The following is a 57,671-nucleotide window of genomic DNA, read 5'->3' as shown; positions in this document are numbered from 1 at the left end:
GCCCGACCATACATGGGCGCCCGCGCTCAGGGTGACCCTGCCATACGGGCTGCCGGTATGGGGGATGTCCAGTGCGCGCACCGCCTCCACCATGCGCTCGGCAACCCGCAGGGCACCTGGCAGTTCGCACTCGGGCAACAGTACCAACAACTCCTCACCCCCGTAGCGCACTACCAGATCCCCGGCGCGGCCAACGCTGCCCAGCACTGCCTGGCCCACTTCATGAATGCAAGCGTCGCCTGCGGGGTGGCCGTAGATATCGTTGTAAGCCTTGAAGTGGTCGATATCCAGCATAATCACGCCCAGGGGCCGACCATTGCGCCGGGCTCGGCTGATTTCCAGCGGCAGGGACTCTTCCAACTGGCGCCGGTTGGCAAGGCCGGTGAGGCTGTCCTGCATCGCCATTTGCTCTAGGGCCGCGTGAGCATCGCGCAATTGCACATCTGTGCGCTCATTCTGCCGAATCTGTCGGATCAAAATCGCGCCAAAGGCGCAGGTGGCCATCAACAGCAGGCAAATCACCAGCGCGGTACGCAGCAGGTTCGCGCGCCAGTTGGCCAGCAGGAAGTCCTTGGACTCGGCGACCAGCACGACTAGCGGATAACCATCCACGGTTCGGTAGCCATACAAGCGTTCTACGCCGTCTATCACCGAAGGCAGCAGTTGCGTGCCAGCATCGGCCTTGGGCAGCAGCTGGGAAAAAATTACGCCTTTGGCGATGCTCGAACCGATCAACGCTTCGTTGTAAGGGCGGCGAACCAACAGGGTGCCATCCGCCAGGGCCAGGCTGATGGCCCCGTTAGGGTCAAGGCTGTAGGCTTCGTAGAAGCGCTCAAAGTAGTCCACTTTCAGGGTGGCCAGCGCGACCCCGGCAAAGCGCCCTTCGCTATCGTTGATGCGCCGCGACAGGGTGATAATCAGGTCACCGGTGGAACGGCTGCGCACCACTGGGCCTAGATGGGCGCCTAAATCGGTGTGGGTACTGTGATAGATAAAATAGGCGCGGTCGCCATTGTTGCGGTCTGGGGGGTGTGCACTCTCGGAACTGACCCGCCACCGGCCGTCACGGTCGTAGATGAGCAGAGTATGGAGCTGCCGCAGGCTGCCGGTCAGCCGCTTCATCAGGCGGTGCAGGCGCAGCCGCTGGGCCTCGCTGCTCACGCCGTCGGTTTGTGCCCGCTCCACTAGCCCGATCAATACGATATCGGCTTCCTGGAGGGTATTGCTCGCGTGTTCGGACAGCGAACGCGACAGGTTGGACGTATTGGCCTCGGCGCTCAGCAAGGTTTGGGTACGAGACGTCCAGCTTTGCCAGATATCCAGCCCAACCAGCGATACCACCACGATCACGATGAGCGACAGCGCGACCGTCACGGGGCTTTTGCCGGGCAGGGGCGTAGGGGGGCGGCTGTCGGGCATGCGCACTCACTGTGCTGAAAATCTTGGCGGGGGCTGGTGCCCGAATCATGACCGTGAAGCCTGCCCACTGCAACCTTGAACAAGGCCAGTAAGGGAGCGGCTTCAATACGCGCGGCCAATGCAACGTTTCGCTGCCCGCGGCACTCTGAACAAGACCCACTTCAACGGAAGGTAGCCTATGACCCCCCCGGATCCGGATCATGTGCGTTGGCTGGTGGAGCGTTCCATGCTCAACGCGGCCAAGCAACGGGCCAAGCTCTACTCAGGCCAAGCGCGCCTCTGGCAGCGCCCGTTCGCCCATGCCCGCCCTCGTGACGCTTCAGCCATCGCTTCGGTCTGGTTTACTGCATACCCTGCGTCCATCGTGACCCGCGAAGGCGAGTCGGTGCTTCAGGCCTTGGGTGACGAAACCCTTTGGCATGCCCTGTCGGAAGTCGGCATCCAAGGCATTCACAATGGCCCGCTGAAGCTCTCTGGTGGCCTGCGTGGGAAAACCCACACCCCGACCATTGACGGCAACTTCGACCGCATCAGTTTCGAGATCGACCCCGAGTTGGGTACCGAAGCCGAATTGGTAGCCCTGGCTCGCCTGGCCGCGGCCCATAACGCGGTCATCATCGAAGACGCCATTCCTTCCCACACGGGAAAGGGCGCGGACTTCCGCCTGGCAGAAATGGCCTACGAGGAATACCCTGGGCTGTTCCATATGGTGGAGATCCGCGAGGAAGACTGGAGCCTGCTGCCTGAGGTCCCGGAAGGCCGAGACGCGGTGAACCTGCCGCCTGCGCTAGTGGACCTGCTGCGCGAGAAGCACTACATCGTTGGCCAATTGCAACGGGTAATCTTTTTCGAACCCGGTGTTAAAGAAACCGACTGGAGCGCCACCTCGGTGGTAATGGGCGTGGACGGCAAGGCCCGGCGCTGGGTGTACCTGCACTACTTCAAAGAAGGCCAACCTTCGCTCAATTGGCTAGACCCAAGCTTTGCGGCCCAGCAAATGATCATCGGTGACGCCTTGCACGCCATCGATGTGGTCGGCGCGCGGGTGTTGCGCCTTGACGCCAATGGTTTTCTGGGCGTAGAGCGGCGTCCCGAAGGCGGCGCGTGGTCTGAGAGCCACCCGCTGTCGGTCAACGGTAACCAGCTGCTGGGCGGGGCCATTCGCAAGGCCGGTGGTTTCAGCTTCCAGGAGCTGAACCTGACCATTGATGACATCGCGGCCATGTCCCACGGCGGGGCAGACCTGTCCTACGATTTCATCACCCGGCCGGCCTACCAGCATGCCTTGCTCACCGGGCGCACGGAATTTTTGCGGTTGATGCTTAAGGAGATGCACAAGTTCGGCGTAGACCCTGCGTCCTTGATCCATGCCTTGCAGAACCACGATGAGCTGACCCTGGAGTTGGTGCACTTCTGGACGTTGCATGCCCACGACCAGTTCATGTACCAAGGCCAGACCTTCCCCGGCAACATTCTGCGCGAGCATATCCGCGAGGAGATGTACGAGCGCCTGGCCGGCGAGCATGCGCCTTACAACCTGAAGTTCGTCACCAACGGGGTGTCCTGCACCACCGCCAGCATCATTACCGCCGCCTTGGGCATCCGCGATCTGGATACCCTCACTGAGGACGACATCCAACGCATCCAGCACATCCACCTCTTGCTGGTGATGTACAACGCGATGCAGCCAGGTGTATTCGCGCTTTCTGGCTGGGACCTTGCCGGCGCCTTGCCGCTACCGGCTGATCAGGTCGCGCACTTGATGCAAGACGGCGATACCCGCTGGATACACCGCGGTGCCTATGACCTGGCAGCGCTGGACCCTAGCGCTGAAGTGTCCACCGGGGGCATGCCAATGGCGCGCAGCCTGTATGGCAGCCTGGTTGACCAACTCAAGCGGCCGGATTCGTTCGCCTCACAGCTGAAGAAAATCCTCGCCGTGCGCCGGGCCTATGACATTGCCGCCAGCAAGCAAGTCCTGGTCCCGGACACTGAGCATCCGTCACTGTTGATCATGGTCCATGAGCTGCCAGCCGGCAGAGGCACACAAATCACTGCGCTTAACTTCGGCAGTGAAGCCTTGGTGGAAACCCTCCACTTGCCGGGTATTGCGCCGGGCCCAGTGGTGGACATCATCAACGAGCGGGTGGAAGGCGACCTGACCGAGGCCGGCGATTTCACCATCAGCCTCGACCCCTATGAGGGCCTGGCCCTGCGTGTGGTAAGTGCGAGCTTGCCGCTGTAGACATAAGTGAGGTAACGGCGCAGGAAAGCGCCAACCGGCTCGCGAACCTTGAACGTCAAGGTTCGCGAGCCTTTTTTTAGGCCTTTGCCAACTGCGCCTTGGCCAGCTTCACCACGTTCTCTACGGTAAAACCGTACTGCGCCTGCAGCTTGCTGATCGGCGCGGAGGCGCCGAAGCTGTTCATTACTACCTTGGCACCGGTCATGCCCACATACCGGTCCCAGCCCAGGGGGCCGGCCTGCTCGATGGCCACGCGGGCGGTAATGGAGGGCGGCAGCACGCTGTCCTTGTAGGCTTGGTCCTGATCCTCGAACAATTCCCAGCTCGGCATGGACACCACCCGGCTCTCAATGCCTTCGGCATACAGGTGCTCATGGGCTTCGATGGCCAGGCTAAGCTCGCTGCCCGTGGCCAGTAACAGCACCTTGGCGTTGGCGCTACCGGCCAGCACGTAGGCACCGCGCTCTACTCCTTCAGCGGCTGCATAGCGCTTGCGGTCCAAGGTCGGTAACGGCTGGCGGCTAAGCACGATGCACGAAGGGCGGTCAGTTTGCTTGAGCGCAACCTTCCAGGCCTGCGCGGTTTCATTGGCGTCCCCGGGGCGCAGGGTGATCACCCCTGGGGTGGCGCGCAGTTGCGCCAACTGCTCGATGGGCTGGTGGGTAGGGCCGTCTTCGCCCACGCCGATGGAGTCGTGGGTGAACACGAAAATCACGGGCAGCTCCATGATCGCGGCCAAGCGAATCGGCGGCTTCATGTAATCGCTGAACACTAGAAAGGTCGAGGTGTAAGGGCGCAAGTAGCACAGGGCCAAGCCGTTGGCGATGGCGCCCATGGCATGTTCACGCACGCCGAAGTGCAGGTTGCGGCCTTGATAACTCGCCGCTTGGAAACTGCCCGCGCCTTCGAAGGTGAGGTTGGTCTTGGTGGAAGGCGACAGGTCGGCGGAGCCGCCCAGCAGCCAGGGGATTTGCTGGGCGAACGCATTGAGTACCTGACCACCGGATTGCCGACTGGCGACGCCTTTGGCATCGGCGGGGTACAGCTCAAGGTGCTCGGCCCAACCTTCCGGCATCTCGCCCGCGCGCATCCGGGCCAGTTGGTCAGCCAACGTAGGGTCCGCGCTTTCAAGGGCAGTGTGAGCGGCTTCCCACGCGCTGTAAGCGCCCTGGTTACGCTCGCGCAACTGCGCTTGCAGCCAGCCCTTGGCGTCGCTCGGTACACTAAATTGCGCGTCCGGGTCCCAGCCATAGGCGGTTTTCGCCAGGCGGATTTCATCTTCGCCCAACGGCTCGCCATGGGCCGCGGAGGAGTTGTGCTTGTTGGGCGCGCCATAGCCGATCACGCTGTCTACAACGATCAATAACGGTGCTTGCCCCCCGCCTTCGAACTGCTTGAACGCCTGGGCCAGGGCCGCGGTGTCGTTGGCATCGGTCACATGCAGTGTATTCCAGCCATAGCCTTTGAAGCGGGTGATCACGTCTTCGCTGAAGGCCAGTTCGGTGTGGCCTTCGATGCTGATGGTGTTATTGTCATAGATCCAGCACAGGTTGCCCAGCTTGAGGTGGCCTGCAAGGGAGGCTGCCTCGCTGCTCACGCCTTCCATCATGTCGCCATCGCCGCACAACGCGAACACCCGGTAATCGAACAGGGCACCCTTGGCATGGTTGAAGCGCTCGCCCAACCAGTGGCTGGCCATGGCCATGCCCACGCTGTTGGCGCAACCCTGGCCCAGAGGGCCGGTGGTGGTTTCCACCCCCGTGGTCATGCGGTATTCCGGGTGGCCTGGGGTTTTCGAAGACATTTGCCGGAACTGTTTGATGTCTTCCAGGCTAACGGCTTCGTTACCTGAAGGCTTGCCGTCGGCATTGATCTCTATCACGCCCGCCAGGTGCAGCAATGAGTACAGCAGCATGGACGCATGCCCGGCTGACAGGACGAAACGGTCGCGGTTGGGCCAATCCGGGTGATCGGGGTGGTAGCGCAGGAATTGGCTCCACAGTGTATAGGCCACAGGCGCTAGCGCCATGGGCGTACCCGGGTGGCCAGAATTGGCCTTTTGCACCGCGTCCATGCTCAGGGTACGGATAGTGTCGGTGCAGAGGCGATCGCGGGCTTGGCGATCGGCGTCAGACAGGGAGGAAGGTGCTTGCATGGTTGAGGTCCTTGGTCGACGGTGAGTCGATTAGCGGACCGGCGCGCGGCCGGCTCCGTAACCGTGCTGGTTATGAAGCTGACCGCGGGGGGGCGGGTGAGTTGCTTTTGTTAACGTAGCGCTTGGCTTAGCCATGGCTGACAACACGCCCTATCAAGCCATGCCGGGCAACTCGTGGGGGCGCAGGTCAAATACCAGCACCTCGGCGTTCTGCCCATCGCTTAGCGTTAGCGTGCGTTCCTGGCGCACCCTCACCCCGTCGCCCTCTACCAGTGCCTGGCCATTGAGGGTCACGCTACCCTGGGCCACATGCACGTAGGCATAGCGGTTTTCGGCCAACGTGAGCTCAGCCTGCTCGGCGCCATCGAACAAGCCTGCGTACACACGTGCGTCCTGGCGTACGCTCAGTGACCCTTGGGCGCCCTCGGGGGAAATGATCAGCCGCAGCGTGCCGCGCTTTTCGTCAGGGCTAAAGTGCTGCTGCTGATAGCGCGGCTTGGCCCCTTGCTCATTAGGCACGATCCAGATTTGCAGAAAGTGCACGGGTGCATCAGCGGCGTGATTGAACTCACTGTGGGTCACGCCACTGCCTGCGCTCATCAGTTGCACGTCACCGGGGTGGATCACTGAACCGGTGCCCAGGCTGTCCTGGTGAGCCAGGGCGCCTTCAAGCACATAGGAAAAAATCTCCATGTCCCGGTGCGGGTGCTGACCAAACCCTTGGGCGGCGGCCACGCGGTCATCGTTGATCACCAGCAGGTCGGAAAATCCTTGCTCTTTAGGGTCGCGATAAGAGGCGAAGGAGAAGGTATGAAATGATTTGAGCCAGCCGTGATTGGCCACGCCACGTTCAGTGGATTTGCGTAGAGCGAGCATTGTGTTCACCTCGTACAGGTTGGTATGGGGCCAGTCTACTGTCCTTTATGAGCTGTATTAAGTAGGCTGGCGGGGCCATACTGTCTCCTTAAGGTTGACAATGGCGGCACCAGGTATGAACCCGTTCGAAGATATGCGCCTGTTCACTCAAGTGCTCGAATCCGGCAGCTTTACCGCCGCCGCTGGGCAGCTAGGGGTATCCAAACAGTTTATCAGCCGGCGGATCATGGCCTTGGAAGCACGGCTAGGCGTGCGGCTACTCAACAGGTCGACTCGCCGCCTGGACATCACCCCGCTGGGGCACGCCTATCATGAAGCGGCGCTACGGCTGCTCGGCGAGGTAGAACAGGTCGAGCAAAGCATCGCCGGGCAACAGGGGCAGCCTAGGGGCACCCTGCGATTGAGCGCGCCGCTGTCGTTCGCGGTGGAGCACCTTAGTGGATTGTTTCCACTGTTTATGCAGCGCTATCCGCAGGTTTGGGTGGAGGTGGACCTGAGCGACCGCTCGGTGGACCTGCTGGCCGAAGGCTTCGACCTGGCGCTGCGAATTGGCCAACTGGAAGATTCGAGCCTGATCGCCCGGCGTATCGCCGAGGTGGAGCGCGTTTGGGTGTGCAGCCCCGGCTACCTGGCAGCGCGCGGAACGCCTGAGAACCCCGCAGCCTTGGCGGGGCACGCCTGCCTTCCCTATGGGCACGGGCGTACCTCTCAATGGCGCTTCGAGCGCGACGGCAAGGCCGAGTGGATACCTGTGACCGGCCGCCTGCGCGCCAACAATGGTGAGGTGCTTCGCGATGCGGCCATCGCCGGCTTGGGTATCACCTTTCTGCCGTTGTTCATCGTTAAAGGCGCGCTAGCCGATGGCCGCCTTACCCGGGTACTGGACCCTTGGCGGCCACCGGCCTTGGCGTTGTCGGCGTTATACCCGCAGCACCGGCAAGGCTCGCGTGCCGTACAGGTGCTGGTGGAATTTCTGCGGGAACAACTGGGGGAGGCCTTATGAGCGGCCTCGCGCGTGGCACATGAAGAGTGCCAGGCCCACCAGTGGCAGCGCGGCGCCCACTGTCACCACGCCCGCCCAGCCAGCGCGCTCGTACAGGCTGCTGGCAAAGGCTGAACCCAGTGCCCCGCCAATGAAGATACTGGTGACATACAGGCCATTGAGGCGCGCCCGGCTCTGGGCATCCAGGGCATAGATCAACCGCTGCCCGGTAACCATGCTCATCTGCACGGCAAAATCCAGCACAACGCCGGTCAAGGCCAGCCATAGCACACCATTGCCTGGCAGCAGCGCCAGTAGGAAGGCCACGGGCGCCAGCAGCAGCGCCAGCAGGGTGGCCACTTGGCCGTGCCCCGCATCGGCCAGGCGGCCGGCGATGGGTGCCGCTACCGCGCCCATGGCCCCTACCAGCGCGAAGAGAGCGATTTGGGTTTGGCTTAGCCCATATACCCGGGATAGCTCAATAGGCACCGTAGTCCAAAACAGGCTAAAGGCGGCAAACATCAGTGCCTGGTAATACGCCCGCTCTCGCAGTGCGGGGTAGCGCGCGAGCAGGCCGACCATGGACAGCAGCAACTGCCCATAGGTAGCGGCATGGGCCGGTTGTCGGCGCGGCAGGGTGAACGCCAGCAGGGCCAGGATCGCCAGCATGGCCATTGCGGCAAGAATAAACACGGCTCGCCACCCCAAATGGTCGGCGATCAAGCTGGCAACCGGGCGCGCCAGCAGGATGCCCAGCAGCAGGCCGCTCATGATATTGCCCACCACCCGGCCACGGACGGCTTCCGGTGCCATATGGGCCGCCATGGGAATCAGCATCTGCACCGCCACCGAACTGAACCCGATCAGCAGCGAAATCCCCAGAAATACATCGGCCCGCTGGCTAAAGGCCGCGCCCAGCAAACTCAAGCCCGCTACCACTACCGTAGCGAGGATCAACCGACGGTTTTCTAAAAGGTCCGCCAAGGGCACCAGCAGAAACAGCCCAAGCGCATAGCCGACTTGGGTCAGGGACACCACCAGGGACGCGCCATGGGCCGAGAGCCCCACTGCCGGGGCGATCAACTCGATGATCGGCTGGCTGTAGTAGATATTGGCGACGATGGCACCGCAACAAAAGGCAAACAACAGCACCAGGCCAGAGGTCAGGGAGGTATGGGCGGGCGCGGGAGAAGGTTGGGTCATAGTGCTGCCGAGTAGAGTAGATCGTCAGAGAGCGTAGTGGGGGCAGGCTTGAGCACAGCCTTCCCGGTGTTCACACCAAGCGAGGTTAGCAGTATCAGGCCCTGGTGGGCTTGTAGGTTTTCAGCATGCCAGCGGTTAACGATTAAAATTGCTGCCGTCGCTGATATTGGAACAGTTCGCATTATTTGCTCCTATCTAGAGAGGCCCGCCCAACGCCGCCGCCAGCAACTCCTGGGTATACGGGTGTTGCGGCGTTTCGAACACGTGGTGGCTTGGGCCGTACTCCACCACTTGGCCGTCCTTGAGCACCAGAATGTCGTGAGCCAGCGCCCGTATCACGGCCAGGTCATGGCTAATGAATAAGTAAGTCAACCCGTGGCGCTGCTGGAGGGTTCGCAACAGTGCGACCACTTGCTTTTGCACCGTGCGGTCCAACGCCGAGGTGGGTTCATCCAGCAGGATCAGCCTAGGCTTGAGCACCAAGGCCCGGGCGATGGCAATGCGCTGGCGCTGCCCCCCGGAAAACTCATGGGGGTAGCGATGGCGAGTGGTGGGGTCCAGGCCTACTTCCTGTAGCGCCTCGATCACCGCGTTGTCGCACTGGCGGGCGTCGGCCTCCAAATGTACCTCCAGGCCCTCGGCGATGATCTGTGCCACCGACAGGCGTGGGCTAAGGCTGCCGTAGGGGTCTTGGAAGACGACCTGCATCGCACGCCGCCAGGGGCGCATCTGCTTCTGGTTCAGCCCATGCAGCGGCTGGCCTTCGAACTCAATGCTGCCTTCGGCATCGATCAGCCGCAAAATGGCCTGGCCCAGGGTGGACTTGCCTGAGCCGGACTCACCCACGATGCCAAGGGTTTTACCGCGCTGCACGTCAAGGCCAACCCCATCCACGGCCTTTACATGGCTCCAGGGTTTGCGCAACAGGCCGCCGCCTAACGCATACCAGACTTTCAGGTCACGCACCTGTAGTACCGGCTCGCGTTCCTCCCTGGGCAAGGCTTCGCCGGCAGGCTCCGCATCAAGCAACAAACGGCTGTAAGGGTGTTGAGGCTGGGCGAAGAGCACCTCGCAGGGCGCCTGCTCGACCACTTCCCCAGCCCGCATCACGCATACCCGCTGGGCAATACTTCGCACCAGGTTGAGGTCGTGACTGATCAGCAGCAGGGACATGCCCAAGCGTTGCTGCAAGGATTTAAGCAACAGCAGGATTTTGCGCTGCACGGTCACGTCCAGGGCCGTAGTGGGCTCGTCAGCGATCAACAGCTCTGGCTCGCAGGCCAAGGCCATGGCGATCATCACCCGTTGCCGTTGCCCCCCCGAGAGCTGATGGGGGTACGCCTTGAGCCGGCTTGCCGGGTTGGCGATCCCTACCAGTTCCAACAACTCCAGCGTGCGCGCCTTGGCCGCCTGGCCCGCGAGGCCGCGGTGCACCAGCAGGGTTTCGCCGATCTGCCGCGCCACGGTGTGCAAGGGATTGAGCGAGGTCATCGGCTCCTGGAAGATCATCGCAATGCGGTTGCCACGCAGTTGGCGCAGGGTAGTGCCATTGGCGCCGACCAGTTCCTCGCCTCGGTAGCGAATGCTGCCCTGGGTATGGCTGTCCGCGGGCAACAGTTGCAGGATGGCATTGGCGGTCACTGACTTACCCGAGCCGGATTCCCCTACCAGGGCCAGGCACTCCCCCGGCAGGATGTCCAGGCATAGGTTGCGCACCACTGGGTCGCCACCAAAGCCGATCCACAGGTCGCGGATCTGGATCAAGGGTTCAGGCATGGCGGGCTCCATTTCAAGACCGGGGGTCGAAGGCATCACGCAACGCCTCACCAATGAACACCAACAGGCACAGGATCACACCTAAGGAGAAGAATGCGGTCAGCCCTAACCAGGGCGCTTGCAAATTCTGTTTGCCTTGGGCGATCAGCTCGCCCAGGGACGCACTCCCGGCCGGCATGCCGAAGCCCAGGAAATCCAGCGCGCTCAAGGTGGTGATGGCGCCGGTAAGGATGAACGGCAGGTAGCTCAGGGTGGCGTTCATGGCATTGGGCAGGATATGCCGCAGGATCACTCGGCGCGCGGGCAGCCCCAGGGCGCGCGCGGCTTTCACGTACTCCAGGTTACGCCCGCGCAGGAACTCCGCCCGCACTACGTCTACCAAGGCCAGCCACGAGAACAAGGTCATGATCCCCAGCAGCCACCAGAAGCCAGGCTCCACAAAACCAGACAGGATGATCAACAAATACAGCACCGGCAGGCCGGACCACACCTCTTGCAAACGCTGCCCGAGCAGGTCTACCCAGCCCCCGTAATACCCTTGCAGCGCGCCAGCGGCGACACCGATCAACGAGCTGAGCAACGTTAGCGCCAGCGCGAACAAGATCGACACCCGGGCGCCATGGATCACCCGCGCCAGCACGTCACGGGCCTGGTCATCGGTGCCCAGCCAGTTCACCTCGCTGGGCGGGCTTGGGGCAGGGCGGGCCAGCTCATAGTTGGGGGTGTCGGGGCCGAAGGCGATGGGTGGGAACAGCATCCAGCCGTCTTGCTGGGTGATCAGCTTACGGATGTAGTCGCTACGGTAGTCTGGCTGGAAGGGCAACACCCCACCGAACTGTTGCTCTGTGTAGCGCTGGAACACCGGGAAGTAATACTGCCCGTTGGCCTTGAGCACTAGCGGCTTGTCATTGGCGATCAGCTCGGCGCCCAGGCAGAGCATAAACAGCAGGCCGAACACCCACAGCGACCACCAGCCCCGCCGATGTTTGCGAAAACGGTCCAGGCGCCGCCGTGCCACGGGAGAAAGGCGCATCAGGCGTTCCTCGAAAAATCGATACGGGGGTCGACCAGGGTGTAGCAGATATCACCCACCAGCTTGATCAGCAGCCCGAACAGGGTGAACAGGAACAACGCGCCGAACACCACCGGGTAGTCGCGCGACACGGCCGCCTCATAGCTCATGCGGCCCAGGCCGTCGAGGGAGAAGATCACCTCGACCATTAGCGAGCCGGCGAAAAATACGCTGATAAACGCTTGGGGCAGCCCAGCGACCACCAGCAGCATGGCGTTGCGCAGCACGTGGCCATAGAGTACCCGCCGCTCGCTCATGCCTTTGGCGCGCGCGGTCACCACGTATTGGCGGGTCACTTCATTGAGAAAGGCGTTCTTGGTCAGCATGGTCAGGCTGGCGAAGCCGCCGATAACCAAGGAGAACACCGGCAGTACCAGGTGCCAGAAATAATCGGCCACTTTGCCCAACGGCGAGAGTTCGTCGAAATTGTCCGATACCAGCCCCCGCACCGGGAACCAGTCCAGCCCGGTGCCGCCGCAAAATACGACAATCAGCAGCATGGCGAAGAGAAACGAAGGCATGGCGTAGCCAATGATCACCGCGCTGCTGGTCCACACGTCAAAGGGGCTGCCATGGCGCACGGCCTTGCGAATGCCTAAAGGAATGGAGACCAGATAGGTAATGAGCGTGGCCCAGAAGCCCAGCGAGAGGGTGACCGGCATCTTTTGCAGAATCAGGTCAGTCACCTTGGCTCCGCGGAAAAAACTCTCGCCAAAATCGAACACGGCGTAGTGCTTAAGCATCAGCCATAGCCGCTCGGGGGCAGGCTTGTCGAAACCGTACTGGCGTTCGATGCTCTTGATCATCTGCGGGTCCAGGCCACGGCTGGCGCGGGAGCCGCCCAGGGCGCCCTCTCCACTACCGCCCCCGACAGCGCGGTCACCCACGCCCTGCAAGCGGGCGATGGCTTGTTCCACCGGCCCACCGGGAGCGGCTTGAACAATTACAAAATTCACTAGCAGGATCGCCACCAGGGTAGGAACAATCAACAGCAAACGGCGCAGGATATACCGGGTCATGGTCGCTGCCCTTCAACACTGCGCTTGGCCATCTGCTCTGAGGTCAGCGCAGTGGGGCTCACTTCCCACCAGGTATCCGGCGCCTCTTCATAGGCGGCTTGCACCGCCGGAATACCGAAGCGGTTCCACCACACCGTGGAGGTGCCTGGGGGGTAATAGTTGGGTATCCAGTAGTGATTCCATTGCAGGGCACGGTCCAAGGCATGGGCGTGATTGACCATGTCCTCATAGCTGCCGGCCTTTACCACGCCATCGATCAGGCTATCCACGGCCGGGTTGCGTAGCACCATGTAGTTGCCCGAGCCCGAATCGGTGGCTGACGCCGAGCCAAAGTAGTTGTACAACTCCAGGCCAGGGGAGGCCGATACCGGGTAGCCGGCCACGATCATGTCGTAGTCCCGGGCCATCAGGCGGTTTAAGTATTGCGAAGGGTCGATCCGGCGGATTTGCAGGTCGATGCCGATTTGCGCCAGGTTGCGTTTGTAGGGCAGCAGCAGCCGCTCAAGGCTGCTTTGGGCATTGAGGAAGGTAAAGCTCAGGGGGGCACCTTGGGCATTCACTAAGCGATCACCACTGGGGTGCCATCCGGCCTCGGCCAGCAACTGCAGGGCCCGCAGTTGCTTGTCCCGAATGTTTCCGCTGCCGTCGGTGACAGGCGCCTGGAACGCCGGGCCGAATACTTCCGGCGGGAGTTGATCGCGCAGCGGCTCCAGAATTTTTAGCTCTTCGGGGGTAAGCGCTCCGGTGGCGGCCAGGGGGCCGTTGGAGAAAAAACTCTGCTGGCGCACGTACAGGTCGCGCATCAGCTGGCGGTTGCTCCACTCAAAATCCCAGAGCATGGCCAAGGCTTCCCGCACCCGGCGGTCCTGAAACAGCGGGCGGGCCAGGTTGAACACATAGCCTTGGGCCGTTTGCAGCCCTTTGGGGGCCAGGTGTGCCCGTTGCAGGCGGCCGTCATCCAGCGCGGGCCCTGCGTAGCCAATGGTATAGGCGGTGGCGGAGAACTCACGGTTGTAATCGAAGCCGCCGCCGCGCAACACCTGCCGAGCCACTTCGATGTCCCCAAAATATTCCACCGTGACCCGATCGAAGTTGTACATGCCCTGGGTTACGGGTAGGTCCTTGCCCCACCAGTCGGGGTTGCGCTCGAACACAACACTGCGGCCGTTGTCGACCTTGCTCACCCGATAAGGGCCGCTGCCCAGTGGTGGCTCGAACCCCCCGCCATTGGCAAAATCCCGGCCTGCCCACCAGTGCTTTGGAAAGACCGGCAGCGTGGCCACATCCAGGGGAAGGGTACGGCTGTCGCGGTTCTTGAAGTCGAAACGCACGTGGCGCTCGCCTTCCACCACCACCTGGGCGACATCGGCGAACTGGGCACGGTAGCGCAGGCTGCCCTGAGTCATCAGTAAGTCGAAGGTAAAGCGCACGTCCTCGGCGGTAATAGGTGTACCGTCCGCGAAGCGAGCACGGGGGTCCAGCTCAAGGCGTAGGCTCAAGCCATCAGCACTGAGCGTTAGCGAACGGGCCACCAAGCCATAGACGGTATAGGGCTCATCCAGGGAGCGTACCGCCAAAGGTACGTACACCAGGCCCTCGATCTGGGAAACACCAATGCCTTTGTCGATAAAGGGCATAAGGTGGTCGAACTGGCCAATATCCATGGCCGCGCGGCGAAAGCTCCCGCCTTTGGGAGCAGTGGGGTTTACGTACTCGAAATGCTCGAAGCCCGCTGGGTATTTCGCAGCTTCCCCATAGACGGTCAACGCATGGGCAGCCCAAGCTTGAGGCGATACGGCTGAAAGCAGCGCCAAAGCGCAACACACAGAGAGGGAAACCGAGCGCATGGGCAACCTTGAGCGGGTGTGCGAAGAAATATTCGGTTGCAATCATGCACGTCCGCGCGCAGAAACAAAACGGCTCGCTTAAAAGCGAGCCGCCGGTGCGCCGGTAACGAGTCAATCCTGGCGGCTGGTAACCTCTAACAGGTGATAACCGAACTGGGTTTTCACCGGGCCCTGTACAACATTGATCGGGGCGCTGAACACTACCTGATCGAATTCCTTGACCATTTGCCCGGGGCCGAATGAGCCCAGATCGCCGCCTTGGCGGCTCGATGGGCAGGACGAATTGGCCTTGGCGACTTCAGCGAAGTCGGCGCCGCCTTCGATCTGGTTCTTGAGTTCGTTGCACTTTTCTTCGCTGGACACCAGGATGTGGCGGGCGGTGGCTTTAGCCATGGGAATCACTCCTCGATAAATGAACGAAACAGCCTAACCTGCGCTGGCGTATCAAGCCAGTGCTAAGCGTTGTGATTCGCTAGCCCCGTTGCCGAGCCTTGCCAAGCAAGGCGCGGACGTGTCGGACCTATTCGCCTGCTTCGCTGGCTCCTACAGGCTGACCTGCGCACCTGTCCCACCCTCGGTGCAGTTCAGGGTGTAGGAGTGAGCGATAGCTCGCCAAAGCTGCATCGCGAGGGTTGTCTACGGCCCGAATGAAAGAAGGCGCTGCGCAATGCCGCTTCGGTAGCTTCCCAGCCCAAACAGGCGTCGGTGACCGATACGCCGTAGCGCAAATCCCCGCCCAAGGCCTGGGCGCCTTCGAATAGATGACTTTCCAGCATGACCCCCACCAGGTTGCAATTGCCCAGGCGGCGTTGATGCAATACCTCAGCCAGTACATCGGGTTGGCGGGTAGGGTTTTTTCCACTGTTGGCATGGCTGCAATCGACCATTACACGGGTGTTCACGCCGGCCTTGCGCAAATCGGCCTGGGCCTGGGCCAAATGTGCCTGGCTATAGTTAGGCCCCTGGTGGCCGCCGCGCAGTACCAGATGGCAGTCTGGGTTGCCGTTGCTTTGGAGCAGGGCCGGGTGGCCCTCCAGGCCCAGCCCGAAGTAGCAGTGAGGGTGGGCGGCACTGCGGATGGCGTCACAAGCAACCCCTAGCGAACCATCGGTGCCGTTCTTGAAGCCCACCGGCAAGCTCAAGCCGCTGACCATCTCCCGATGCACCTGAGATTCAGTCGTGCGTGCGCCTACCGCGCCCCACGCCAGAAGGTCGTCGAAGTACGCCGTGGCCAAGGGTTGCAGCAGCTCGCCGGCCAGCGGTAGACCCAGGTCCAAGAGCTGGAGCATCAGTTCCCGGCACAGGCCAAGGCCGTGGTGCATATCCTGGCTGCCATCCAGGCGCGGGTCGTAGAGCAGCCCCTTCCAGCCTACGGTGGTGCGAGGCTTCTCCACATAAGCGCGCATCACAATCAACAGCTCATCTTGTAACTCATGGGCCAAGGCGGCCAGTCGAGCGCCGTAGGCTACGGCAGAGGCTGGATCGTGCAGCGAGCAGGGGCCTACAACCACCAGTAAACGCTCGTCGTGGCCAGCCAGAATGCTACGAATATGCTGGCGGTGCTGTTGGACCTGGGCACCTAAAGCGGCGCTCAAGGGTAGCGTTTGGCGCAATTCCAAGGCGGTGGGAAGCCGCTGGCTCGCAATAGGCTGGGGTGCCAATGGCAAGGGCTGGGCAAGGCTGGAACAGGTGAGGGTAGGGGTAACCAGGGTAGTCATGGGCAAACCTCGTTGCCCGCCGCGTATCAGGCACGCAGGCGGGTGGGTGTCGGTGTTCGTAAGCGCGCACAGGCGCGAGCGTGGGGCGTGCCGCCTTGGGTGGACCGAACGCAGGCGGCGGGCTGGGCCGAATGGGGTTGGGTAAATCGCCAGGTGTGGTAAACAAAGCAGCGGTAGGTGGCGTGATACATGGTTGTCTCCAAACAGTTAACGGGGCAGGAAAACAAAACCCCCAGTCGGGTGGCCGACTGGGGGTTTTTGGAAAAACGCTGTCAGGCTACCCGGCTAGTGGGCGCCTGTGTGAAAAGTCACCGGCGCCAGAGGCTAAACCAGTAACCAAAATAAGACCGGGCACAGGCATTGGCGCCGCGCACAACGTCACCGGCCCAGTACTGGGAGGCGCGGGTGGCGTAAGTGGCAGGTGATGCGAACATGCTAGTGTCTCCAGATCAGGCTTGGAGCTTACGTGAGCGTTCCGGCGACTGCAATGCCCCGGTGCTTTTGCCTGGGCCTAGCTGTGGAGTAACCATGGAACTTGAATTCAACGCAGCCAGCGAAGCCGACCTACCCTTTGCCCGAGCCCTCGCGCGGCGCGGGATGATGCCTTATTACACGCGCCACGGCTTGTGGTGGCGTGACGAGGATTTTGACCAGGGCTGGAGCTGGCGAGAGAACTATCTGCTGCTCCAAGAGGGGCGCGCCTTGGGTTTCGTCAGTCTGAGCACCGATGCGCGCGCATTGTATATTCGTGAGCTGCACGTACTGGCCGAGGCGCAAGGGCAAGGCATTGGCTCGGCGGTGCTGGACCACGCCGCCGAGCTCGCCGCGGCGCGCAGGCTGCCACTGCTGCGCCTTATGGTGTTCAAGGATAACCCTGCCCAGCAGCTCTATCACCGCAAAGGCTTGCGGGTAGTGGGGAGCGACGCCTGTTTCTGGCGCATGGAACGCCACCTCAAACTCGCGGATGCGCCGCCTATGGCTTTTCTCTAACCGCTTTTGAACGCAGGGCATCGTAGTGCTGCTTTTCCAGGGGGATCGCGTTGGGCTTGCCCAATTCTTCCATTGGAATGCGATAGGTTTCACGGGCGGTAAAGGCGGCCAAGGCCGCGATAAGGGTCACGGCAAAGGCGATACTGCCCACGGCAATGGGAATATTATCCGAGCCAGGCGGCGCTACAGCGGCGAACAGCGCAGGCAGCAGCGCAGTAATCAGGGTGCCCAGGTTCTGGGAGATCGCCATGGCGGACACTCTGTAGCGGGTGTGGAACAGCTCCGGATAAAAGCTTGGGAACACGGCGTTATACCCCTGATACACCACGCCCCACATCAGGATCGACATGCCGAACGCCAAGGGGACGTTCTGCACGCTAATGGCATGCAGGTAGGCAAAGGACAGCACGCCTGCCCCCAGCGCGCCACCGATGATCATGGGCCTGCGCCCGACGTTGTCGGACCAGTTGCCTACGAAAGGAATGACCAGCACCGCCACCAGGTTGCCGATCACCGGAATCCACAGGTACACACTCTTGGGCATGCCGATCCCATAGGCCGGCTGCACGGCATAAGCCGCGCCAAAAATCGTTGCCACGACCGGGATCACGTTCATCAGCGCCATGCAGGTGACCAGGCCCATGTTCTGCCAGTTTTTCTGAAAAGCCTCGGCCACCGGGGATCGCGTAACGGCACCCCGGGCTTCGGCTTGGATGAACGCAGGGGTTTCCTGCACCTCTCTACGGATGATCACCCCGGCGATAAGTACCACGGCGCTAAGCAGGAATGGAATCCGCCAGCCCCAGCTATTGAAGGCGTCATCGGACATGAAGTAGGCCAGCGGCAGGAAGATCGCCGCAGCGAAGATTTGCCCAGCCTGTACGCCCTGCAGTGTATAGCTGGCGTAGTAGCCCCTTCGGCCAAAGGGGGCATGCTCCAAAATCATCGAACTGGCGCCGGAAATCTCCCCTGCTACCGCGAACCCTTGGATAAGCCGCAGCACCACCAGCAGTGTCGGCGCCAGCAGGCCCACTTGGTTATAAGTGGGTAACAAACCCACGGCCATGGTGGCAAAACCCATCAAGAACATGCACATCAGCAGCACGTTCTTGCGCCCCCGGGTGTCCCCCAGGTGACCCAGTACGAAGGCGCCGATCGGGCGGGCCACGTAGCCCACGCCATAGGTCGCCAAGGACGCGACAATGGCAACTTTTGGGTCGGTGGATGGGAAGAACACTTGGGGGAAAATCAGGGCCGCGGCTTGGGCATAGATAAAAAAGTCGTAGTACTCCAAGGCCGAACCAACCCAACCGCTGGCAGTCGCTTTTCTGGTCTGCCGCGCGCCGGGCGAGTGGCTGTCAGGGTGGGCCATGGGTGTCTCCGTGCTTTTATTATCAGCGGGCCGTGGCAGTGCCAGAATGGCAAACCTAATCGGGGCGCACATGAATATCAGCCGTACAGAAGGGCGTCAACACGAGCGCATGCCCGGTAAAGGGCGTTGGATCAACGCACCACGCCTTGGTGCCAAGCCGAGACGCGTGGCATGCCTGGGTTTCGCCTGCCTCGGCACTTAGCGTTCTGCTTAGGGTCGAAGCGGCATCTTTATAGCCTGGAAGGAACCCTGGACGTGTGGTGGATGGAAGTGCTTACGGCCTTGAAGGAAGAATTCGCGGACATCGGCGACCTCGAGCAAGTGACCAAGGTGATCGCGCGACTGCTGGTCGCGGCCTTGCTGGGTGGGCTTTTGGGCTATGAGCGGGAAAACAAGGGCAAGGCGGCTGGGGTGCGTACCCATATGCTGGTATCACTGGGGGCTGCCTTGTTTGTGATGGTGCCGCAAATGGCCGGTTCCCAGGCCGATGCCTTGAGCCGAGTGGTGCAAGGCATAGTCGCAGGCATTGGCTTTCTGGGGGCGGGCACTATTCTCAAGGGCCAGCGGATGGATATTCACCAAGTCAAAGGCCTTACCACGGCGGCAGGGCTATGGATGACGGCGGCTATCGGTACCGCCGCCGGCCTGGGGCGAGAAGCCACGGCAGTGCTCAGCACCCTGCTGGCCTGGGCAGTATTGGCCCTTGGGCCACGCTTGCTGGCCAAGGCAGAGCGCGAACACGACAAGCCTTGATCGCTCAGGGCAGAATCTTCGCCGTTCTTTCGTACAAGGCAAATATTGTCCACGCTAGCCCAAGCGATTTTGTTCGGTCAGCCGTTGCACCGCCAGGCGCCGGTAATAAGAGGGGGTCATGCCTTTGAGTTGCTGGAAGCGCCGATTGAAGTTGGAAATATTGTTAAAGCCGGACTCGAAGCACACCTCCGTAACCGGTTTCCTACCATCGGCCAGCAGTTCACAGGATTTGCTGATGCGCAGGCGGTTGACGAATTCCACGAAGCTACGCCCAGTGGACTGTTTGAACACGCGGGAGAAGTAGCTCGGCCTCATGTTCAAGTGCGCCGCCACTTCTTCGAGCGACAGCTCACGACTGTAATGGGCAAAGATATAATCCACCGCGCGGTTGGTGCGTTCTACGTTGCTTTCGTCGGCCAGGTCGACCGCGCTGGCGGCCGACAGCAGGAGATAGTTGTCGGAGTTGGCCAGGGCTTCCATCAGGATGAGAAAGTAGCCGATCCTGCTGATCCCCTGACTGGCGGCGATTTGCTCCATTAACACAGTGGCTTGGGCGATCAGGTTTCGATCCCTGAACTCGATCCCATAACGCGCCCGTTCCAGTAAGGGAGTGAGGGATTTTAGCTCTGCAAACGCCAGGGAATTGGGATCGAACAGCGTATCGGTGAAGTTCACCAGCATGTCCCGTTCCGGGAAATGCTCGCAGTCATCCAGTTGGCTGATCCAGTTATGGGGTAGGTTGGGGCCTGTGAGAAACAAACTGCCAGGTGTGAAGTTGCCTATGTAGTCGCCGATAAATACTTTTCCTGAACTGGCGGTGATCAAGTGAAGCTCGTATTCCTTATGGAAGTGCCAGCGCACCAGAGGACAAGGGAAGCCGTGCTGGCGATAAATAATGGACAAACCGGCGTGGTCATCCATGAGTTCATAGGAAGGGTCGCTCTGTCGGGTAGGCTTGTTCATTGCAAGTCTCGAATCCGGCGCCATGCACGCTGAGGTGAGCATAGCGGCGCATTCTTCTCAAACCAAGCCCGCGATCAGTGATTCACAACTTCGAATTAGCCGGCAGCGGCTTTAGGCAGCGTGCGCAAGCTTTGTAGCGCTTCATGTCGCTGGCGCAAGGCTTGGCTGGCCTTGCCCTCGCACTGGTGACGCATGGCCGACGCCAAGGCTTCGATGATACCCAGCGCGCTGGCATGGCACTCACCCAGCACCGGGTGGTTGGACGGCGCGTACAGGGTATGGCTCGCTACCCGTGCCAGTGGCGACGCTGGGGAATCGGTGATGGCCAATACCAACGCCTTGCGCGTCTGAGCGTACTTGGCCAGGGACAATAAGTGATCGCTATAAGGCGGCAGTGACACCGCGAACAGTACGTCTGATTGAGCAATGCCTGCCAAGCGACAGGCTGCTGCCTCGCTGCCGCCTTCTGTGCTCACCGCCTGCGCCTGTTGGCAAACCGGGAGGAATGAGCAGGCCGCCAGGCCAGCCAGATGATGGCAGCTACCGAAGCCTAGGGTGTATACCCGGTTGGCACCGATCAAGGCCGTGGTCATGGCGCTGAACGTGGTATCGGCATTGGCTGCGATAGCGGCGTCCATGTTGCCTTTAACAACACGAACCTGCAGTTCCAGCGCAAAGGCCCGATTAGAACGCTGCTGCAGTTCGTGCCGCACCTTATCGGTCGGGGAAATCAATGCGAGCAGGTTTTCGACCAAGGCCGCGCGCAGGCCAGTGAACCCGGCCAGTTGGATGGCATGGGCCAGGCGGTTTACAGCTGCTGTAGAAGCCCCGGTCGCAGCGGCAATCTCGTCGATATTCATCGTCGCCGATCGCATTGGGTTGCGCAGTATGAAGTCGGCGACCTTGCGTAACGCGGGTCTCAGGCTAGGTGACACGGTCACGAGGCTTCTCATGACCGGCGTATCGTAAACCAGGCTGCCGGTGATATTAAGCATGGTTTTTCCCCTCGGGTGAGGTTGTGTATAAGTAATTTTCAGCCCGAGTGTAATCCGGAAGAGTGGAGGATCCAAGGGTAAAACTGCAAAAAAACAGCCAGATTGAAGGGGAGTTTCGCTTTCAAATTTGATTTGTTAATCGCTGCACGCAGACGATGGGGATGAAACCCTGCTTACGTGCCATCGTAGCCTGCGGTGGCGGAGAATCCCAATAATTTTCAATGGGTTAGGATAAAGGAGTAAGGCGGGTGGGTACTGCTTTTTTATGGCGCCAAATTTGGTTCGGGCAGATGCCGTAACATTTGTACATATATAAACTTTTGAAAAGTTCCGCGCGCTGGCTATAGGAAGAGGGCGTACGTTAAGACAAGCACAGGTACAGGGCCGTATATGCCCTGTACAAGGTATTGGATCATGCTGGCAGCAATGCCCGCACGGCGTCCCTAAGGCTGTCGATGTTGAAGGGCTTACCGAGTGTCTGAACGCCTTCAGGCAGCTCCATGGTATTTCCGTAGCCGCTTGCAACCAGCACAGGCAGGCCGGGGCGTAATTGGAGCGCCAGCTTGGCCAGGTCTACGCCATCCTTATCAGCGTCGCCCAACCCCACATCGGTAATCAGTAAATCTATACCGTGGTCAGTGTGCAGTTGGTTGGCCGCCGCCTCCCAGCTATCGGCTTCGGCCACGGAAAACTCGAGTTCTTCCAACACGTCCACCATCAGCATGCGGACAATGTCATCGTCCTCAACCACGAGGATCTTGGAAGGGGCGTGTGCTGGCATGGGTACTTTCCGTCGATAAATAAAACACGGTTGACTAAGGCGTTGGTGCCGCTCGCGCGTCGGTGTTCACGGGAGGCAAAGCATCATCGCTAACCGAGTATCCTACGTGAAATCCGGCGCATTAATAAGAATTTTCAGTGTTGCCATAAAGGATGCGGGACCAGATGCAAATTTTTTGGCACACTCCGCCGCTGACCTCAGTTGGGCCATGGACATGAACAGACGCTTTTCCCTCGATGAGTTTGCTTTTCGCAAGATTCTGATGCGTAACGTAGCACTGCCTTTAGGCGTGGGTGTTGTCAGCGTCCTCGTGTTCGCGGGCCTGCTTAGCTACCTGATGTCGGTCATTGGCTGGGTCGACCATACCGACCGAGTGATCAATAACGCCAACGAGGCCGCTAAGCTTTCCATTGATAAAGAAACCGGCATGCGCGGGTATCTGCTGACCGGCGACGAGCATTTTCTTGACCCTTATGAGGTCGCCAAGCCGCGGATCTCCACGGAACTGGAAAGCCTGAAGGCCTTGGTAGTCGATAACCCTCAGCAGGTGGATCGGCTAAACCGCCTGGAAGGCCTGCAAAAAGCCTGGGATGCATTCGGCGAGGAAATGATTGCCATGCGTCGTCAGGGCGCGGACTTTCGTGCCGCCGTACAGGCAGGCCGTGGCAAGCGCCTAACGGACGAAATACGGATTGAGTTCGAAGCGTTCGTGGCGATGGAGCAGCAACTGCGTGTCCAGCGCAGTGAAGAGGTGACCCGTACCACCTGGGTATCAGTAGGGTTGTATCTGATGTTCGTGATACTGCTCAGCAGCTTGCTCGCTTACCGGGGGCGGCGCGACCTGCTCAATCTGTCTGACCAGTATGGCGACATCCTCGACGCGCAGAACCTCAGTGCCGAACGCCTCGAGGCCCAGGCCTGGCTACGTACCGGGCAAACCGAACTGGCCGAGCAGGTATTGGGGCAGTTGACCGTGCAGGCATTGGGCACCAATGTTCTTCGGTTCTTCTCGCACTACCTGGGCAGCGTAGTGGGCGCCATTTATGTGCGTGACGAACAGGGCAACCTGCGCCGGGTTGCGACCTATGGTTTTTCCCGCGAGCAGGAAAGCCGCGATCAGGTAATACGCCCGGCCGAAGGCACGGTTGGCCAGGTCGCTACCCAAGGCCGCCTGCACCGGCTCGATGATGTGCCTGCAGACTACTTTAAGGTGGCCTCGGGCCTGGGCGAGGGCTTGCCTAGAAGCGTAACGATATTGCCTGCGATCAATGACGGGCAAGTGAACGCTGTGATCGAGTTGGGCTTCTTGCGACCGCTGGCAGAGCGTGACATTGCCTTCCTTGAATTGATCGCGGGGAATGTGGGTACCTCCATCGAGGCCGCTCGCTATCGTCAGCGTTTGCAAGAAGTGCTGGCCGAAACCCAACAGCTCAACGAAGAGCTGCAGGTGCAGCAGGAAGAGTTGAGAACCGCCAATGAGGAGCTTGAGGAGCAATCCCGAGTATTGAAAGAATCCCAGGCGTACCTGGAAACCCAGCAAGCGGAGTTGGAGCAGACCAACGAACAACTGGCAGAGCGCACCGAGGCCCTGGCCAGCCAGCGCGATGCCCTGGAGCAAGCGCAGGTTCAGCTTGAAGAGCGTGCCGACGAGCTTCAGCGCTCCAGCCGGTACAAGTCTGAGTTTCTGGCCAATATGTCCCACGAGCTTCGCACGCCGCTCAACAGCTCGCTGATTCTGGCCAAGCTGCTGGCGGAGAATCCCGAGGGCAACCTGAGCGCGGACCAGGTGAAGTTCGCCGAGTCCATTTATTCGGCCGGCAATGACTTGCTGAATCTGATCAATGACATCCTGGATATCTCCAAGGTAGAGGCCGGGAAGCTGGATGTACGCCCTGAAAACACCAACGTACAGCGCCTGGCTGACAGCCTGCGCGTGATGTTCCAGCCTCTTGCGTCCAATAAGGGCCTGGAGCTGAGCGTGCGAGTGGATGACCATGCACCCAAGTCGATGTTCACTGATCGTCAGCGGGTGGAGCAGATCGTTAAGAATCTGCTGTCCAATGCCCATAAGTTCACTGAGAAGGGCCAGGTAAGCCTGACCATTACCCGTGAGGGCGAGCGCAATATCGCCTTTATCGTGCGCGACTCTGGCATCGGTATCGCGCCAGACCAGCAACAAGTGATTTTTGAAGCCTTCCGCCAGGCAGACGGCACCACCAGCCGCCGTTACGGCGGCACAGGCCTGGGCTTGTCGATTTCCCGCGACCTGGCAGCGTTATTGGGTGGCGCCATCAGCGTGAGCAGTACGTTGGGGCAGGGCAGCACCTTTACCCTGGTGTTGCCTGAGCACTATGAGCCTGGCTTGGTGCCCAGCCAGGGTGAACCACGCATTCTCGCCAACCCCAGCCCGGCCACGCAGGCGCCTATGCCCTTGGCCGCGCCCGTCCCGGTGGCACCGGTTTCAGTACCGCTGCCACGCTTCCCGGACGACCGCGAGCGAGAGGTTTCGGCGCAGCGTTGCATACTGGTGATCGAGGACGAACCGAGCTTTGCTCGCATCCTCTACGACCTTGCCCATGAGCTCGATTACCGTTGCCTGGTGGCCCATGGCGCGGATGAAGGCTTTGACCTAGCCGAGCGCTTCGTGCCAGATGCCATATTGCTGGACATGCGCCTGCCGGACCACTCTGGGCTGACGGTGTTGCAACGGCTGAAGGAACAGGCCGCCACTCGCCACATACCGGTGCATGTGATCTCCGTGGAAGACCGGGTAGAAGCAGCCATGCACATGGGCGCGGTCGGCTATGCGGTTAAGCCCACGTCTCGCGAAGAACTCAAAACCGTGTTCGCGCGCCTGGAAGCCAAGCTTACGCAGAAGCTCAAGCACATTCTGCTGGTAGAAGACGATGACCTGCAGCGCGACAGCATCGCGCGGCTGATTGGTGACGAGGACGTGGAAATCACCGCCGTGGGCTATGCCCAAGAGGCGTTGGACCTGCTTCGCGAGAATATCTACGACTGCATGATCATCGACCTGAAACTTCCTGACATGCTCGGCAACGATTTGCTCAAGCGCATGTCTACGGATGAGATTCGGTCGTTCCCGCCGGTGATCGTCTATACCGGGCGCAACCTGACCCGTGAAGAAGAAGCCGAACTGCTCAAATATTCCCGGTCGATCATCATCAAGGGCGCGCGCTCACCTGAGCGCCTGCTCGACGAAGTGACGCTGTTCTTGCACAAAGTCGAGTCTCAGCTGTCCCATGAGCGGCAGAAAATGCTCAAGACCGCGCGTAGCCGAGACAAGGTGTTCGAAGGCCGGAAGATTCTGGTAGTGGATGACGATGTACGTAACATCTTCGCCCTTACCAGTGCCCTGGAGCAAAAAGGGGCGGTGGTCGAAATAGGCCGTAACGGGCGTGAGGCCATTGAGCGGTTGAATGAAGTTGAAGAGATCGACTTGGTACTGATGGACGTGATGATGCCAGAGATGGATGGCTTTGAAGCGACTCGGGAAATCCGTAAGGACCCCCGTTGGCGTAAGCTGCCAATCATCGCCGTGACCGCCAAGGCGATGAAGGATGATCAAGAGCGCTGCCTGCAAGCGGGCGCCAATGACTACCTGGCCAAACCTATCGAGTTGGACCGGTTGTTCTCACTGATACGTGTGTGGTTGCCACAACTGGAGCGCATTTGAGTGGGCAAGGCATGCAGGATGATCGAACAGGCGCGTCGGCAATGACCGGTGAGCGCACTCTGGATATTGAAATCCGGCTGTTGATCGAAGCTATTTACCTTAAGTACAGCTACGACTTTCGGGATTACTCCGGCGCCTCGGTCAAGCGCCGGGTGCTCCATGCGCTTCGTCAGTTCGACTGCCGTACGGTGTCAGCGCTGCAGGAGCGGGTGCTGTACGACCCCGCGGCCTTTACCGAGCTACTGCAGTGCCTGACGATCCCGGTCAGTGAAATGTTTCGCGACCCGGAGCATTTTCTGGCGATTCGCAGAGATGTGGTGCCCTTGCTCAAGACCTACCCCTCGCTCAAGCTCTGGGTCGCCGGCTGTAGCACGGGCGAGGAGGTGTATACCCTGGCCATCTTGCTGCGCGAAGAAGGCTTGTTGGACCGTACGTTGATCTACGCGACCGACATCAACCCCACATCGCTGGAGCGAGCCAAGCAAGGTATTTACTCGTTGGAAGCCATTCGGGCTTATACCGAGAATTATCAGCGAGCTGGAGGTAAACGTAGCTTTTCAGACTATTACACGGCGGCCTACGACCACGCGATTTTCGACAGTAGCCTGCGGGACAACGTTACCTTCGCCGACCATAGCCTGGCCACCGATAGTGTCTTTTCCGAAACCCATATCATCACGTGCCGTAATGTTCTTATCTATTTCAATAAAAAATTGCAGGAACGCGCTTTTGGCCTGTTTCATGAATCCCTCTGTCATCGTGGCTTCCTGATGCTGGGGGCCAAGGAAACCTTGGACTTCACCGCTTACTCCAGCCGTTTTGAAACCCTGGCGCGCTTCGAGCGGATTTACCGGAAACTATGAAAGGGCGTTGGCCATGAAGCGTGCCCGCGAGGCAGTGGTGGTAGGCGCGTCCGCCGGTGGGGTAGAGGCCATGCTAACGGTATTGAGCGCTCTGCCGTCGGATTTCACGCTGCCGTTGATCATTGTGTTGCATATGCCAGAAGGGCGTAGGAGTGAACTGTCTACGGTGTTCGAGCGCAGGTTGCGCCGGCCCGTGCGGGAAGTCGATGACAAAACCGCCGTGGAATCTGGGGTCATCTATGTGGCGCCGCCCAGTTATCATCTGTCCATCGAGCAGGACCGCAGTTTCTCGCTCAGCGTGGAGCCCCGCGTGCATCACTCCCGCCCCTCGATCGATGTGCTCTTCGAGTCGGCTGCCGACGCATATGGCCAGGCCTTGGTGGGAGTGCTGATGACTGGCGCCAGCCACGACGGTGCCTCGGGTCTGCTGGCTATTCACCGTGCCAGCGGCCTGACGGTGGTGCAAGACCCGCAAGAAGCGAGGGTTGCGACGATGCCCGAGGCGGCGCTTCGGCTGTTCCGGCCCGACCACATTCTTACTTTGCAAGGCATCGGCGAGCTGCTCGCTGATCTGGACGCAGGCACATGTTAAGTCAAAGCCCCACCAAGTTATTGATCGTCGATGACCTGCCCGAAAATCTGTTGGCACTGGAAGCGTTGATCAGAAGTGGTGAGCGCGAAGTCTATAAGGCCTTGTCCGCTGATGAGGCCCTGGCGCTATTGCTCCAGCATGAGTTCGCCCTGGCGATACTCGATGTACAGATGCCTGGCATGAATGGCTTCGAGCTGGCCGAACTGATGCGCAGCACGGAAAAGACCAAGCATATTCCCATCGTATTCGTTTCCGCGGCGGGCAGGGAAATGAACTATGCCTTCAAAGGTTATGAAACCGGCGCGGTAGATTTTCTGCAAAAACCCCTGGACACCCTGGCGGTCAAGAGCAAGGTCAGCGTATTCGTGGACCTGTACCGCCAGCGCAAAACCTTGAAAGAGCAGCTTGAAGCCTTGGAGCGCAGCCGCAAACAGCAGGAAACCTTGTTGCTGCAACTGCAAGCGACCCAGAGCGAGCTGGAACATGCCGTGCGCATGCGCGACGACTTTATGTCAGTGGTCTCCCATGAAGTGCGCACGCCGCTCAATGGTTTGATCCTCGAGACCCAACTGCGGAAGATGCATGTTGCCAAAGGCAACGCCCAGGCCTTCACGCTGGATAAAATGCGCGGCATGGTCGAACGCGACGAGCGCCAGATCCAAAGTCTTATCCGCTTGATCGAAGACATGCTGGACGTAGCCCGGATCCGCACCGGCAAGCTGTCTATTCGGCCCGCCCGTTTCGATCTGGCGCAACTGGTCAGTAACGTGGTCGACCGCTTTACGCCCCAAGCGACCCAGGCCGGTATGGTGATCGAATACACCGGTAACAATCCGGTAATAGGGGAATGGGACGAGTTTCGTATCGAGCAGGTGGTGGTGAATCTGCTGACCAACGCTTTGCGCTACGGTGGCAAGGGCGTGGTGGAAGTCTCTGTGGATGTGGCCTGCGATATGGCGCGGGTGAACGTACGAGACCACGGTGCTGGGATCAGCCCAGAGGACCAACGGCGTATTTTCATGCAGTTCGAACGGGCGTCCAACCGCCACGGCATTGCCGGCTTGGGGTTGGGTTTGTTTATTTCAGAACAGATCGTTTCTGCTCACAGCGGCCGTATTACCGTGCAAAGCAAGCCCGGCGAAGGGGCGTTGTTTAGCATCCATCTGCCGCTGGTTTCCTGCCCCGCTTAACGACGCAACCTCTTATGGCACCCGCGGTCACATGGGCAGCCAAGCAGACATGACATAGGCAACGCAATGAGTGGAGACGCGCAAGACGTAGTGCTGATCGTTGAGGACGAGCCTTTGATACGGGCTAACCTCCGCGAGTACTTGCATGGAGAGGGTTACCACGTAGTGGAGGCCGAAAATGCCGTTGAGGCGTTCGACATCTTGTCGAGAAAACCTCACCTTGACCTGATGATTACGGATTTCCGATTACCGGGGGGCATTTCTGGCGTTGAAATCGCCGAGCCCGCGGTAAAGTTGCGCCCGGACCTGAAAGTCATTTTTATCAGCGGCTATCCGATGGAAGTGCGTGAAAGCAAGCACCCTATCGTCAAGCGCGCGCCCTTGCTGGCCAAGCCCTTCTTGCTGGATGACTTGCACACCTTGATGCGCAAAGAGCTTATTTGAGCGGGCCGGCCTTGAGCTCCTGCTGCAATAGGGGGTCATCGGGGTTTTGTTGTTCCAGCACCGCCAGGGCCATCTGCACATTTTGCAATTGCCCGGCGGCCTTCCAGTATTCCATCAACAGCACCCGCGCCTTGCGGTTCGCTGGCTGCCGCCTCACCAGTTGATCGAGCTGGGCCTGGGCAGCCTCTGGCTGTTCCAAGCGATGCAGGCTGGTGGCCAGGTCGATACGGTAGACACCATGGTTGGGCGCCAGCTCTACAGCCCGGGCCAAGGCGAGCAGGGCGTACTCGGGCTGCCCATGGTCCAGCAACCACAGCCCCAACTCGTGTTGCAAAAAGGCATCGTCCGGGTGTTCGCGAAGGGGCGCCGCCAGGGCTTCTCGCGCGGCGTCAGGCTGCCCAAGCGTATCCAATGCCCGTGCTAGCAACACTCTAGCTTGCAGGGTGCCCGGGCTTAGCGCCAGGGCATGCTGTGCCGCCTCGGCGGCCTGCTTAGGCAGCCCTTGGTGGAGCCTTACACGGGCGAGCTCCAACTGGGCACTGACGTTGCCGTTCTGCGCCCGCAAGGCCTGGCCCCAATCATCGATTACCGCTTGCAGCCCGGTGAAATACACGCCTAGGTCGTCTGGCGAGCTGTCCATCAAGCGCTTGGCGGCCTGATAGCGTATGGCAAGGTCTGGGTCGTCCAGCAATGGGCCCAAGGCGGTGGCGCGGGCCTGGCCTTCGGTCAGCTGCGCCAGCGCGTCTAAGGCTGCCAGCCTGACCGAAGCCGCCGAGCTGTCAAGGCCTGCTTGAGCGAAGGCCAATGCTCTGGCGCTAGGGTACGCTGGCAATGCGGCATATAGCGCAACCCGAGCAGTCTCGGACAAATCAGAGCGGCTTAATTGTTGATAGAGCAGCCGCGCCGCGCCAGCATCGCCTGACCGCGAAGCGCGTAGGGCCGTTTCGTAACTGTGCTGGGGCAACACCAGTGCGGGCGCTGGGGCAGGGCGGGTAAAATAGCCCAGGGCCAGCAGGGCGATCAAGGCAAGGCCAGATACCAGTAACATTCGTGTAGCACGGGTCATGCGTTGTTCCGTCAGGGCAATGCTCACAGCTTCGGTCACCTGCCCTGATGAGTCAAACGGCCTGATACAAGGCCTGGTCTAGTGGCGCGCGGCCAGTTCAGCGCCCAAGGCTGCCTTGGCGCCGCTACGCCACTGGGCCAAGACGGCCAGCAACACCAACACACAGGCGCCACAACCCAGGGCAAAGGCGAGCCATGCATGGCCTTGGGCAACCAAGTACAGGCCCGCGCCAGTCGCCAGGGCTTCGGCCAGCGCCCAAGTAAGGGTTAGCACTGCCATGGCGAAAGCTGGCCGCCCTGGAAATACACTAAGCGCCATGACCTGGTAAAGAGGGCCGAAAATCATCTCCCCCAAGGTGAGCAGCAGTACTGCTGTCAATGCGGCCATGGGCGCGAGCCCTGCGTAGAACAAGGCGCCCACCCCGCCGGCCATGGCTGCATTCGCGCCGATGACCAGCAGCACTCGGCGCTTGCCTGCCAGCAGTCGGGTCAGCGGTAACTGAAGTACAACGATCAGGCCGCTACTTAAGGCGAACCATAGGCCTATGGTTTCCGGCTGCAGTTGCTGTTGGGCATGTAGAGGGAACACGTTATAGAACTGGCTGAAGGCAAAGAACGACAGCGCATTGATAGCTAGAAACACGCCGGCGGCCTTGAAGCGAATGGGCGCCCTGGCCTGGTTCTGATGTACCCGCGCCACACCCTGTTGGCTGGGGCCCAGGCACAGGCATAGGGCCAGGGTAAGCAGGCAGTAACCCAGCGGACCTAATAGGTAATACTCGGGAAAATGCTTGAGCACCATGGCCGACCCGTAGGGGGTGATACCCGCGCTGAGGTTAAGGGCTACGTTCTCCAGAGAAAACGCCTTGACCTCGTTTACCCCGGTATGGCCCGCCGCAATATAGGTGAGCTGTGCCAGCGTACCCAGTGAATGCCCCAGCCCGAACACGCATACGAGCGGTAGCCAGGCGGCCAGGCTGTAATAGCGTTGCTGGTGCAGCAGGTACAGGCCGACTACGGCGCCTGCGATCAGCACCTGGGTCAGGCCCATCAACAGGCGAAAGTCTGCTTGGCCGACCCAGCGTACGAATAACAGCGAACCGGCTCTGTTGGCCAGGGCGACACTGGCCCCTAGCGTACTTACAGCGCCAGCGGAGAAGAATGCTTGGCCGTCGAGCCACACTGCGAAGAACGAGAACAGCAGGCTCCAACTGCCCCAGGTGGTAAAGCGAATCAGGTAAAGGGCCATGGCTGGTTAGTCCAGGCTAAAGATCGGGGCCATGGGGCCACGGTCGGTGATCAGCCGCAGACCGTTCAGGCCCGTCAACACATCGGCCTCAAAGCCGCTGAACATGCCCACCCAGGCATAATCGGACGTCCCCACCGGTGGAACCACGGCGCCGTCTCGGGCGAAGCGGGTGTGGCGGGCTGACTGGGGCGCAAGCTCAAGGGTTTGGAGTACCGCCGTGTCGGCCAGCCCATACCATACGCCCAGGGTTTCAAGGTTGGCCGGGCGTAGCGCGGGCAGCCGCCGCTGAAGCTGGGGTAGCGGCAGTAGCAGTACGTGAGCCAGCAGCTCATGGGGGAGCATGCCCGAGGCCAAGGCCACCTGTTCGAGCACGGTAGCGCCGCCGATGCGCCCAGCGTTGGCGTCAATCAGGTGTAGCCCACGGGGGCCCACGATGCATTCGCAATGAAACCAGCCATCTCGGTACCCAGCCACGGCAAACATCTGCTGCAGGCTCTCCCAGCCCAGCGCTTGTTGTTGCGCCGTAATGCGATCGTTGGCGGGGAAGCGGTTGGCCACTTCGGTCAGGCCTATCCGTGTGCGGCGGGAAATACCCACGCGGTGGAGCACTGTCTGCGCCATGTATCCTTCGAAGCTGATCAAAGTGCCCTCCAGACAAGGCTGCAGCAGCCAGCGCTGGGCCTGTAGCGCAAAGTGGCGGGCCAAGTGCACGCGTATCTGCCCCAGCGCCGAACTGCCACCGGCGATACGGCCCACGGCTTCGCCACCTGAGCAGCAGGCAGGCTTGACAATCCAGGCCCCCTCGCTGCTATCGAGGACTGCCGCCAGGCTTTCTGGGGCGCAGGCATCGAAGGGGTAGGTCGGCGGTGATAACGCTCTGGCATAGGTAGCCGCGGTGGCTTTATCGCTCAAACGCACCACGGCATGGCCGGGGTAGGCCCAGCCGTGGTTGAGCGCGACGGCCTCCACCAAGGGCCATTGTTCGTCGAACAGCGTGGTTACGGCGCAGATTTGCCGACGAAGTTCGCTGTGGTTGGCTAAATACCGCTCGATGCTTTGGGCCTCCAGGGCCACGGCGTGAAAACGGTGGGGAGAGAAGCTGCCCCAGGTTTGTGCCGGGCGGTCACTGCGATCGCCCATCACCAGCGGCTCAAGGTCGTAAGGGGCCAGAGCCTCTTCCAGGTATTTGAGCGCAACGTTCCCGATGCCCAGGATCAGCAGTTTATTGGTCTTCATGGGCGGCTTCCTCTACCGAGCGCAATAACAGGTCGCGGATGGGTGAAGTGAATAGCTCAGGCTGCAAGGTCACCCGGGCAATGGTCACTGTCTGATTGATACACCCCAGGTAAAGGCTGGCGCCCTTGGCCAGTAGCCGCTGCCGCAAATGCTCGGCGGCCTGCTCGCTGCCCGGCTGCCAGGTCACGAAATTGGTGGCTGACGGGTAGACAGCCAGGCCAGCGGCCTGGGCCAGCGCCACGAATTGCGCCCTGAGGGCCTGGGTAGCGGCGATGACCAGGCGTTGGTGGGCGTCCTCGCGCAGGGCGTGCAACGCCAGCCGCTGGGCCAGGCCGCTGACCGCGTAATGCACCTTGGTTTGGTTGGCCACCTCCAGCACAGACGCTGGCGCCATGGCATAGCCGATACGCGCGCCAGCCAAGCCAAAGGCTTTCGAGAAGCTGCGCAGGCGCACCAGGTTGGGCAGCAAGCGAGTGCTGCCGGCCTGGCCGAAGGCTTCGTAGGCCTCGTCCAGCAGCAGCAAGGTGCCCCTCGGCAAGGCCCTGGCAAAGGCCTCGATGGCCTGGGAAGAGTGCTCGCTGCCGGTGGGGTTATCCGGGTTGGCCAGGTACACTACTCGGGCCTGACTACGCTTGGCCTGGCGCGCCAACGCCGCCAGGTCCGCGCGGGGGGTGCCGTTATCCATCAGATAGTCTACCGGCCGCGGCACCAGCCCCAGCGACCGGGCGAAGTATTCGAAGGTGGGGTAAGTGCCGCAAGCATGCAGTACCACACTGCCAGGGTCGGTAAAAGCGCGCAGAAACAGAAAGATCAGCGCGTCGGCCCCTGCGTCTACCAGCAGCTCTTCAATGGCCAAGGCATGATGGCAGGCAAGGGCGTGGCGTAGTTCGTAGGCAGCCGGATCCGGGTAGCATCGGGCTTCTTCCAGCAGGGCTTGACCGTAAAGCCCGGTTAGCGCCTCACTGTACAGCGGTAGTGCTTCATTGGCGCTCAAGCGGGCGGTGATGGCAATGCCTGTGCGCCGTTCGAGAGCAGCTATCCCTGGAAAGGGGTTACTCGGCAACGGGTGGCGTAAGTGCCGCGCAGGCATTAGAGGTCCGCTGCTCATAGCACATTCCTGTGGGGCTGGTTGAGCAGCAGCGCCTTGAGGCAGGTGGCTGCCTTGTAACGCAGCTCGGGTAAAGCCTGGCTGGAGTAAAACGCCACGTGAGGAGACCACAGCACCTCAGGTGCGAGCATTTCCACCGGCGGAGGGTTCGCTTCGTCGGCATAGACATCCAGTGCCACGCCGGCCAGCCGCCCTTCGCTGACAGCTCGTGCCAGGGCATTGGGCTCGATCAGGCCGCCACGGGCGGTGTTCACCAGGTACTTGCCGGTCAGCCGCCGAAGCTCGGCTTCGCCGATCACGCCTTGGGTGTCAACGGTCAAGGGGGCATGCAGGCTGACCAGGGCGCAGCGGTCCAGCAGTTCATGCAGGCTTTCACAGCGTTCGAGGCCCAGGCTTTTTTCCCAGCCGCTGGGGCGATAGGGGTCGTAGAACGCCACCCTGCAGCCGAAGGCGCTGAACCTGCGCGCTACCGCGGCGCCGATCCGCCCCAAGCCCACCAGGCCAATGGTCATTTCGCTGAGCCGCGGCAGCATGCCCAGCTTGCGCCAGTCCCAACTGCCCCTACGCACGCTGGTGTCACCCAGGCGAACCTTGCGCAGTAAAGCCAGGGCCATGGCCAGGGTATGATCGGCCACTTCTTCGACCCCGTAATCGGGTACGTTCGCCACCACCAGCCCTTGGCCATGGGCGGCCCCCAGGTCGATGTTGTCGACGCCCACCGCGGCCCGTACCAGTGCTCGGCAGCGGCCCAGCCGAGCCAAAGCATCGGCGGGCAGCGGCACCAAATGCCAGCAGATAACCCCGTCACAGGCCAACGCTGTGTTTGGGAGGGTGTGCAAGGCATCGGTGTGTACCAGGCGCACGTCCACACCCGAGCCCAGCACCTGGGTTTCGATGCTCAGGTCGTTCACATAGGTGTTTCGTTGAGCGTCGAGCACCAGTACCCGGCAGCCCTCGAGTGTATTGCAGGCTATTGGGGGAACACGCATGGCTCGCCCTTCCAGTTGGTGAAGTGAATGGTCTCCACCCCGTCGGCATCGGTCTCGATGCGCGTGGCGGGGCCGCCCAACTCCAGGGGCAACGTGTGCTTGCCGGTCACGTGTGGAATGACCAGTTCGGGTACTGCCAGGTTGGATATATGCCGCTTGAGCTGGCGTAGCAATTCGATGGCTTGCCGGGCAGGCGCGGCATAGCGCCCATGGCCAGGTGAAAACGGCATGAACTGGTACAGGTAGTGGGGCGTGATGCCAGCCCGGTACAGCCCCATGCACAGGGCGCGCAAGGTATCGAGGCTATTGTTTATGCCGCCCAGGAACGGAATATTGGCAAATAGCAGCGGTACTGACCGTTGCAGGCTGCGGGTAGCGCTGAAAAACGCCGGGGTCAGTTCCCTGGGGTGGGCAACGTGCAGGCCGACGGCTACTACGCCGTGGCGGGCGAAGCTGCGCAGCAGTGCTTCGTTGACTCTAAAGGGGTTGAAGGTCAATGCCCGCGTGTGCACCCGCACGATGATATCGGGGCGTGCCGCGCGTAGGCCGCCGAGCAGCGCATCGATGCGCGCGTCGGACAGCATCAGTGGCTCGCCCCCGCTTAAGATGGCCTCTTCCACGCTGGGGGTGGCGGCCAGGTAGTCGAGGGTGGCCTGCCAGGCGGGCGCTTTCATGGCGGGTTTGGCCGAGCGGTGTTCCAGTGTGCGCAACGCTTCATAACAAAACTGGCAATAGGCGTGGCACACGTTGGAAGCGCGGATGATCACCCGATTGTCGTACTTATGCTGGCAGGTGTCCGTGACCATCTCATGGGCCTGCTCCCAGTTTTCTGTCTCCCCGTTGTATTCCAGTGGGCCTTGGGCGCTGAACTCGGGAATGGTTTGCAGCCAGATCGGGTCGTTCTCAAGGGGCATCCGGTGCGCGTCCGTTTCCACCAGCCTCAAACTGTAGGGGGTGAGCGATACCCGCCGGCTGTCGAAGGCCGCGCGCAAGGTATCGAGCCTGGGACTGCCCGCCAGCCCCGGGAAGGCTTTGACCAGTTCTTCCAAGGTGGTCACGCTGTGGCGCTGCTGCCACTTCCAATCGGCCCAACAGGGCAAACCTGAAACCGGGGTCATCTCGCCTCCTTGTGCTGCACGCCCCTCGACGGGTATGCCGCGATCATAGGGCCTGCCTTGACTGCCTGGCCTCACAGCTGGCGAGGTACAGCGCCTAACTGTTAGAGCAAGGCGCCCTAACACCGCCTTCAAGCAGGGAATTTCCTCCCGTGGGGTTATGGCCGAGCCGCTCGGACGCTACAGTCCAGCCCAGGAACTTAAGCGAAACGGCGGTGGAATGGACCCTACAAGCAGTCGCGTGGGCCCCGTGCAGCGGGCCTTTGAAACAATCAGCAGCATGCTTGCCAGTGGGGCCATACGGCCTGGCGAGCAAATGCCGTCCATTCGGCAATGGGCGGCGCGGCCTGGGTTGAGCTTCCATGGTGTGGTACGCGCCTATGAACGGCTGGAGGCCTTGGGGCTGGTGGTGGCCAATCCCGGGCGAGGGTATTTCGCGGCCTGCCCGGCACCCACTTCGGCTACCCCGTCTGCAGCGCCGCGAGCGCCCCAGGGTTGCGCCGAGCTGAGCCCGTTCTGGGCGATGTTTCATGCCCAGGGCGATGCGATGAAGCTCGGCTGTGGTTGGCTGCCCGCGCACTGGACCGACACGCGCTCCCTGGCCCGGGTTATTCGCCGCACTGCCAACTTCGCGCGCAGTTCGCTGGTCGAGTACGGCGACCCCGCCGGTTACCTGCCTTTGCGCGAGGCCTTGGCCAGGCACCTGGGCGCACGCCTTGGCTTGCCGGTGACACCCGCGAACATCGTCACCACCCTAGGGGCAACCCAGGCCCTGGACCTGCTGGTGCGGCTGCTTATCCGGCCTGGAGATCGGGTGCTGGTGGACGACCCTTGCAACAGCAACCTGATACGCCTGCTGCGGCTGTGTGGCGCGCGGTTACTGGGGGTGCCGCGGCGCGGCTGTGGCCCGGACATCGCCGTGGTCAACAAGCATTTGCAGGCAGGGCCAGTAAGGGCCTTTTTCATCAATGCGCGCTTGCACAACCCTACCGGCACCTCGGTTGGCGCCCCCCAAGCCTGCGCGCTGCTGAAACTGAGTGCCGAGCACCGGATGCTGATCGTGGAGGACGATGTATATGGAGACTTCTGTTCCGACGGTAGCCACCGCCTGGCTACGCTGGAAGGCCTGGCCAACGTGATTTACGTCGGTAGTTTCTCTAAAACCTTATCGGCGAATCTGCGGGTAGGGTACGTGGTTGCCCGGCCAGAATGGGTCGCCCGTGTCGCCGACTTGAAACTCCTCACCTGTGTCGCGGTGCCTAGCTTCTGCGAGCGGTTTCTCAAGGCAATCCTTGCCGACGGCAGCTACGAGCGGCATTTGCGACAGGTGCGGCGACGCCTGCAAACAGCTCAGGCCGATGCCCAGCGCACCCTTGGCGGCTGGGGCTGGGAGTTGTTCCATAAGCCAGGGGAGGGGATGTTTCTCTGGGTAAGGCACCCGCGGCTGACTCACACCCGTGGGTTTATCGAAGCGGCGGCCCAGCGCCAGGTGTTGCTGGCTCCCGGTCGGCTATTTAGCGCAAGTGACCAGGAAACCCCCTGGCTACGCATCAATGTGGCGCACTTCGAACCTGATCGTGCGCGCCCGGTATTCAGTACGGTCGAGGGGTGTTCGTCGTAATCCTCCGCTAAAGGCGCGGGCCTGGTTTAACCTTCCTTACACATCGCAGGCCTTGTGCCTCGAACCGTGGTGGAGGTGGCAATGGACCAGACGCAGGCCAATGAGGCGCTGCTGGCGCTTTATCGACGCTTGGCCGATCAGCCGGTGTTGGCCCTGACGGGCGCGGGTATCAGTACGGCATCCGGCATTCCGGACTATCGGGACAGCGAAGGGGTACGCCGGGGTAACGCCCCCATGATGCATCAGGAGTTCGTCAACGCCCTCACTGCCCGCAAGCGCTACTGGGCCCGTGCCATGGTGGGCTGGCGAGGGGTGGAAGCAGCGCGGCCAAACCCTGCCCATGACGCTCTGGCCCGGCTTCAAGGCGCAGGGCGGGTACTGGCGCTGGTCACCCAGAACGTGGACGGCTTGCATGAGCAGGCAGGCAGCGCGGGCGTGATAGAACTACACGGCAACCTTCACCGGGTGGTGTGCCTGGACTGCAATCACAGGCTGCGCCGGGAGGCCATGCAAATGGCGCTGGAGGCCGAAAACCCCTCGTTGCAGGACGTTCGCGCGGTGCTGGCGCCTGACGGCGATGCCCACCTGGCCGCGGCTTTTCTCGAGGCCTTCAACTTGCCCCTGTGCCCGGCCTGCGGTGGTAATCGGCTTAAGCCCGACGTGGTGTTCTTCGGCGATGGCGTAGCGGCCCCAACCGCCCATGCCGCCTGGCAGGCAGCGCAGCGGGCCGGGGCCATGCTGATCGTTGGCTCATCGTTGATGGCGTACTCGAGCTACCGGTTGTGCCAGGAAATGTCACGCCAAGGCAAGCCCCTGTTTGCGATCAATCTGGGACGCACCCGCGCCGACGCGCTGCTGTCTCTGAAGGTACAGGTGCCTTGCGAAACGGCCTTGCCCTGGCTATGCGATCAGCTCTGCGCCACGTGAGGCCGCCTGAGCCCTGATTCAGGCTCTGGCGGAATGATGCCATCCTTCATACCCAGCAATACCGCGACTTTATGGGCCTCCCCCCGGCGGCCCTTTTTGCGCCCCGAGAGCACCTGATACGTGGTCGCGGCATCGACCCCGTGCTCCCGAGCGAATTGTTGTACCGATTTCCCCTGACGATCCAGCCAAGCTCTTGCTTGTGCGGCAGTCCGTATACCGTGCATAGTTCAAGTCCGTTTCGTATGATTTCGAAGTGTTGGATTCCACACCCTTTTGGGTGTTTCGGAAAGGATTATACATTCAAATGACTGCAATTGGACCCCGCATCCGCGAGGAGCGTGAACGTCTGAAGCTTACCCAGCGGGCTTTTGGCGAAATCGGCGGCGTAGAGCCCAATGCCCAAGGCAAATACGAAAGTGGCGAGCGCTGGCCCAAAGCCGACTACCTGGCTGCCGTGGCCCGAGAAGGGGTGGACGTGCTGTACATTCTGACCGGCCAACGTGCCGCCGAGCCGGCTGACCGCCTGGAGCAGGACGAAGCCCGGCTACTGGCGTGCTACCGCCGCATGCCCACGCCGGCCCGGCAGGCCCTTGGCGGGATGGCCGATGCCGTAGCGGCCTTGGTGCCCTCCAAAGACGATGGTAAGCGTCGCCCCTGAAAGTCAAGTGCGCCCCATTACGTTTAGGCCTAGGTACCGGGCATGGACTTTGTTAATGTACCCTTCTGAATGTAAAGCGTAACGAGAGGTGTCTGCTTGATTAGGGTGCTGGTGGTCGACGATCACGATCTGGTACGCACAGGCATTACTCGAATGCTGTCCGATATCGACGGGTTCAAAGTGGTGGGCCAGGCCGAGTCCGGGGAAGAAGCGCTCAAGGCGGCGCGGGATCTTCGGCCGGACGTTGTACTGATGGATGTGAAAATGCCCGGTATCGGCGGCTTGGAAGCGACTCGCAAGATGCTGCGCAGCCATCCAGACGTCAAGGTGGTGGTCGTGACTGTGTGCGAGGAAGATCCGTTCCCCACACGCCTGTTGCAAGCCGGTGCCGCGGGTTACCTCACCAAGGGCGCCGGCTTGACCGAGATGGTCCAGGCCATTCGCTTGGTCTTCGCCGGCCAACGCTATATCAGCCCACAAATTGCCCAGCAGTTGGCGCTCAAGTCGTTTCAGCCGCAAACCACCGCTTCGCCCTTCGATTTGCTCTCCGAACGGGAAATACAGATCGCCCTGATGATCGTGGGTTGTCAAAAAGTGCAGAACATCTCCGACCGGTTGTGTCTATCACCTAAGACGGTCAATACCTACCGGTATCGCATCTTCGAAAAGCTCTCTATTACCAGCGATGTCGAGTTGACCTTGCTGGCCGTTCGCCACGGCATGGTTGACGCTAACGCGTAAAAAATGACTCAGATTTTTGATCCGGCGGCCTTTCTGGCCGCCTGCAGTGGCCGCCCTGGCGTTTATCGCATGTTCGATGAAAGCGGGCGGCTTTTGTATGTGGGTAAAGCCCGCAACCTGAAAAAACGCCTGGCCAGTTATTTCCGCAAAACCGGGCTGGCGCCGAAAACCGCTGCTCTGGTGGGGCACATTGCCCAAGTGGAAACCACCATCACGGCCAATGAAACCGAAGCGCTGCTACTTGAGCAGACCCTGATCAAGGAGTGGCGGCCGCCCTACAACATTCTGCTGCGCGACGATAAGTCCTACCCCTACGTGTACCTGTCAGACGCCGAGTTTCCCCGGCTGAGCATTCACCGAGGGGCAAAGAAGGGCAAGGGGCGGTATTTTGGGCCCTACCCAAGCGCTGGGGCAATTCGCGAAAGCTTGAGCCTTCTGCAGAAAACCTTCCAGGTGCGCCAGTGCGAGGACAGCTACTTCAAGAACCGTAACCGGCCCTGCCTGCAATACCAGATCAAACGCTGCAAGGCCCCTTGCGTTCGCGCCGTGGAAGCGCCGGAATATGCCGAGGACGTGCGCCACTCCATCATGTTCCTGGAAGGGCGCAGTCATCAGCTCACCAACGAGCTGTCCCAGACAATGGAACAGGCGGCGATGAACCTGGACTTCGAAAAGGCCGCCGGACTGCGCGACCAGGTTGCCGTGCTCCGGCGCGTTCAGGATCAACAGAGCATGGAAGGCGGTACCGGCGACGTGGACGTCGTCGCGGCCTTCGTGAACCCAGGTGGCGCCTGCGTGCACCTGATCAGCGTGCGCGGCGGGCGGGTGCTGGGTAGCAAGAACTTCTTCCCCCAGGTGGGGATCGAGGAAGCGTTGGAGGAGGTGATGTCTGCCTTCCTGTCCCAGTACTACCTGGGCAGTTCCGAGCGTGAATTACCCACGGAGATCATCGTCAATACCGTGCCTGAAGACATCGAAGCCTTGGTAGAAGCGCTGGCAACCTTGCGCGGCAAGGAATTGGCCATCAGCCATCGCGTACGGGGCACCCGCGCTCGCTGGCAACAACTGGCGGTGACCAACGCCGAGCAGGCCTTGGCCGCGCGCTTGGCCAATCGCCAGCATGTGGCCGCCCGGTTCGACGCGCTGGCTGAGGTACTGCACCTGGACGAACCCCCCCAGCGCCTGGAGTGTTACGACATCAGCCACTCAAGCGGGGAGGCCACTGTCGCCTCCTGCGTGGTATTCGGGCCGGAAGGACCGATCAAATCCGATTACCGCCGCTATAACATCGAGGGCGTGACCGCTGGCGACGACTATGCCGCCATGCACCAGGCGCTGACCCGGCGCTTCGGCAAGCTCAAGACTGGCGAAGGCAAGCTGCCCGACGTGCTGCTGGTAGACGGCGGCAAGGGCCAGCTCAATATGGCTCGGGAAGTGTTGGAAACCCTGGCAGTGCCGGAGTTGATCCTGATTGGCGTGGCCAAGGGCGTGACTCGCAAGGCCGGCTTTGAAACCCTGTACCTCAATGATGCGGCCCACGAGTTCACCCTTAAGGCGGACTCGCCTGCCTTGCACTTGATCCAGCAAATCCGCGACGAGGCCCACCGTTTTGCTATTACCGGGCATCGGGCGCGGCGCGGCAAGGCGCGCAACACCTCTACCTTGGAAGGCATCGACGGGGTAGGGCCCAAGCGCCGACGGGACCTGCTCAAACACTTTGGCGGGTTGCAAGAATTGACTCGGGCCAGCGTGGATGAAATCGCCAAAGCACCCGGAATAAGCAAAAAGCTGGCCGAGTTGATTTATGCCAACCTGCACAGCGAGTAGAATGGCCCTTCAACCCGTTGCCAGACGTGCCGATGAATATTCCTAATATCCTTACCGTGTTGCGCGTCGCGCTGATTCCCATTTTTATTTTGCTGTTCTATCTTCCTTATCACTGGAGCTATCTGGCCGCCAGCAGTGTGTTTGCCGTGGCGGCCGCCACCGACTGGCTCGATGGCTACCTGGCCCGCAAGCTCGAACAAAGCACCCCCTTTGGCGCCTTTCTCGACCCGGTGGCAGACAAGCTCATGGTGGCCGTGGCGCTGGTGCTGCTAGTGCAGGCTCATGCCAATATCTGGCTCACCTTGCCGGCGGCGGTGATCATAGGCCGGGAGATTGTGGTCTCTGCCCTGCGCGAATGGATGGCCGAGCTGGGCGCCCGGGCACAGGTGGCCGTGTCCAGCCTGGGCAAGTGGAAAACCGCCGCGCAAATGGTCGCCTTGATCATCCTGTTGGGCAACCCGCCAGCCCTTACCCTTATTGTACTGACAGGCTATGGCCTGCTGCTGGTGGCCGCCGCGCTTACCCTCTGGTCCATGGTCAATTATCTGCGCGCGGCATTGCCTCACTTGAGTACAGATGTTAAAAAATAAAAGTATTTTTGAATCAAAGGCTTGACGGGCCATGCCGATTCGATAGAATGGCGCCCGTCAACACGACGCGGGAATAGCTCAGTTGGTAGAGCACGACCTTGCCAAGGTCGGGGTCGCGAGTTCGAGTCTCGTTTCCCGCTCCAGTTTTAATACCTTGCGGTGTATAGCAGGGTATTTTGAGGCCGAGTAGCAAAGTGGTTATGCTGCGGATTGCAAATCCGCCTACGCCGGTTCGATTCCGACCTCGGCCTCCATTATTGAAGCCCCGCAGATCCTAGGTCTGCGGGGCTTTTCTTATTAAAGTCTCGAAAGCATCCCGAATGGTTTTTCGGCTGAGTTTCGAAACTTCTCACCTCGATGGTTTCACGGTTACACCCACGTGATGGTAACCGCGCTCGGTCGCTCTTTGTGATGCTTCAGTAACGAGCTTGCCTACAACAGGCTAGTGCTTTCCTAAGTTGGTAGCGATAGCAGCAGCGGCTGACCTTGAAGGCCATACACGCCAGCTTGATGCCGATTTTTCCGGAACGTACAGCCTGTTGCGCCATCTCTCGCCGTCGAGATGGCTTTACCACTTTTTTGCCATCGCTTCCTGGATGATTTCGGCTTTGAGGCGCGCCACTTGTAGAAGGTAGCCGAGCTGATGCCGTGCTCATGACACAGCTCTGGCACTGGGCTTCCAGCCTCGGCTTGCTTGAGGATGGCAATGATTTGGCTGTCTGAAAAACGTGATGTCTTCACGCAGAATTTCCTTGATCCGATTAGGAGAAAATTCTACTTTCGGCGAGTACTTTTTTCAGGGGGGATTACCGTTGCCGTCAGCAAGCCGCTGGCTCGCCCTCTACCGAGTGCTCAAGGCGCAACCTGTTTCACAGGACGAATCAGAATTTCCTGTACCAACACCCGGGGCGCTTGTGCAAAGGCATAGACCAGGGCCTGCGCCACATCTATGGGTTCGAGAGCATCAAGGCTCTGCCGGCGTTCGCTCGAATCGATGTTATGCCCAAACTCGGTCCAGACAGCGCCCGGTTCGATGACGGAGACACGAATTCCCTGGGGGGCAAGCTCCTTGCGCAACGTATCGTGGAAGCCAACGACAGCGAACTTAGTTGCGCAATACACTGACCAGCCCGCTACGCCATGCCGGCCGCCCACACTGGAAACCGACGAGATCATTGCGCCAGGTCGCCCCTGCATCAAAGGGATAGCCGCTTGCGTGCAATGTAATAAACCGAAGAGGTTAGTGTTGATTTGGGTAGCCCAGTCTTCGGTTTTGCTGCCCATGAATTCCCCATAAATGCCCAGACCGGCATTATTGAACAGCAGGTCAAGACCACCATGGCGCGTTTTCACCCGCTCAAAGAGATCAGCGACTTGGAGCGCATCGGTTACGTCCATCTGAACCGCTGTTGCCAGGGGGCCCAATTCTTTAGCCAGAGCGGTTATCCGCTCGATACGTCGTGCTGCCAGTACAACGTTGACGCCTTCCTCTACCAGCAGCCGAGCCGCCGCTTCGCCGATCCCGCTGGATGCGCCGGTGATCACGGCGACTTTGCCTTGCAGATTTTGTAGCTGCATCAGACGCTCCTTGGTCAGGTTTCGAATCTCGGTTTCATGACTAAACGCACACGTAAGGCAGCATAGTCTTTTCCCTATTTCTCAGCGAGGTAGCTGGTCACCTGGGTAAAATGCTTAATTTTCCCCTTAGCCACGGAAAGGCCTTTTACAGGACCCCCGTCTTCGTAAGACCCATAGGGGGGTTGCGGGATCAACCTGTGCGGAATCTCTACCTGGAGGGTTGCGTACTCGACAACGGCTTTGTCAGGAAATCTCCGGCTTTATGCACTGAACGCTACAGCGCTCCGCAGAGCGTTGAGCCGCGCCGGCGCCAGTACCCCGCTCGCGATTTCACTAAAACGCAGCTAAATCATAAAGATTCTCATTTCTCTCTCGTCTTATTGGCAATCAAGCAAAAGGCGGCAGTGGAAAGCCTTTTGCCGTTCCCTTTACTGGCGACAAAAGAGAGCGCTTTATGGCATTCGATCGCGACGATGCGGTGTACAAGGTACTGGTCAATGATCAAGAGCAGTATTCCCTCTGGCCTGACTATAAAACGGTGCCCGCTGGCTGGCGGGAAACCGGTACCCAGGGCGATAAGGCGCAGTGCCTTGCCTATGTAGAGCAGGTATGGACAGACATGCGCCCCTTGAGCCTGCGCCAGCAGATGGATAGCCAGGCAGGGGTAGAGTAAGCCATGCAGCCTGAGGCGTTGCGATTGTTCTGCCTGCCTTATTCAGGGGCCAGCGCCATGGTGTATTCGCGCTGGCGCCGCACCTTGCCGGCCTGGCTCGACCTGTGCCCCTTGGAACTGCCCGGCCGGGGCCGGCGCTTCAACGAGCCGCTGCAAACGGATATACCGGCCCTGGCGGCACAGCTGGCCACCGAGCTGAGCGGGCAGCTTGACCGGCCGTTCGCACTGTTCGGCCACAGCCTGGGTGCCCTGGTAGCCTTCGAGCTGGCTCACGCCTTGCGCTGCCAGGGTGCGCCTGGCGCCCGTGCGCTGTTGGTGTCCGGGGCGCCGGCGCCTTCGCAGCGTCAGTACCACACCGAGCTGCAAACCGCGCAAAGCGACGCGCAACTGCTGGCCCGTTTACGTCAGTTGGGCGGCACCCAGGACGCCGTGTTCGCGGACGCTGAAATGCTCCAACTGACGTTGCCGATCGTGCGGGCGGATTTCCTTATGTGCGGCCGCTATCGCTATGACCGCCGTGCCTGCCTTCAAAGCCCTATCCATGTGTTCGGCGGTAGGCGGGATCGCGTGTCGGTGGAAGCCTTGTCGGCCTGGCAGGACGAAACCCGTGCGGGCTTCTCCCTCGATATGTTCGACGGGGACCATTTCTTTATCAATGACCATGAACCGCACCTGCTCGCACGGATCGTCGAGCACCTGCAGCCGGTCGGGTCAATGCAGCCGGTCACGGCTTGAGCGGAGGATGCGCGATGGGCTCCAGTGAGCTGTTTACCTTTGAAACCCTGCCCGGGGTACGCGGTGATCTGCCGCTGTTGGTGCAGGCCCGGGCCGAGGGTATCGACCTGCAGGACGCACTGGCCGAGTTGCGTCTGCTAAGCGCGGAGCGCCTGGAACGCTGCGGCGGGCTGTTGCTGCGAGGGTTTGAGGTCGGGGGCGCCGAGCGCTTTCGGGCATTTGCCGCGGGCTTTGGTCATCCGTTGCTTAATTATGAGTTTGGCTCCACGCCCCGCAGCAATGTAACCGCGGGTGTATACACCTCCACCGAGTACCCCGCCCACCAGCACATTCCCTTGCATAACGAGCAGGCCTACACCCGCGAGTGGCCGATGAAGATCTGGTTCTATTGCGTGCAGGCGGCCCAGGTGGGCGGTGAAACGCCCATTGCCGACAGCCGGGAAGTGTACCGCCGCATGCCAGTGGCGATCCGTGAACGCTTTGCCGAGCGCGGGCTGATGTACGTGCGCAACTTCGGTAATGGCCTGGACGTGGCCTGGGAGCAGGTCTTCAACACCGAGGACCCGCGGCAGGTGGAAGCCTACTGCCGTCAGCGCGGGATCGACTGCCAATGGAAAGAGGATGGTGAGCTACGCACCCGCGAGCGGTGCCAGTCGGTGGCCCAGCACCCTCGCACGGCCGAGTGGGTCTGGTTCAACCAGGCGCATTTGTTCCATGTTTCCAACCTGCCGATGGAAGTGCGCGACAGCCTGCTGGAGGTCGTGGACGAAGAGGATCTGCCACGCAACGTCTATTACGGCGACGGCAGCCCTATCGAAAGCGGGCTGCTGGATGAGGTACGGGACGTGCTGGCGCAAACCAAAGTGGTGTTCCCTTGGTACAGCGGTGATGTGCTGATGCTGGACAACATGCTCGCCGCTCACGCCCGTGAACCCTTCAGTGGGCCACGCAAGGTCGTGGTGGCCATGGCCGAGGGTTATCAGCCCCTTTAGCGTCGCCCGCCTCTGATTGCCACTGCCCGGCCGGTGCCAGCGGTGTAGCCACTTTTTTCTTTATTTCGAACTGCCCGCCGGGCGCGCTGCTGCCCGACGCCATACAGGTGATGCCATGAACGACCCCTACGAAGCCGCCAACCTGGTTGAGGTGTTGCAACTGCGTGCGCGCCAAGCGCCCGACAAGATTGCCTTGCGCTTCATTGCCGAAGGTGTCGACCAGCCCATGAGCTACGCAACCCTCGATACCCGCGCTCGCGCCCTCGCGGTACAGATGCGTGCCCAGGCCAGCGAGGGGGACCGGGCCGTGCTGTTGCTGCCCAGCGGCCCGGATTACATCACGGCGTTCTTCGCCTGCCTGTATGCCAACATCATCGCCGTGCCGGCCTACCCGCCGGAATCGGTACGCCCGCAACACCTGACGCGCCTGAAGGCCATCCTCGAAGACGCCGAACCCAGCCTGGTATTGACCGACGCTAGCCTCATCGAAGCGCTGCGCCCCGGTTGCGCGCGTAGCCAAGGTGAGTCGCCAGTGCTGCTGGCCGTTGACCAGGTAGCGCAAACGCTGGCCGAGCAATGGCAGATGCCGGCTCTCCAGGGCCATGACATTGCGTTCTTGCAGTACACCTCCGGGTCAACCGCCACCCCCAAGGGCGTGCAGGTCACCCAAGCCAATCTGCTGGCCAACGAGCGGCTGATTCGCCAGGGGTTGTCCATCACCGATGACGACATCATGGTCAGTTGGCTGCCGCTGTTCCATGACATGGGGCTGATCGGCGGGCTGTTGCAACCGATCTACAGCGGCATTCCCTGCATCTTGATGTCGCCGCGCTACTTCCTCGAACGGCCACAGCGCTGGTTGGAAGCCATCAGCACCTACCGCGCGACTATCAGCGGCGGCCCGGACTTCGCCTACCGGCTGTGTTGCGAGCGGATGAAGGCATCGGCCACCGAGCACCTTGACCTGAGCCGCTGGCGCTTGGCCTATTCGGGCTCCGAGCCGATCCGCCCCGACACGCTAGAACGGTTCGCCCGCCAATTCGCTCAGGCCGGTTTCGACGAGCGCGCCTGGTTCGCCAGCTACGGGTTGGCCGAAGCCACGCTGTTCGTCAGCGGCAGCCGCCGGGGTGAAGGCATTGCTCAGTTAAGTGTGGACACTCACGCCCTGGCTGAAAATGAAGGGCGGCCGGGGGAAGGTAGCCACGTGGTCAGCTGCGGCTGGGCTCAACCCGACCACCCGGTGATCCTGGTGGACCCGGCCACCACGGAACCGGTGCCCGAGGGCCGGGTAGGAGAAATCTGGAGCAGCGGCCCTAGCGTGGCCAGCGGCTACTGGCGTAATGCCGAGGCGACCGCCAACAGCTTTATCGAACGCGATGGCCGTGTGTGGCTGCGTACGGGGGACCTAGGCTTTGTGCGCGAAGGAGAGTTGTTTATCACCGGGCGCTTGAAGGACATGATCATCATCCGCGGCCAGAACCTGTACCCCCAGGACCTGGAACGGTGTGTCGAAGAAGAGGTGGATGTAGTACGCAAAGGCCGGGTGGCGGCCTTTGCCGTGGAGCACGATGGCTGCGAAGGCATTGGCATCGCCGCCGAGATCAGCCGTAGCGTGCGCAAGCTGGTGTCGGCCCAGGCCCTGATTGACGCCATCAGCGCAGCGGTGGCGGAGCGGTTCCAGGAAGCCCCCGCGTTGATCGCGTTGCTGGAGCCTGGCGCACTGCCAAAGACGTCCAGTGGCAAGCTGCAGCGCTCCGCCTGCCGCCAGGGGCTGGCCGATGGCAGCGTGGCCAGTTACGCCGTGCAGGCCGGTGGCCAGGCGCTGGCCGAAGCGTCGATCAGCCCTATGCCCCTGACGGCGGGCGAGCAGAAAATGGCCAACCTCTGGGCGCAGGTACTGGAACAACCCGTAGCGTTAAAGGAGGCGAATTTCTTTGCCCTGGGTGGCAACTCCATCAAGGCCATGCAACTGCTGGCGCGCGTGCGTGAGCAGGAGGGGCGGGTTGTCGAGCCGCGGCTGTTGTTTGAAGCCCCGCAACTAGCCGAATTCACTGCGGCTGTTGAGCGCCTACCGCAGCACGCCGAGCCTACTTTGCCGCTATCCGAACCCCAAGGCCCGCTGCGGCTCTCGGCGGCCCAGCGGCGGCTGTGGTTCCTGTGGAAGCTCGAACCGCTCAGCGCCCTGTACAACATTGGCGGCCGGCTGCGCTTAAATGGCGCGCTGGCCCCGGAAGGCGTTCAGCAGGCCTTCACCACGCTGCTGCGGCGTCATGAAGTGTTGCGTAGCCAGTTCACCGAGCTGGCGGAGGGTCAGGTGCAGGTGCGCCATGGGCCAGCGGGCCCGGTGCCGCTGACCGAAGTGGACCTGAGCACCCTTGGCCAGCAGGCCATGGAGCGCGAAGCCAGCGCCGATGCCGAGCGCTTTATGGCGCAGCCCTTCGACCTTAACGCAGGGCCACTGCTGCGGCTGAGGCTTCAGCGGCTGACCGAGGGCCGTGCTCAATTGCTGTTGTGCGTGCACCACATCGTGGCCGATGGCTGGTCGCTGGCCCTGCTGCTCAGGGAATTTACCGCCTGTTACGTGGCCTGGATGGCCGGTCGGGAGGCTGAGTTGGCGCCTCTGGCGCACCGCTACAACGAGGTCACCGATGCTCAGCACCAGGCCCTGCCGCCAGGGGAGGGCGAGCGTCAGCTACAGTGGTGGAAGGCCCGCCTGGGCACCCACCATGTGCCGCTGGAGCTGCCCTTCGCGCAACCGTGGCAGCCTGAACGCAGCCGCCGCGCGGCGTTCGTGGAGGCGCCGTTGGGGGCAGAACTCAGCGCGCAAGTTCGGCGGTTGGCGCTGGACCATGGCGTGACCCCTGCCATGCTTTTACTGGCGGCCTTCAACCTGTTGCTGCAGCGCTATACCGCCACCCACGACCTGCGTGTGGGCCTGACCCATGCCGGGCGCGACAGCCTGGGCAGCCAGGCGCTGGTAGGGTTCTTCGTTAACCTGCTGGTGCTGCGTTGCGAACTGCCCGCGGGGCAAACGCTGGCCGCCTTGCTGGCCCAGGTACGCGACAGCTTGTTGCAAGCGCAGGCCCATCAGGCGGTGCCCTTCGAGCAATTGGTGGAAGTGCTGCAACCCCAACGCGGCGACGGCCACCACCCCTTGTGCCAGGTGGCCTTCGATTATCAGGTGCAACCTGCCCTGGAGCCGCTGGGCGGGTTGCAGGTCGAGGCAATGGCGCAGCTCGACCTACACACCCCGTTCGAGCTGGTGCTGCGGGTGCGGGAACGCCCGGACGGCCTGCGGCTTAGCTTCTGCTACCCCGGTGAAGGCTATGCCGAGGGCGGCATGCGGCGCCTGGTCGATAACTTCCGGCGTTTGTTGCAGGCAATGGTACGGCTGCCAGCCAATGAACCGGTGCCGGCCTCGGCATGGCTGCCGGAGGGCGAATGGCGCGAAACCAGCGCACTGCCCGTGCTGCCCTTCACCCCCTTGAGCGAGCGTATCGCCGAGCGCTGCACCGCCCTGGGCGAGCGGCCGGCGCTGATCGACCCACAGCGGCAACTGAGCTTTGCCGAGCTTGAGGCAGGGGCCAATCGCCTGGCCCATTACCTGATCGCTCAGGGTGTAGGCCCCGAAGTGCGCGTGGGGGTGGCCTTGCCACGGGGCGTGGGCATACCCCTGGCGTTGCTCGCGGTCATGAAGGCAGGCGGCGCCTACGTCCCCCTGGATGTCGACTATCCCGCCGAGCGGCTGGCGTGGTTGATGCAGGATGCCGGCATCGGCCTTACGCTGACCCACAGCAGCCTGTGCGAGCGCTTGCCCGCACACCCTAGCACTCGCCTGATCACAGTCGACACTTTGGACATGGCCCATGAATCGGCCGAACGCCCGGCTGTGCGCGTGCTAGCGGACAATCTGGCTTATGTGATCTACACCTCAGGCTCTACCGGCCAGCCCAAGGGCGTTGCCGTCGCCCAGGGCGAGATCGCCATGCACTGCCAGGCCATCGGCCAGCGCTATGGGATGAGCGAGGCTGATCGCGAGCTGATCTTTATGTCGTTCGCCTTCGATGGGGCCCACGAGCGCTGGTTGACCGCGCTGTCCCACGGCGCCAGCGTGCTGATTCGTGGTGACGATCTCTGGACCGCCGAGCAGGCCCTTGGGCAACTGCGCCAACACCGGGTGACCGTGGCCGCCTTCCCACCGGCGTACCTGCTGCAACTGGCTGAGCAGGCCGCCATTGAAGGCCCCGCGCCGAGCATGCGGATCTACTGTTTCGGGGGCGATGCGGTACCTGAGGCGAGTTTTGAGCTGGCGCGGCGGCACTTGCAGCCGGAGCATTTGATCAACGGCTACGGCCCCACTGAAACCGTGGTCACGCCGCTGTTGTGGAAAGCCGATGCCAGCGCCCACTGCGGCGCGGCCTATGCGCCCATTGGCCATGTGGTCGGAGCGCGCCGCCTGTATGTGCTCGACGATCACTTGCAGCCCTTGCCACGGGGTGTGGCGGGCGAGCTGTACATTGGCGGGCCGGGGTTGGCTCGTGGTTACCATCAGCGCGCGGCCTTGACCTGCGAACGCTTTGTCGCCGACCCCTTCGATGAGGCGGGCGGGCGCTTGTACCGTACCGGTGACCGTGTTCGTCGCCGTGAGGACAACGCCCTGGACTACCTGGGCAGGGTTGATCAGCAAGTGAAAATCCGCGGGTTCCGCATCGAGCCCGGCGAGGTCGAAGCGCACCTGCAAGCCATGCCCGATGTTCACGGGGCAGCGGTCTGCGCCCGTGAAACCGCCCAAGGCCTGCAATTGATAGGCTATGTGGTGGCCAGGCCGGGGCGGCAGCTAAACGCTGCAAGCCTCAAAGCGGCACTGCGCGAGCAGATGCCGGAGTACATGGTCCCTGCGCACGTGTTGCTGCTCGACCGGTTGCCGCTTAACCTCAACGGTAAGCTCGACCGCACTGCATTGCCGCTGCCAGCGCCCCAGCAGGCTGGCTTTGAAGCGCCCAAAGAGGGTATCGAGGCGCAAGTCGCGGCCATCTGGGCCGAAGTGCTTGGGGTGGCGCGGGTCGGCCGCCAGGATGACTTTTTCGAGCTGGGCGGGCACTCGCTGTTGGCCACGCAGGTGGTTTCGCGCATCAAGCGGGACCTTGGGCTGGACTGCCCCCTGCGCAATGTGTTCGAGGCTTCCGGGCTGGAACCTTTCGCCGAGCGCTTGGCCAGGTTACACCCGCCAGCGGTTGCGACCGGTGCAGGGCTACGGGCCCTGCCCCGCGAGGGTGTTCTGCCGCTGTCCGCGGCCCAAAGCCGCCTGTGGTTCTTCTGGCAGATGGAGCCAGACAGCGCCGCCTACAATGTACCAGGCGCCCTGCGCCTGCGTGGCCCGTTGAACCTGGCCGCGCTGCGTCATGCCTTCGATACGCTAGTGCAGCGTCACGAAACCTTGCGTACCCGCTTCGATGACACCGACGGGCACCCCTTCCAGGTGATCGACCCAGCGCGGCCCCTGCCATTGATGGAGTACGACCTTAGCAGCGTGGCCAACAATGAAGCGCAGGCGCGCCAGCTAGCCGCCACCGAGGCCTTGCAACCGTTCGACCTGCGCCAGGGGCCGTTGCTGCGCCTGACCCTGATCCGCCTGGCCTGCGACCACCATGTGTTGTTACTCACCCTGCACCACATGGTGTCAGATGGCTGGTCCATCCGCGTGCTGGTGGCCGAGTTCAGTGAGTTGTATAGCGCCTGTATCGACCAGCGCGACCCTGTACTGGCGCCGCTACCGGTGCAGTACGCAGACTATGCACAGTGGCAGCGCGAGCTATTGGCCGGCCCCGAGGGTGAGCGCCAGCTCGCCTGGTGGACAGCGCGCCTGGGCCATGACCACCGCGTGCTTGAGCTGTCCACTGACAGGCCCCGGCCACCGGTGCAAAGCTACCGGGGCGCCAGCCTGGGCTTCGAGCTAGACAGCGCTCAGGCCGCTCGGCTAAAGGCCTTGGCCCGGGCCAATGACGTCACCTTGTTCATGCTCCTGCTGGCCGCCTACGCCCTGTTGTTGCGCGGCTACAGTGGCCAACGCACGCTGCGCATCGCTGTGCCCGTTGCCAGCCGCCAGCAGCTGGAAACCGAGGGGCTGATCGGCTTTTTCGTCAACACCCAGGTCATGCCCTTTGAAATCGACGATAACGCCGATTTCACCCACCTGCTTGGGCAGGTTCGGCAATTGGCGCTCGGTGCCCAGGCCAACCAAGACCTGCCTTTCGAGCAGTTGGTGGAAGCCTTGCAACCCGAACGCTGCCTGGCCTACAACCCGCTGGTGCAAGTGAAGTTCAACTTCGGCTTCGATGTGAGCACCTTGCCCGATGCGGGCGACCTGCGCCTGGAGCTGTTCAGCGAGGAGCAGTACGGCGCCCGCTTCGACCTGGCGCTGGACATGGCCGAAGGGCCAGGCGGCGTGCTGCGGGGAAGCTTTGTGTACGCGACCGACCTGTTCGAGGCGGCAAGCGTGGCCGCCATGGCGCAGACCTTCGGCCAGTTGCTTGACCGGCTTTGCGCCGCTCCGGGCCGGGTACTGTCCCAGGTGCCCTTGGCAACGGAACACAACGCCGCACGGTTGCAGGGCGAGCAGCGGCAGTGGCCTTTCAACCATGTGCTAGGCGCGTTCGCAGCCCAGGTGGCATGCCGCCCGCATGCCGTTGCGGTTCACGCCTGGGATGCAATGCTGAGCTACGCACAGTTGGACGCCAGCAGCAATCGCCTGGCGCGCCGCCTGCGAGCCACCGGCATTGAACCAGGCGACGCGGTGGCGCTGTGTCAGCCCCGCAGCAGCCGGTGGGTGACCATGCTGATGGGCATCATGAAGGCCGGGGCTGCCTATGTGGCCTTGGACCCAACGCAGCCGTTGCCGCGCTTGAAGCGCATTGTCGAGCAGAGCAGTGCCCGCGCCGTACTGGTAGGGGATGCCATTTGGCAGGAGGCCTTCGGCGAGGCGGCGCTGCTGGTGGCGGCCGATAGCGAGGCAGGGCTCCTCGACAGCCCATTGCCGCTGGCTTCTGACCCGGCCCAGGCGGCCTACGTGGTCTTCACCTCTGGCTCCACCGGCCAGCCCAAGGGGGTAGTGGTCAGCCAGGGTGCGCTGGCTAACTATGCTCAGGGGGTTCAGGCCCGGCTGGGCCTGCGCCCTGGCCAGGGCATGGCCATGGTGTCCTCGGTGGCCGCGGACCTGGGCAATACCACGCTGTTCGGCGCGCTGGTGAGCGGGGCGCGCCTGTGCCTGGCCAGCCAGGATGACACAGCCGATGCCGAGGCTTTCGCGCGCTTTATGCAAGCCCATGAGGTGGACGTGCTGAAGATCGTCCCGGGGCATTTGAGTGGCCTGCTGGCTGCGCTGCCCGAGGCACGCTTGCTGCCCCGAGAGGTGCTGGTCGTGGGCGGCGAAGCCTGTGATCGGCAACTGGTGCGCCAGGTTCGTCAATTGGCGCCGGCGTGTCGAATCGTCAACCACTACGGGCCCAGCGAGGCGACGGTGGGTGTACTGACGTACGAGCTGGCGCCCGAGGCCGAGCTGCCCCCAACCACGCTGGCAATCGGTCGGCCTTTGCCCAACTGCCAGGTGCGGGTAGTCGACGACTATTGCAATGCGGTGCCGGTGGGGGTGCCAGGCGAGTTGTTGATCGGTGGGGCGGGGTTGGCCAGCGGCTACCTGGGCGAGCCAGGTTTGACCGCCGAGCGCTTTATCGAAATCGATGGCGAGCGGGTGTACCGCACAGGCGACCGTGTGCGCCTGCGTGCTGATGGCGCTGTTGAATTCCTTGGCCGCCTGGATGAGCAGGTCAAAATTCGCGGCTACCGGGTGGAGTTGGGGGAAATCACCCAGGCGTTGAAGGCGTTGCCGGGCGTGAGCGCCGCAGTGGTGCTGGCCGAAGGTGAGGCCGGCGGGCCGGTGCGGTTGCTGGCCTGGTGTGTGTGCGACGGGGGTACGGCTGACAGCTTGCGCCAGGCGTTGGCTGCGCAGGTGCCGGACTACATGGTGCCTGCCCAATTGACCCTGTTGCCCAGCTTGCCCCTGACCGCCAATGGCAAGGTAGACCGCAAGGCGCTGCCCCGTGGCCCGGCGGCGCCGGTTGCCCCTAGAACGCAACCTGAAATGAGCGAGCTGGAACGCCAACTGGCCGAGATCTGGCAGGCGGTGTTGAAGGTCAGCGCCGTTCGCCCAGAAGACAACTACTTCGAGCTGGGGGGCGATTCGATACTCAGCCTTCAGATTATTTCCCGCATCCGCAAGCTCGGCTACAAGCTTAGCCCCAAACAGTTGTTCGAGCGGCAAAGCGTGCGCGCGCTTGCCCAGTGGCTAGAGAGCCGTGCCCCGGCCACGCCAGCCGCAACACCAGCGGCGCCCGTCGCGGTCAGCGGCAGTTTGCCCTTGAGCCCGGTGCAGGCCCGGTTCTTCGAGCGGGTGAGCAGCGACCAGCGCAATCACTGGAACCAGGCGGTCATGCTGCGGCCCAAAGCCCCCTTGGACCTGGACGCCATGTTGCGCGCGCTGCATGCGTTGCTTGCCCAGCACGATAGCCTGCGTCTGCGGTTCGACACCCAGGCCAGCCCCGTGCGCCAGGCCTATGCCGAGCCAGGCGTACTGGACCTCACCCTGATGTGGCGGCGCCGAGCCCCAGACGTACAGGTGCTGGAGCGGCTGTGCGACGAGGCCCAGCGCAGCCTGAACCCAAGCGCTGGCCAGCTGTTGCGGGCTGTGCATGTTCACCTGGCCGATGGCAGCGAGCGCCTGCTGTTGGTTGTTCATCACCTGGCGGTGGACGGTGTGTCCTGGCGCATACTGTTAGAAGACCTAGAGCGCGCCTACCACAATCTGTGCGCCGGCCGTGCGGTGCCCGTGATGGCCAAGACCGACAGCTACCAGGCGTGGGCGTGGCGTCAACTGGCGTGGGCCGACAGCCCCCGGTTGCACGCCCAACTCGCCTATTGGCAAGCCCAGCTGCAGGACCCGCCAGCGCTGCCCCAGGCCCGCCCCGAGGCGCCCGCCACCTGGCGCCAGGCGGCACGCTCGGGCCTGAGTCTGGATGCCGAGACCACCCGCCAACTGCTGGGGCCAGCGCAGCAGGCGTACCGCACCCAGATCAACGATGTGCTGCTCACGGCCCTGGCCCGGGCGCTATGCAGCTGGGCCGGTAGCGAACACGCGCTGGTGGAGCTCGAAGGCCACGGCCGGGATGCCTTCGACGAGGCCGCGCCGTTGGACCTGAGCCGCAGCGTAGGGTGGTTCACCTGCCTCTACCCGGTGCGCCTGTCGCCCCAGGCAGACCTGGGTGCTTCGCTCAAGGCGATCAAAGAGCAGTTGCGTGGCGTGCCAAGCGCAGGCATCGGTTACGGTGTGCTGCGCTACCTCAGCCCCTTGGGCACGGCCCTGCACACCCTCACGCCACCACGGGTGACCTTCAATTACCTGGGGCAGTTCGACCAGCAATTCGCCGATTCAGCCTTTGTGGCCGCCAGTGAGTCGGTGGGCCGTACCCATGCCGACCATGCCCGGTTGGGCAACTGGCTGACGTTCAACGGTAAGGTACTCGGCGGCTGCCTGCGGCTTGAACTGCACTACAGCCAGGCGATGTTCGAAACCCAGGCCATCGATCAGCTGATGGGCCTGCTGTGGGAGGAACTGCAGGGGCTGGTTCAACATTGTTTACACGCGCAGCCCGCACTGACGCCCAGCGATTTCCCCTTGGCTGGCCTGGACCAACCTGCGCTGGACGCGCTGCCGGTGGCAGTGGCGCAGCTAGAAGACCTGTATCCCTTGGCGCCGATGCAACAGGGTATGTTATTCCATGCCTTGGACGGGCCAGGAACCGGGCTTTACGTCAACCAGTTGCGGGTGGACCTGGACAACCTGGACGAGGTGGCTTTCATCGCTGCTTGGCAGCGCGTGGTGATGCGCCACGCCACGCTGCGTAGCGGCTTTCTCACCGAAGGGCTGGAACAGCCACTGCAATTCGTGCTGCGTGAGGCCGAACTGCCCGTGGCCTGCGTGGATTGGCGTGAGGGCGGCCATGGCCCTGCCGCCCTCGACGCCCTGGCAGATAGCGAACGGCAACGCGGCTTCGATCTGGCGCGCCCGCCATTGCAGCGCCTGACCTTGGTACGCCTGGGGGAGCGGCGCTTCCACCTGCTGTGGACCTGCCATCACCTGCTGCTGGACGGCTGGAGCAGCGCGCGGCTGATCGGCGAGGTGCTGGCTGCCTACAACGGCGATATCTTGCCTGCCGTGGGCGGGCGCTATCGGGATTACATTGCCTGGCTGCAAGGCCAGGAGGCTGGCCTGGGCGAGCGCTTCTGGCGCGAACGCCTGGGCAGTTTCGAGGAGCCGACCCTGTTGGCCAACGCCTGCGCCGGCACCTATGCACCTGAACCTTTAAGGGAGGTGCGCAGCCGCTTTAGCGCTCCTGCCAGCCAGCGTTTGCAGCAGTTTGCGCAGCAGCAGCGGGTGACCCTCAACACGCTGTTGCAAGGTGCGTGGCTGGTGTTGCTGCAGCGTTACACCGGGCAGTCCCAGGTCGCCTTTGGCGCCACGGTGGCAGGGCGCCCGGCGGGCCTGCCGGGGGCTGAAGACATGCTTGGGCTGTTTATCAACACCTTGCCCATCATGTGGCAGCCCGCGCCGGCTCAGCCGGTAGGCGGCTGGTTACGCGAGTTGCAGGCCTACAACCTGGAGGTGCGCGAATTCGAGCACAGCCCGCTGTACGATATCCAGCGGTGGGCCGGCCGTGGCGGCCAGGCCCTGTTCGACAGCATTCTGGTGTTTGAAAACTTCCCCATGGATGCCGCCTTGACGCAAACCGGCCAAGGCACCCATGGCTTGCGCATCCTCGGCCATCAACCGGTGGATGCCACTCATTACGCGCTGACCCTGGTCGCCAGTGCAGGTGAGTGCCTGGAGGTACGTTACGGCTACCGGGCAGAGCGCTTTTGCGCCAGCCAGGTAGAGCGCCTGCGCGAGCACTTTGAGCACCTGCTGCTCGAACTGTGCCAAGGTGCCGAGCGGCTCCTGGCGCAGGTGCCGATGTTGGCGGCAGGCGAGCGTGAACAGTTGCTGCAAGGCTGGAACAACACTGCTACGGCTTTCCCGGATCACGTGCAGCTACAACAGCTGATCGAGCGCCAGGTTTCGGCTTCGCCTGATGCACTGGCCGTGCGCTTCGGTGAACACCAGTGGACCTACGCCCAGCTCAACGGCCGCGCCAACCAACTGGCCCGCTGGCTGCGCCAGCAGGGCGTAGGCCCGGACGTGCTGGTGGGGGTGTGCGCCGAGCGCTCCCTGGAGCTGGTAGTGGCCCTGTTGGCCGTGATCAAGGCCGGCGGTGCCTATGTGCCACTGGACCCTGATTACCCCCATGAGCGCCTGGAGCACATGCTGGTTGACAGCGGCGTAGGGTTGCTGCTGACCCAGCAGCACCTGGTGGCGCAACTGCCCCAGAGCACGGCGCGGCTGTTCTGCCTGGACAGCCAATGGCCCGAGCTGCAAGGGCTGGACGGCAACGACCTGCCGTCCCTGGGCAGCCCGCTGAACCTGGCCTACCTGATTTACACCTCAGGCTCCACTGGCAAGCCCAAGG

At 61.9% G+C, this 57,671-nt stretch carries 42 protein-coding genes, 2 tRNA genes and 1 pseudogene (1 of these 45 running past the window's edge); 21 read left to right on the top strand and 24 right to left on the bottom strand.

Features of this window, described 5'->3' with window-relative positions; genetic code table 11:
* On the bottom strand, nucleotides 1-1,419 hold the 5' portion of the coding sequence (locus ACWKV4_RS18315) for a sensor domain-containing diguanylate cyclase (protein ID WP_483833527.1). Its footprint begins 105 nt before the window's first position; the window shows 1,419 of its 1,524 coding nt (coding positions 1-1,419); its start codon is at nucleotides 1,417-1,419; its stop codon lies off the left edge, out of view.
* Between the two features lie 178 nt (nucleotides 1,420-1,597).
* Here ACWKV4_RS18315 and treS point away from each other — a divergent pair, with 178 nt between their 5' ends.
* Nucleotides 1,598-3,664, top strand: coding sequence for a maltose alpha-D-glucosyltransferase (gene treS, locus ACWKV4_RS18310; RefSeq protein WP_483833526.1), 2,067 nt, complete (start codon nucleotides 1,598-1,600; stop codon nucleotides 3,662-3,664).
* A 76-nt stretch (nucleotides 3,665-3,740) separates the two neighbouring features.
* Here treS and tkt read toward each other — a convergent pair whose 3' ends face one another.
* Together tkt and ACWKV4_RS18300 are read right to left on the bottom strand one after the other, a co-directional pair.
* The gene (gene tkt, locus ACWKV4_RS18305; protein WP_483833525.1) at nucleotides 3,741-5,819 is read right to left on the bottom strand and encodes a transketolase; all 2,079 of its coding nucleotides are present in this window, start codon (nucleotides 5,817-5,819) and stop codon (nucleotides 3,741-3,743) included.
* A 153-nt stretch (nucleotides 5,820-5,972) separates the two neighbouring features.
* The gene (locus ACWKV4_RS18300) at nucleotides 5,973-6,695 is read right to left on the bottom strand and encodes a pirin family protein (RefSeq protein WP_483833524.1); all 723 of its coding nucleotides are present in this window, start codon (nucleotides 6,693-6,695) and stop codon (nucleotides 5,973-5,975) included.
* Between the two features lie 115 nt (nucleotides 6,696-6,810).
* Here ACWKV4_RS18300 and ACWKV4_RS18295 point away from each other — a divergent pair, with 115 nt between their 5' ends.
* The gene (locus tag ACWKV4_RS18295) at nucleotides 6,811-7,698 is read left to right on the top strand and encodes a LysR family transcriptional regulator (RefSeq protein WP_483833523.1); all 888 of its coding nucleotides are present in this window, start codon (nucleotides 6,811-6,813) and stop codon (nucleotides 7,696-7,698) included.
* Here the strand turns inward: ACWKV4_RS18295 and ACWKV4_RS18290 are convergent.
* From ACWKV4_RS18290 to ACWKV4_RS18255, 8 genes are all read right to left on the bottom strand, one after another.
* Entirely contained in the window at nucleotides 7,693-8,880 is a 1,188-nt protein-coding gene (locus ACWKV4_RS18290; RefSeq protein WP_483833522.1) for an MFS transporter, read from the bottom strand. The two genes, ACWKV4_RS18295 and ACWKV4_RS18290, sit on opposite strands and share 6 nt — an antisense overlap.
* Nucleotides 8,881-9,075: 195 nt before the next feature.
* Complete coding sequence (locus ACWKV4_RS18285) at nucleotides 9,076-10,656, bottom strand: ABC transporter ATP-binding protein (RefSeq protein WP_483833521.1); 1,581 nt, start codon at nucleotides 10,654-10,656, stop codon at nucleotides 9,076-9,078.
* Nucleotides 10,657-10,669: 13 nt separating this feature from the next.
* Nucleotides 10,670-11,692 (bottom strand): ABC transporter permease, encoded by a 1,023-nt coding sequence (locus ACWKV4_RS18280; protein WP_483833544.1) that lies wholly within the window; start codon nucleotides 11,690-11,692, stop codon nucleotides 10,670-10,672.
* Nucleotides 11,689-12,747: a microcin C ABC transporter permease YejB gene (locus ACWKV4_RS18275; protein ID WP_483833520.1), complete on the bottom strand. Its 1,059-nt coding sequence runs from the start codon at nucleotides 12,745-12,747 to the stop codon at nucleotides 11,689-11,691. Before ACWKV4_RS18275 ends, ACWKV4_RS18280 begins: the two co-directional genes overlap by 4 nt.
* Nucleotides 12,744-14,594: an extracellular solute-binding protein gene (locus ACWKV4_RS18270; protein WP_483833519.1), complete on the bottom strand. Its 1,851-nt coding sequence runs from the start codon at nucleotides 14,592-14,594 to the stop codon at nucleotides 12,744-12,746. Before ACWKV4_RS18270 ends, ACWKV4_RS18275 begins: the two co-directional genes overlap by 4 nt.
* 111 nt (nucleotides 14,595-14,705) lie before the next feature.
* Nucleotides 14,706-14,987, bottom strand: coding sequence for a peptidylprolyl isomerase (locus ACWKV4_RS18265; RefSeq protein WP_483833518.1), 282 nt, complete (start codon nucleotides 14,985-14,987; stop codon nucleotides 14,706-14,708).
* 191 nt (nucleotides 14,988-15,178) lie between these two features.
* Nucleotides 15,179-16,312, bottom strand: a complete 1,134-nt coding sequence (locus ACWKV4_RS18260) for a 3-deoxy-7-phosphoheptulonate synthase (RefSeq protein WP_483833517.1) — start codon at nucleotides 16,310-16,312, stop codon at nucleotides 15,179-15,181.
* 308 nt (nucleotides 16,313-16,620) lie between these two features.
* Nucleotides 16,621-16,746 carry a hypothetical protein gene (locus ACWKV4_RS18255; protein ID WP_483833516.1) on the bottom strand — a complete coding sequence of 42 codons (126 nt, stop codon included), beginning with the start codon at nucleotides 16,744-16,746 and terminating at the stop codon, nucleotides 16,621-16,623.
* Between the two features lie 94 nt (nucleotides 16,747-16,840).
* Here ACWKV4_RS18255 and ACWKV4_RS18250 point away from each other — a divergent pair, with 94 nt between their 5' ends.
* On the top strand, nucleotides 16,841-17,302 hold the full coding sequence (locus ACWKV4_RS18250) for a GNAT family N-acetyltransferase (RefSeq protein WP_483833515.1): 462 nt from the start codon (nucleotides 16,841-16,843) through the stop codon (nucleotides 17,300-17,302).
* Here ACWKV4_RS18250 and ACWKV4_RS18245 read toward each other — a convergent pair.
* Complete coding sequence (locus ACWKV4_RS18245) at nucleotides 17,286-18,674, bottom strand: MFS transporter (protein ID WP_483833514.1); 1,389 nt, start codon at nucleotides 18,672-18,674, stop codon at nucleotides 17,286-17,288. The two genes, ACWKV4_RS18250 and ACWKV4_RS18245, sit on opposite strands and share 17 nt — an antisense overlap.
* Before the next feature lie 249 nt (nucleotides 18,675-18,923).
* Here ACWKV4_RS18245 and ACWKV4_RS18240 point away from each other — a divergent pair, with 249 nt between their 5' ends.
* Nucleotides 18,924-19,427: an MgtC/SapB family protein gene (locus tag ACWKV4_RS18240; protein ID WP_483833543.1), complete on the top strand. Its 504-nt coding sequence runs from the start codon at nucleotides 18,924-18,926 to the stop codon at nucleotides 19,425-19,427.
* A gap of 54 nt (nucleotides 19,428-19,481) precedes the next feature.
* Here the strand turns inward: ACWKV4_RS18240 and ACWKV4_RS18235 are convergent, their stop codons facing one another.
* The 3 genes from ACWKV4_RS18235 to ACWKV4_RS18225 all read right to left on the bottom strand — a co-directional run bounded on the left by ACWKV4_RS18235 (nucleotide 19,482) and on the right by ACWKV4_RS18225 (nucleotide 22,166).
* Nucleotides 19,482-20,390 carry an AraC family transcriptional regulator gene (locus ACWKV4_RS18235; protein ID WP_483833513.1) on the bottom strand — a complete coding sequence of 303 codons (909 nt, stop codon included), beginning with the start codon at nucleotides 20,388-20,390 and terminating at the stop codon, nucleotides 19,482-19,484.
* A gap of 95 nt (nucleotides 20,391-20,485) precedes the next feature.
* Entirely contained in the window at nucleotides 20,486-21,385 is a 900-nt protein-coding gene (locus tag ACWKV4_RS18230; RefSeq protein ID WP_483833512.1) for a MurR/RpiR family transcriptional regulator, read from the bottom strand.
* 412 nt (nucleotides 21,386-21,797) lie between these two features.
* Nucleotides 21,798-22,166: a response regulator gene (locus ACWKV4_RS18225; RefSeq protein ID WP_483833511.1), complete on the bottom strand. Its 369-nt coding sequence runs from the start codon at nucleotides 22,164-22,166 to the stop codon at nucleotides 21,798-21,800.
* Between the two features lie 214 nt (nucleotides 22,167-22,380).
* On the opposite strand from ACWKV4_RS18225, the gene ACWKV4_RS18220 reads away from it, so the two are divergent.
* The 5 genes from ACWKV4_RS18220 to ACWKV4_RS18200 all read left to right on the top strand — a co-directional run bounded on the left by ACWKV4_RS18220 (nucleotide 22,381) and on the right by ACWKV4_RS18200 (nucleotide 28,952).
* On the top strand, nucleotides 22,381-25,863 hold the full coding sequence (locus ACWKV4_RS18220) for a response regulator (RefSeq protein WP_483833510.1): 3,483 nt from the start codon (nucleotides 22,381-22,383) through the stop codon (nucleotides 25,861-25,863).
* A 41-nt stretch (nucleotides 25,864-25,904) separates the two neighbouring features.
* The gene (locus ACWKV4_RS18215) at nucleotides 25,905-26,726 is read left to right on the top strand and encodes a CheR family methyltransferase (RefSeq protein ID WP_483833509.1); all 822 of its coding nucleotides are present in this window, start codon (nucleotides 25,905-25,907) and stop codon (nucleotides 26,724-26,726) included.
* Nucleotides 26,727-26,739: 13 nt separating this feature from the next.
* Nucleotides 26,740-27,318: a chemotaxis protein CheB gene (locus tag ACWKV4_RS18210; RefSeq protein WP_483833508.1), complete on the top strand. Its 579-nt coding sequence runs from the start codon at nucleotides 26,740-26,742 to the stop codon at nucleotides 27,316-27,318.
* The gene (locus ACWKV4_RS18205; RefSeq protein WP_483833507.1) at nucleotides 27,312-28,508 is read left to right on the top strand and encodes a hybrid sensor histidine kinase/response regulator; all 1,197 of its coding nucleotides are present in this window, start codon (nucleotides 27,312-27,314) and stop codon (nucleotides 28,506-28,508) included. The genes ACWKV4_RS18210 and ACWKV4_RS18205 overlap by 7 nt, the downstream gene beginning before the upstream one ends.
* A 66-nt stretch (nucleotides 28,509-28,574) precedes the next feature.
* Nucleotides 28,575-28,952: a response regulator gene (locus ACWKV4_RS18200; RefSeq protein WP_483833506.1), complete on the top strand. Its 378-nt coding sequence runs from the start codon at nucleotides 28,575-28,577 to the stop codon at nucleotides 28,950-28,952.
* Here ACWKV4_RS18200 and ACWKV4_RS18195 read toward each other — a convergent pair.
* From ACWKV4_RS18195 to ACWKV4_RS18170, 6 genes are all read right to left on the bottom strand, one after another.
* On the bottom strand, nucleotides 28,945-30,018 hold the full coding sequence (locus ACWKV4_RS18195) for a tetratricopeptide repeat protein (RefSeq protein WP_483833505.1): 1,074 nt from the start codon (nucleotides 30,016-30,018) through the stop codon (nucleotides 28,945-28,947). The genes ACWKV4_RS18200 and ACWKV4_RS18195 overlap by 8 nt on opposite strands.
* A gap of 78 nt (nucleotides 30,019-30,096) precedes the next feature.
* Nucleotides 30,097-31,266, bottom strand: a complete 1,170-nt coding sequence (locus ACWKV4_RS18190) for an MFS transporter (RefSeq protein WP_483833504.1) — start codon at nucleotides 31,264-31,266, stop codon at nucleotides 30,097-30,099.
* A gap of 6 nt (nucleotides 31,267-31,272) precedes the next feature.
* A complete protein-coding gene (locus ACWKV4_RS18185; RefSeq protein ID WP_483833503.1) occupies nucleotides 31,273-32,502 on the bottom strand; it encodes an ATP-grasp domain-containing protein in 1,230 nt (409 codons plus the stop codon).
* Complete coding sequence (locus tag ACWKV4_RS18180) at nucleotides 32,489-33,610, bottom strand: aminotransferase class I/II-fold pyridoxal phosphate-dependent enzyme (RefSeq protein WP_483833502.1); 1,122 nt, start codon at nucleotides 33,608-33,610, stop codon at nucleotides 32,489-32,491. Before ACWKV4_RS18180 ends, ACWKV4_RS18185 begins: the two co-directional genes overlap by 14 nt.
* Nucleotides 33,607-34,599: a C-terminal binding protein gene (locus tag ACWKV4_RS18175; protein ID WP_483833501.1), complete on the bottom strand. Its 993-nt coding sequence runs from the start codon at nucleotides 34,597-34,599 to the stop codon at nucleotides 33,607-33,609. Before ACWKV4_RS18175 ends, ACWKV4_RS18180 begins: the two co-directional genes overlap by 4 nt.
* Nucleotides 34,581-35,717, bottom strand: a complete 1,137-nt coding sequence (locus ACWKV4_RS18170) for a KamA family radical SAM protein (RefSeq protein ID WP_483833500.1) — start codon at nucleotides 35,715-35,717, stop codon at nucleotides 34,581-34,583. Before ACWKV4_RS18170 ends, ACWKV4_RS18175 begins: the two co-directional genes overlap by 19 nt.
* 217 nt (nucleotides 35,718-35,934) lie before the next feature.
* Here ACWKV4_RS18170 and ACWKV4_RS18165 point away from each other — a divergent pair, with 217 nt between their 5' ends.
* Nucleotides 35,935-37,335: an aminotransferase-like domain-containing protein gene (locus tag ACWKV4_RS18165; protein WP_483833499.1), complete on the top strand. Its 1,401-nt coding sequence runs from the start codon at nucleotides 35,935-35,937 to the stop codon at nucleotides 37,333-37,335.
* An 81-nt stretch (nucleotides 37,336-37,416) separates the two neighbouring features.
* Complete coding sequence (locus tag ACWKV4_RS18160; protein ID WP_483833498.1) at nucleotides 37,417-38,262, top strand: NAD-dependent protein deacetylase; 846 nt, start codon at nucleotides 37,417-37,419, stop codon at nucleotides 38,260-38,262.
* On the opposite strand, the gene ACWKV4_RS18155 is transcribed toward ACWKV4_RS18160, so the two are convergent.
* A complete protein-coding gene (locus ACWKV4_RS18155) occupies nucleotides 38,244-38,486 on the bottom strand; it encodes a DNA-binding protein (protein ID WP_483833497.1) in 243 nt (80 codons plus the stop codon). The genes ACWKV4_RS18160 and ACWKV4_RS18155 overlap by 19 nt on opposite strands.
* A gap of 80 nt (nucleotides 38,487-38,566) precedes the next feature.
* Between ACWKV4_RS18155 and ACWKV4_RS18150 the strand changes: the two genes are divergently transcribed.
* The 6 genes from ACWKV4_RS18150 to ACWKV4_RS18125 all read left to right on the top strand — a co-directional run bounded on the left by ACWKV4_RS18150 (nucleotide 38,567) and on the right by ACWKV4_RS18125 (nucleotide 42,332).
* Nucleotides 38,567-38,920 (top strand): helix-turn-helix domain-containing protein, encoded by a 354-nt coding sequence (locus ACWKV4_RS18150; protein ID WP_483833496.1) that lies wholly within the window; start codon nucleotides 38,567-38,569, stop codon nucleotides 38,918-38,920.
* Between the two features lie 96 nt (nucleotides 38,921-39,016).
* The gene (gacA, locus tag ACWKV4_RS18145) at nucleotides 39,017-39,661 is read left to right on the top strand and encodes a response regulator transcription factor GacA (RefSeq protein WP_483833495.1); all 645 of its coding nucleotides are present in this window, start codon (nucleotides 39,017-39,019) and stop codon (nucleotides 39,659-39,661) included.
* 3 nt (nucleotides 39,662-39,664) lie between these two features.
* A complete protein-coding gene (gene uvrC, locus ACWKV4_RS18140) occupies nucleotides 39,665-41,488 on the top strand; it encodes an excinuclease ABC subunit UvrC (protein ID WP_483833494.1) in 1,824 nt (607 codons plus the stop codon).
* A gap of 32 nt (nucleotides 41,489-41,520) precedes the next feature.
* The gene (gene pgsA / locus ACWKV4_RS18135; protein ID WP_483833493.1) at nucleotides 41,521-42,078 is read left to right on the top strand and encodes a CDP-diacylglycerol--glycerol-3-phosphate 3-phosphatidyltransferase; all 558 of its coding nucleotides are present in this window, start codon (nucleotides 41,521-41,523) and stop codon (nucleotides 42,076-42,078) included.
* A gap of 67 nt (nucleotides 42,079-42,145) precedes the next feature.
* A tRNA-Gly gene (locus ACWKV4_RS18130) sits at nucleotides 42,146-42,221 on the top strand.
* A 37-nt stretch (nucleotides 42,222-42,258) separates the two neighbouring features.
* Nucleotides 42,259-42,332, top strand: a tRNA-Cys gene (locus ACWKV4_RS18125).
* Between the two features lie 204 nt (nucleotides 42,333-42,536).
* Here ACWKV4_RS18125 and ACWKV4_RS18120 read toward each other — a convergent pair.
* Both ACWKV4_RS18120 and ACWKV4_RS18115 read right to left on the bottom strand, forming a co-directional pair.
* A pseudogene (locus ACWKV4_RS18120) lies at nucleotides 42,537-42,819 on the bottom strand (transposase); the annotation flags it as partial.
* A gap of 111 nt (nucleotides 42,820-42,930) precedes the next feature.
* Nucleotides 42,931-43,656: an SDR family oxidoreductase gene (locus ACWKV4_RS18115; RefSeq protein WP_483833492.1), complete on the bottom strand. Its 726-nt coding sequence runs from the start codon at nucleotides 43,654-43,656 to the stop codon at nucleotides 42,931-42,933.
* A gap of 454 nt (nucleotides 43,657-44,110) precedes the next feature.
* Here ACWKV4_RS18115 and ACWKV4_RS18110 point away from each other — a divergent pair, with 454 nt between their 5' ends.
* The 4 genes from ACWKV4_RS18110 to ACWKV4_RS18095 form a co-directional block, all read left to right on the top strand.
* Nucleotides 44,111-44,329: an MbtH family protein gene (locus ACWKV4_RS18110; protein ID WP_483833491.1), complete on the top strand. Its 219-nt coding sequence runs from the start codon at nucleotides 44,111-44,113 to the stop codon at nucleotides 44,327-44,329.
* Nucleotides 44,330-44,332: 3 nt separating this feature from the next.
* Nucleotides 44,333-45,064 carry a thioesterase II family protein gene (locus ACWKV4_RS18105; protein WP_483833490.1) on the top strand — a complete coding sequence of 244 codons (732 nt, stop codon included), beginning with the start codon at nucleotides 44,333-44,335 and terminating at the stop codon, nucleotides 45,062-45,064.
* 14 nt (nucleotides 45,065-45,078) lie between these two features.
* Nucleotides 45,079-46,056, top strand: a complete 978-nt coding sequence (locus ACWKV4_RS18100) for a TauD/TfdA family dioxygenase (RefSeq protein ID WP_483833489.1) — start codon at nucleotides 45,079-45,081, stop codon at nucleotides 46,054-46,056.
* Nucleotides 46,057-46,171: 115 nt separating this feature from the next.
* The coding region (locus ACWKV4_RS18095) for an amino acid adenylation domain-containing protein (protein WP_483833488.1) at nucleotides 46,172-57,671 on the top strand (11,500 nt) is incomplete at its 3' end.

Source organism: Pseudomonas artemisiae, assembly GCF_057128685.1.
This window is presented reverse-complemented; position numbering and strand designations above follow the sequence as displayed.

What these genes read in the sequence shown, in the direction of transcription:
- treS (WP_483833526.1), top strand. Translation starts at nt 1,598, where the DNA reads ATGACCCCCCCGGATCCGGATCATGTGCGTTGGCTGGTGGAGCGTTCC.
- tkt (WP_483833525.1), bottom strand. Translation starts at nt 5,819, where the DNA reads ATGCAAGCACCTTCCTCCCTGTCTGACGCCGATCGCCAAGCCCGCGAT.
- ACWKV4_RS18300 (WP_483833524.1), bottom strand. Translation starts at nt 6,695, where the DNA reads ATGCTCGCTCTACGCAAATCCACTGAACGTGGCGTGGCCAATCACGGC.
- ACWKV4_RS18295 (WP_483833523.1), top strand. Translation starts at nt 6,811, where the DNA reads ATGAACCCGTTCGAAGATATGCGCCTGTTCACTCAAGTGCTCGAATCC.
- ACWKV4_RS18290 (WP_483833522.1), bottom strand. Translation starts at nt 8,880, where the DNA reads ATGACCCAACCTTCTCCCGCGCCCGCCCATACCTCCCTGACCTCTGGC.
- ACWKV4_RS18285 (WP_483833521.1), bottom strand. Translation starts at nt 10,656, where the DNA reads ATGCCTGAACCCTTGATCCAGATCCGCGACCTGTGGATCGGCTTTGGT.
- ACWKV4_RS18275 (WP_483833520.1), bottom strand. Translation starts at nt 12,747, where the DNA reads ATGACCCGGTATATCCTGCGCCGTTTGCTGTTGATTGTTCCTACCCTG.
- ACWKV4_RS18270 (WP_483833519.1), bottom strand. Translation starts at nt 14,594, where the DNA reads ATGCGCTCGGTTTCCCTCTCTGTGTGTTGCGCTTTGGCGCTGCTTTCA.
- ACWKV4_RS18265 (WP_483833518.1), bottom strand. Translation starts at nt 14,987, where the DNA reads ATGGCTAAAGCCACCGCCCGCCACATCCTGGTGTCCAGCGAAGAAAAG.
- ACWKV4_RS18260 (WP_483833517.1), bottom strand. Translation starts at nt 16,312, where the DNA reads ATGACTACCCTGGTTACCCCTACCCTCACCTGTTCCAGCCTTGCCCAG.
- ACWKV4_RS18255 (WP_483833516.1), bottom strand. Translation starts at nt 16,746, where the DNA reads ATGTTCGCATCACCTGCCACTTACGCCACCCGCGCCTCCCAGTACTGG.
- ACWKV4_RS18250 (WP_483833515.1), top strand. Translation starts at nt 16,841, where the DNA reads ATGGAACTTGAATTCAACGCAGCCAGCGAAGCCGACCTACCCTTTGCC.
- ACWKV4_RS18245 (WP_483833514.1), bottom strand. Translation starts at nt 18,674, where the DNA reads ATGGCCCACCCTGACAGCCACTCGCCCGGCGCGCGGCAGACCAGAAAA.
- ACWKV4_RS18235 (WP_483833513.1), bottom strand. Translation starts at nt 20,390, where the DNA reads ATGAACAAGCCTACCCGACAGAGCGACCCTTCCTATGAACTCATGGAT.
- ACWKV4_RS18230 (WP_483833512.1), bottom strand. Translation starts at nt 21,385, where the DNA reads ATGCTTAATATCACCGGCAGCCTGGTTTACGATACGCCGGTCATGAGA.
- ACWKV4_RS18225 (WP_483833511.1), bottom strand. Translation starts at nt 22,166, where the DNA reads ATGCCAGCACACGCCCCTTCCAAGATCCTCGTGGTTGAGGACGATGAC.
- ACWKV4_RS18220 (WP_483833510.1), top strand. Translation starts at nt 22,381, where the DNA reads ATGAACAGACGCTTTTCCCTCGATGAGTTTGCTTTTCGCAAGATTCTG.
- ACWKV4_RS18215 (WP_483833509.1), top strand. Translation starts at nt 25,905, where the DNA reads ATGACCGGTGAGCGCACTCTGGATATTGAAATCCGGCTGTTGATCGAA.
- ACWKV4_RS18210 (WP_483833508.1), top strand. Translation starts at nt 26,740, where the DNA reads ATGAAGCGTGCCCGCGAGGCAGTGGTGGTAGGCGCGTCCGCCGGTGGG.
- ACWKV4_RS18205 (WP_483833507.1), top strand. Translation starts at nt 27,312, where the DNA reads ATGTTAAGTCAAAGCCCCACCAAGTTATTGATCGTCGATGACCTGCCC.
- ACWKV4_RS18200 (WP_483833506.1), top strand. Translation starts at nt 28,575, where the DNA reads ATGAGTGGAGACGCGCAAGACGTAGTGCTGATCGTTGAGGACGAGCCT.
- ACWKV4_RS18195 (WP_483833505.1), bottom strand. Translation starts at nt 30,018, where the DNA reads ATGACCCGTGCTACACGAATGTTACTGGTATCTGGCCTTGCCTTGATC.
- ACWKV4_RS18190 (WP_483833504.1), bottom strand. Translation starts at nt 31,266, where the DNA reads ATGGCCCTTTACCTGATTCGCTTTACCACCTGGGGCAGTTGGAGCCTG.
- ACWKV4_RS18185 (WP_483833503.1), bottom strand. Translation starts at nt 32,502, where the DNA reads ATGAAGACCAATAAACTGCTGATCCTGGGCATCGGGAACGTTGCGCTC.
- ACWKV4_RS18180 (WP_483833502.1), bottom strand. Translation starts at nt 33,610, where the DNA reads ATGAGCAGCGGACCTCTAATGCCTGCGCGGCACTTACGCCACCCGTTG.
- ACWKV4_RS18175 (WP_483833501.1), bottom strand. Translation starts at nt 34,599, where the DNA reads ATGCGTGTTCCCCCAATAGCCTGCAATACACTCGAGGGCTGCCGGGTA.
- ACWKV4_RS18170 (WP_483833500.1), bottom strand. Translation starts at nt 35,717, where the DNA reads ATGACCCCGGTTTCAGGTTTGCCCTGTTGGGCCGATTGGAAGTGGCAG.
- ACWKV4_RS18165 (WP_483833499.1), top strand. Translation starts at nt 35,935, where the DNA reads ATGGACCCTACAAGCAGTCGCGTGGGCCCCGTGCAGCGGGCCTTTGAA.
- ACWKV4_RS18160 (WP_483833498.1), top strand. Translation starts at nt 37,417, where the DNA reads ATGGACCAGACGCAGGCCAATGAGGCGCTGCTGGCGCTTTATCGACGC.
- ACWKV4_RS18155 (WP_483833497.1), bottom strand. Translation starts at nt 38,486, where the DNA reads ATGCACGGTATACGGACTGCCGCACAAGCAAGAGCTTGGCTGGATCGT.
- ACWKV4_RS18150 (WP_483833496.1), top strand. Translation starts at nt 38,567, where the DNA reads ATGACTGCAATTGGACCCCGCATCCGCGAGGAGCGTGAACGTCTGAAG.
- uvrC (WP_483833494.1), top strand. Translation starts at nt 39,665, where the DNA reads ATGACTCAGATTTTTGATCCGGCGGCCTTTCTGGCCGCCTGCAGTGGC.
- pgsA (WP_483833493.1), top strand. Translation starts at nt 41,521, where the DNA reads ATGAATATTCCTAATATCCTTACCGTGTTGCGCGTCGCGCTGATTCCC.
- ACWKV4_RS18115 (WP_483833492.1), bottom strand. Translation starts at nt 43,656, where the DNA reads ATGCAGCTACAAAATCTGCAAGGCAAAGTCGCCGTGATCACCGGCGCA.
- ACWKV4_RS18110 (WP_483833491.1), top strand. Translation starts at nt 44,111, where the DNA reads ATGGCATTCGATCGCGACGATGCGGTGTACAAGGTACTGGTCAATGAT.
- ACWKV4_RS18105 (WP_483833490.1), top strand. Translation starts at nt 44,333, where the DNA reads ATGCAGCCTGAGGCGTTGCGATTGTTCTGCCTGCCTTATTCAGGGGCC.
- ACWKV4_RS18100 (WP_483833489.1), top strand. Translation starts at nt 45,079, where the DNA reads ATGGGCTCCAGTGAGCTGTTTACCTTTGAAACCCTGCCCGGGGTACGC.